This is a genomic window from Streptosporangium sp. NPDC005286 (assembly GCF_040607515.1).
Classification (GTDB): Bacteria; Actinomycetota; Actinomycetes; order Streptosporangiales; family Streptosporangiaceae; genus Streptosporangium.
On the sequence record NZ_JBEXGU010000068.1, the window covers coordinates 1 to 44,313 of the forward strand.

Annotated in this window: 36 protein-coding genes; 18 read left to right on the top strand and 18 right to left on the bottom strand. The window is 70.7% G+C overall.

Going from position 1 to position 44,313, the window contains the following annotated elements; translation table 11 throughout:
• Positions 1-67 precede the first annotated feature (67 nt).
• From ABZU75_RS23965 to ABZU75_RS23975, 3 genes are all read right to left on the bottom strand, one after another.
• Positions 68-577 carry an Rv3235 family protein gene (locus ABZU75_RS23965; RefSeq protein ID WP_355558140.1) on the bottom strand — a complete coding sequence of 170 codons (510 nt, stop codon included), beginning with the start codon at positions 575-577 and terminating at the stop codon, positions 68-70.
• A 216-nt stretch (positions 578-793) separates the two neighbouring features.
• Positions 794-2,161: a PTS transporter subunit EIIC gene (locus tag ABZU75_RS23970; RefSeq protein WP_355558143.1), complete on the bottom strand. Its 1,368-nt coding sequence runs from the start codon at positions 2,159-2,161 to the stop codon at positions 794-796.
• Positions 2,162-2,210: 49 nt separating this feature from the next.
• Positions 2,211-2,951, bottom strand: a complete 741-nt coding sequence (locus tag ABZU75_RS23975; RefSeq protein WP_350920864.1) for a GntR family transcriptional regulator — start codon at positions 2,949-2,951, stop codon at positions 2,211-2,213.
• A 159-nt stretch (positions 2,952-3,110) separates the two neighbouring features.
• Between ABZU75_RS23975 and ABZU75_RS23980 the strand changes: the two genes are divergently transcribed.
• The 5 genes from ABZU75_RS23980 to ABZU75_RS24000 all read left to right on the top strand — a co-directional run bounded on the left by ABZU75_RS23980 (position 3,111) and on the right by ABZU75_RS24000 (position 6,757).
• Positions 3,111-4,145 carry an SIS domain-containing protein gene (locus tag ABZU75_RS23980; RefSeq protein ID WP_355558147.1) on the top strand — a complete coding sequence of 345 codons (1,035 nt, stop codon included), beginning with the start codon at positions 3,111-3,113 and terminating at the stop codon, positions 4,143-4,145.
• A 64-nt stretch (positions 4,146-4,209) separates the two neighbouring features.
• The gene (locus tag ABZU75_RS23985) at positions 4,210-4,446 is read left to right on the top strand and encodes a glucose PTS transporter subunit EIIB (protein ID WP_350920870.1); all 237 of its coding nucleotides are present in this window, start codon (positions 4,210-4,212) and stop codon (positions 4,444-4,446) included.
• Positions 4,447-4,488: 42 nt separating this feature from the next.
• Positions 4,489-4,944 carry a PTS glucose transporter subunit IIA gene (locus ABZU75_RS23990; RefSeq protein WP_355558150.1) on the top strand — a complete coding sequence of 152 codons (456 nt, stop codon included), beginning with the start codon at positions 4,489-4,491 and terminating at the stop codon, positions 4,942-4,944.
• A gap of 119 nt (positions 4,945-5,063) precedes the next feature.
• Positions 5,064-5,321: an HPr family phosphocarrier protein gene (locus ABZU75_RS23995; protein ID WP_355558153.1), complete on the top strand. Its 258-nt coding sequence runs from the start codon at positions 5,064-5,066 to the stop codon at positions 5,319-5,321.
• A gap of 92 nt (positions 5,322-5,413) precedes the next feature.
• On the top strand, positions 5,414-6,757 hold the full coding sequence (locus tag ABZU75_RS24000; protein ID WP_355558156.1) for a glycoside hydrolase family 3 protein: 1,344 nt from the start codon (positions 5,414-5,416) through the stop codon (positions 6,755-6,757).
• A gap of 128 nt (positions 6,758-6,885) precedes the next feature.
• On the opposite strand, the gene ABZU75_RS24005 is transcribed toward ABZU75_RS24000, so the two are convergent.
• Together ABZU75_RS24005 and ABZU75_RS24010 are read right to left on the bottom strand one after the other, a co-directional pair.
• Positions 6,886-7,011 carry a hypothetical protein gene (locus ABZU75_RS24005; RefSeq protein WP_355558159.1) on the bottom strand — a complete coding sequence of 42 codons (126 nt, stop codon included), beginning with the start codon at positions 7,009-7,011 and terminating at the stop codon, positions 6,886-6,888.
• Positions 7,012-7,077: 66 nt separating this feature from the next.
• Positions 7,078-11,526 (bottom strand): HAD-IC family P-type ATPase, encoded by a 4,449-nt coding sequence (locus ABZU75_RS24010; protein WP_355558162.1) that lies wholly within the window; start codon positions 11,524-11,526, stop codon positions 7,078-7,080.
• An 81-nt stretch (positions 11,527-11,607) separates the two neighbouring features.
• Between ABZU75_RS24010 and ABZU75_RS24015 the strand changes: the two genes are divergently transcribed.
• The gene (locus ABZU75_RS24015; protein WP_355558165.1) at positions 11,608-12,501 is read left to right on the top strand and encodes a hypothetical protein; all 894 of its coding nucleotides are present in this window, start codon (positions 11,608-11,610) and stop codon (positions 12,499-12,501) included.
• A gap of 538 nt (positions 12,502-13,039) precedes the next feature.
• On the opposite strand, the gene ABZU75_RS24020 is transcribed toward ABZU75_RS24015, so the two are convergent.
• On the bottom strand, positions 13,040-14,242 hold the full coding sequence (locus ABZU75_RS24020) for an acyl-CoA dehydrogenase family protein (RefSeq protein ID WP_350920890.1): 1,203 nt from the start codon (positions 14,240-14,242) through the stop codon (positions 13,040-13,042).
• Positions 14,243-14,323: 81 nt separating this feature from the next.
• Here ABZU75_RS24020 and ABZU75_RS24025 point away from each other — a divergent pair, with 81 nt between their 5' ends.
• The 4 genes from ABZU75_RS24025 to ABZU75_RS24040 all read left to right on the top strand — a co-directional run bounded on the left by ABZU75_RS24025 (position 14,324) and on the right by ABZU75_RS24040 (position 17,276).
• On the top strand, positions 14,324-14,968 hold the full coding sequence (locus ABZU75_RS24025) for an HAD family phosphatase (protein ID WP_355558168.1): 645 nt from the start codon (positions 14,324-14,326) through the stop codon (positions 14,966-14,968).
• 134 nt (positions 14,969-15,102) lie between these two features.
• Complete coding sequence (locus ABZU75_RS24030; protein ID WP_350951567.1) at positions 15,103-15,609, top strand: hypothetical protein; 507 nt, start codon at positions 15,103-15,105, stop codon at positions 15,607-15,609.
• Positions 15,610-15,699: 90 nt separating this feature from the next.
• The gene (locus ABZU75_RS24035) at positions 15,700-16,332 is read left to right on the top strand and encodes an HAD hydrolase-like protein (protein WP_355558172.1); all 633 of its coding nucleotides are present in this window, start codon (positions 15,700-15,702) and stop codon (positions 16,330-16,332) included.
• Between the two features lie 158 nt (positions 16,333-16,490).
• Entirely contained in the window at positions 16,491-17,276 is a 786-nt protein-coding gene (locus ABZU75_RS24040; RefSeq protein ID WP_355558222.1) for a haloacid dehalogenase-like hydrolase, read from the top strand.
• A 73-nt stretch (positions 17,277-17,349) separates the two neighbouring features.
• Here ABZU75_RS24040 and ABZU75_RS24045 read toward each other — a convergent pair whose 3' ends face one another.
• Both ABZU75_RS24045 and ABZU75_RS24050 read right to left on the bottom strand, forming a co-directional pair.
• Positions 17,350-19,659, bottom strand: a complete 2,310-nt coding sequence (locus ABZU75_RS24045) for a tetratricopeptide repeat protein (protein ID WP_355558175.1) — start codon at positions 19,657-19,659, stop codon at positions 17,350-17,352.
• Between the two features lie 104 nt (positions 19,660-19,763).
• Positions 19,764-21,302 carry a penicillin-binding transpeptidase domain-containing protein gene (locus ABZU75_RS24050; protein ID WP_355558178.1) on the bottom strand — a complete coding sequence of 513 codons (1,539 nt, stop codon included), beginning with the start codon at positions 21,300-21,302 and terminating at the stop codon, positions 19,764-19,766.
• A gap of 228 nt (positions 21,303-21,530) precedes the next feature.
• Here ABZU75_RS24050 and ABZU75_RS24055 point away from each other — a divergent pair, with 228 nt between their 5' ends.
• Together ABZU75_RS24055 and ABZU75_RS24060 are read left to right on the top strand one after the other, a co-directional pair.
• Complete coding sequence (locus ABZU75_RS24055; protein WP_355558182.1) at positions 21,531-23,534, top strand: acetoacetate--CoA ligase; 2,004 nt, start codon at positions 21,531-21,533, stop codon at positions 23,532-23,534.
• Positions 23,535-23,761: 227 nt separating this feature from the next.
• The gene (locus ABZU75_RS24060; protein WP_355558185.1) at positions 23,762-24,442 is read left to right on the top strand and encodes a hypothetical protein; all 681 of its coding nucleotides are present in this window, start codon (positions 23,762-23,764) and stop codon (positions 24,440-24,442) included.
• Here the strand turns inward: ABZU75_RS24060 and ABZU75_RS24065 are convergent.
• The 8 genes from ABZU75_RS24065 to ABZU75_RS24100 form a co-directional block, all read right to left on the bottom strand.
• Entirely contained in the window at positions 24,414-25,052 is a 639-nt protein-coding gene (locus ABZU75_RS24065; RefSeq protein WP_355558188.1) for a response regulator transcription factor, read from the bottom strand. The genes ABZU75_RS24060 and ABZU75_RS24065 overlap by 29 nt on opposite strands.
• Positions 25,030-27,102: an ATP-binding protein gene (locus tag ABZU75_RS24070; protein WP_355558191.1), complete on the bottom strand. Its 2,073-nt coding sequence runs from the start codon at positions 27,100-27,102 to the stop codon at positions 25,030-25,032. The genes ABZU75_RS24065 and ABZU75_RS24070 overlap by 23 nt, the downstream gene beginning before the upstream one ends.
• Positions 27,103-27,193: 91 nt before the next feature.
• Entirely contained in the window at positions 27,194-28,702 is a 1,509-nt protein-coding gene (locus tag ABZU75_RS24075; RefSeq protein ID WP_355558194.1) for an FAD-binding oxidoreductase, read from the bottom strand.
• A gap of 104 nt (positions 28,703-28,806) precedes the next feature.
• Positions 28,807-30,264, bottom strand: a complete 1,458-nt coding sequence (locus ABZU75_RS24080) for an NADH-ubiquinone oxidoreductase-F iron-sulfur binding region domain-containing protein (RefSeq protein WP_355558197.1) — start codon at positions 30,262-30,264, stop codon at positions 28,807-28,809.
• Positions 30,261-31,082, bottom strand: coding sequence for a hypothetical protein (locus tag ABZU75_RS24085; RefSeq protein WP_355558200.1), 822 nt, complete (start codon positions 31,080-31,082; stop codon positions 30,261-30,263). Before ABZU75_RS24085 ends, ABZU75_RS24080 begins: the two co-directional genes overlap by 4 nt.
• A 153-nt stretch (positions 31,083-31,235) precedes the next feature.
• Positions 31,236-32,654 carry a DUF1996 domain-containing protein gene (locus tag ABZU75_RS24090; protein ID WP_355558203.1) on the bottom strand — a complete coding sequence of 473 codons (1,419 nt, stop codon included), beginning with the start codon at positions 32,652-32,654 and terminating at the stop codon, positions 31,236-31,238.
• Between the two features lie 5 nt (positions 32,655-32,659).
• Positions 32,660-33,334, bottom strand: coding sequence for a DUF4142 domain-containing protein (locus ABZU75_RS24095; protein ID WP_355558206.1), 675 nt, complete (start codon positions 33,332-33,334; stop codon positions 32,660-32,662).
• A 15-nt stretch (positions 33,335-33,349) separates the two neighbouring features.
• A complete protein-coding gene (locus ABZU75_RS24100; protein WP_355558208.1) occupies positions 33,350-33,481 on the bottom strand; it encodes a hypothetical protein in 132 nt (43 codons plus the stop codon).
• A 159-nt stretch (positions 33,482-33,640) separates the two neighbouring features.
• Here ABZU75_RS24100 and ABZU75_RS24105 point away from each other — a divergent pair, with 159 nt between their 5' ends.
• From ABZU75_RS24105 to ABZU75_RS24115, 3 genes are all read left to right on the top strand, one after another.
• Positions 33,641-34,183 carry a sigma-70 family RNA polymerase sigma factor gene (locus ABZU75_RS24105; protein WP_350921124.1) on the top strand — a complete coding sequence of 181 codons (543 nt, stop codon included), beginning with the start codon at positions 33,641-33,643 and terminating at the stop codon, positions 34,181-34,183.
• On the top strand, positions 34,183-34,386 hold the full coding sequence (locus ABZU75_RS24110; RefSeq protein WP_350920930.1) for a zf-HC2 domain-containing protein: 204 nt from the start codon (positions 34,183-34,185) through the stop codon (positions 34,384-34,386). The genes ABZU75_RS24105 and ABZU75_RS24110 overlap by 1 nt, the downstream gene beginning before the upstream one ends.
• Positions 34,387-34,934: 548 nt before the next feature.
• On the top strand, positions 34,935-39,815 hold the full coding sequence (locus tag ABZU75_RS24115; protein WP_355558211.1) for an NAD-glutamate dehydrogenase: 4,881 nt from the start codon (positions 34,935-34,937) through the stop codon (positions 39,813-39,815).
• 42 nt (positions 39,816-39,857) lie between these two features.
• On the opposite strand, the gene ABZU75_RS24120 is transcribed toward ABZU75_RS24115, so the two are convergent.
• Positions 39,858-40,964 carry a hypothetical protein gene (locus ABZU75_RS24120; protein ID WP_355558214.1) on the bottom strand — a complete coding sequence of 369 codons (1,107 nt, stop codon included), beginning with the start codon at positions 40,962-40,964 and terminating at the stop codon, positions 39,858-39,860.
• A 65-nt stretch (positions 40,965-41,029) separates the two neighbouring features.
• On the opposite strand from ABZU75_RS24120, the gene prfB reads away from it, so the two are divergent.
• The gene (gene prfB, locus ABZU75_RS24125; protein WP_355558217.1) at positions 41,030-42,151 is read left to right on the top strand and encodes a peptide chain release factor 2; all 1,122 of its coding nucleotides are present in this window, start codon (positions 41,030-41,032) and stop codon (positions 42,149-42,151) included.
• Positions 42,152-42,214: 63 nt separating this feature from the next.
• On the opposite strand, the gene ABZU75_RS24130 is transcribed toward prfB, so the two are convergent.
• A complete protein-coding gene (locus tag ABZU75_RS24130; RefSeq protein ID WP_350920940.1) occupies positions 42,215-42,403 on the bottom strand; it encodes a hypothetical protein in 189 nt (62 codons plus the stop codon).
• A 236-nt stretch (positions 42,404-42,639) separates the two neighbouring features.
• On the opposite strand from ABZU75_RS24130, the gene ftsE reads away from it, so the two are divergent.
• The gene (ftsE, locus tag ABZU75_RS24135; RefSeq protein WP_012888192.1) at positions 42,640-43,329 is read left to right on the top strand and encodes a cell division ATP-binding protein FtsE; all 690 of its coding nucleotides are present in this window, start codon (positions 42,640-42,642) and stop codon (positions 43,327-43,329) included.
• 31 nt (positions 43,330-43,360) lie between these two features.
• A complete protein-coding gene (gene ftsX, locus ABZU75_RS24140) occupies positions 43,361-44,269 on the top strand; it encodes a permease-like cell division protein FtsX (RefSeq protein WP_350920942.1) in 909 nt (302 codons plus the stop codon).
• The last annotated feature ends 44 nt before the right edge of the window (positions 44,270-44,313 follow it).

The following is a 44,313-nucleotide window of genomic DNA, read 5'->3' on the forward strand; positions in this document are numbered from 1 at the left end:
CCCCACCAACGGCGCGGCCTGATCGGTCCCGGGCGGCCCCGCACCATGGTGCGGGCCCTCCGGCGTGTCAGGGAGTCGTCTCGAACTCGGTGCAGAGCCACCGCACGCCCCTGCGCTCCAGCCTGAGCGCCAGGACGCGCGAGCGGTCACCGCAGTCGACCACGGCGCACATCTCCACCACCCCGTCCTCGGGCTGGGAGATGTGCGCCCTGCCCGCCCGGGGCGGGCGTGCGCTGTTGATGATCTTTCCGCTCCTGGTCAGCTCGGCCTGGGCCCTGCCGGTCAGGTGACAGGAGACGCTCGCCGGCGGTCGCCTGCCGGCCAGGATCTCGGCGACGGCCTGCGCGAGGGCGCGCAGCCGCCGCTCGTCGGGGATCGCCCCCGGCGGGCCCCAGATCAGCGGCTTCCCGGTCGGAGGTGCCGGAGTCTCGGGTTCGAGGGCGAGGGCGAGGGTTCCCTGCACGTACGGAGGCATGGCCGGGATGTCCGTCGCGGGGCGGTCCTCGTCGTAGGGCGGCTCGGCGGCGGGGGACGGCGCGATCCGGGGGAGCGGCGCCGGACGTCGTGGGGGCGACATGGGTGACTCCGATTGGGCTCGGCTTGCGGGTGGGGAAACTGACACTTGAAGGAGTTTCCGGCCCACTGCCCAGATACGCGGTCCGCCAACTTTCTGAAAATCCCGGTTGGTTCGTCCCTTCGGGCGGAGAAGGTGACCTTGAGCTGGAGTGGTCCATCCCCGAGGGGGGCGGGTTCCGGCCCGAGCCGTGATCTTCGCTGGACGGCCGAAACCGCTTCAGGAGCCGGGCGGCCCGCTGTCAGGGCCGCCAGGCGCCGCACCGGGGGGCGCGGCCGGCTCGCCGGAGTCGATGTCGGGTTCGGGCTCGCGGCCGGGGGTCATGATGTTCAGCTTCCTGATCAGGAAGCTGAACACGGAGTAGTAGATCACCGCGTAGACCAGCCCCATCACGATGACGATCGGTATCCCCCGGGCGTTGGGCGCGGTCCCGTACAGGCCCAGGTCGATCAGCCCTGAGGAGAAGCTGAAGGCGAGCTTGGCGCCCAGGGCGGAGGCGAGGGCCAAGGAGATGCCGGTCAGCACGATGTGGATCACGAACAGCACCGGAGCCACGAAGATGAAGGCGAACTCGATCGGCTCGGTGATCCCGGTGAGGAAGGCGGTGAGCGCCGCGGAGATCATGATCGAGCCGACCGCGGTGCGCCGGTGCGGCGGTGCGGCCCGCCAGATGGCGATCGCGGCGGCCGGCAGGCCGAACATGAGGACCGGGTAGAAACCGGCCTCGAAGCCGCCGTAGCCGACGGCACCGCTGTTGAAGCAGATCAGGTCCCCGGCGAGTTTCTTGCCGTCGACCACGCACTCGGGGACCTGGGTCCAGATCACGTTGTTGACGATGTGGTGCATGCCGAGGGGGAGCAGGGCGCGGTTGACCATGCCGTAGACCCCGGCGCCGAGTTCGCTGTTGGAGGCGAGCCAGGTCCCGGAGGCGCGGACCCAGCCGCCGAGCACCGGCCAGACGAAGCCAAGGAACACCCCGATCACGAGCCCGGCGAAGGCGGTGAGGATCGGCACCAGGCGGCGCCCGCCGAAGAAGGCCAGCCAGGTCGGCAGCCTGGTGCGGTGGTAGCGCTGCCAGAGCAGTGCCGAGACCAGGCCCATGATGATGCCGCCGAGCACCCTGGTCGGGTTCTGCGCGCCGAGGTCGAGTACCACGCTGGGAACGCCAGGGGTGGCCCGCTCGAACACCTCGGTGGTGATGGACTCCCTCAGGTCGGCGTCGAACAGGATGAAGAACATGTTCATGCTGACGGCGTGGAAGACCAGATAGCCGACAAGCGCCGCCAGGGCGGTGGAGCCGTCGGCCTTGCGGGCGAATCCGATGGCGACACCGATCGCGAACAGGATGGGCAGGTTGTCGAAGAGCGCGCCGCCCGCCGTGCCGACGACGCGGGCCACATCGTCGAGCAGGACGCTGTCGGTCCGGCCAAGGAGGTCGTCCCGGCCGAGCCTGAACAGCAGGCCCGCGGCGGGCAGGACCGCGATCGGCAGCATCAGAGAACGTCCCAGGCGCTGGAGCACGCTCATCGCGGCGGACCCGGGCCGGTGGGCGGCGGACAGGCCCGCGTCCGCCGAGGGGGGACTCATCGGGCTTTCCTCCAGGGGGTGGGAGGGAGGAGTGCGGCGAAGGGTGGGGTCAGGCGCGGCGGGTCGGTAGCTCCAGGATCGTACGGAGTTGGTAGCGGTCGGCGCGATAGGTGGAGACCCCGAGTTCGGCGCAGACGCCTCCCGCGTAGGAGCGCCGCTGCAGCAGCAGCACGGCCCCGCCGCGTGGCAGTTTCAGCAGGTCGGCGTCGCCGGGGTCGGCGATGCCACCGTCGATGGTGAGCTCGCCGGCGTCGAGCACCAGGCCGTAGCGGGTCTCCAGCAGGGCGTAGAGGGAGCGGCCTGTCAGGTCGTGGGTGTCGAGGTCGGGTGCGATGGAGACGGGAATGTGCGCCCGCTCGATGCACATGGGCTCGCCCGCCGCGGTCCGCAGCCGTTCGATGAAGTGGACCTCGTCGCCCGGCTGGATGCCGAGCTCCCTGGCCAGGTGCGCGCTGGCCCTGACCACCCGGCGGTCCAGGTCGCGGGAGCCGGGTTCCATGCCCCTGGTGCGCATCTCCTCGCTGAAGGAGGTCAGCCGCAGGGCCATCTCGATCTTGGGACGGGCCACGAAGGTGCCCTTGCCGGCGACCCGCTGGAGCCTGCCCTCGGAGACCAGGTGGTCGACGGCCTGCCGGACGGTCATCCGGGACAGGCCGAAGCGCTGGCAGAGTTCGCGCTCGGACGGGATCGCGGTGCCGATCGCCAGCTCGTTGTTCTCGATGAGATCGAGCAGGATCTCCCGCAGCTGGAAGTACTTGGGCACCGGGCTGTCCGGATCGATCTGGGCCACAGGATCCTCCCCCCTCGATCTGAGGTGTCTGATGAGTTATGGTTCGTACTGGTCTAGTCCGGACTAGACCACAGGCCGGAAAAGGGTGTCAACGTACGGACCGGAGACGGATCGATAACGGCCCGATCTCGTCCGTCCGAGCCGAAGGATGAGCGCGAGATGACGACCAAGATGCGCAGCGAGATAGCCGAGCAGCCCGCCGCGTTGCGAGCCACGCTCGACGCCCTCCTCCCCAGGGCCGGGGAGGTGGAGCGGCTCGCGGGGCAGACCCGCCAGCTGCTGTTCATCGCCCGTGGCACCTCCGACAACGCCGCAGTCTACGGCCGTTATCTGGCCGAGGCGCACACGGGCAGGCTCTCCACGCTCGCCGCCCCCTCGATCGCCACCACCTACCGGCGCAGGCTGGACCTCGACGGCGTGCTGGCCGTCGCCCTCTCCCAGTCGGGCAGGACCGAGGAGATCGTCGAGACCCTCGCCTGGGCGAAGGACTGTGGGGCCCGGACCGTGGCCATCACCAACGGCGGAGAGCAGAGCCCCCTGGCCCAGGCCGCGGACCTCGCCCTGTGCACGGTGGCGGGCGAGGAGAAGGCCGTCCCCGCCACCAAGACCTACACCACCCAGCTCGCCGCCCTCGCCGTGCTCGCCCTCGGTCTCGGCGCGGACGTCGACCCCGGCGACCTGCGGCGGGTCCCGGACGCGGTCGAGAAGCTGGTCGGCGACCCGGGCGATCTGGAGGCGATCGTCGAGGGGCTGGCGGACAAGCCCGGCGTCGTGGTCTCCGGCCGGGGGCTGGCCTTCTCCACCGCGCTGGAGCTGGCGCTCAAGCTCAAGGAGGCGTGCTACCTGCACGCCATGGGCCTGTCGTACGCGGACCTGCTGCACGGCCCGATCGCCGTGGTCGACTCCGACACCCCGGCGATCCTGGTCGCGGCGGGCGAGGGCCCGACCCTGGCCGGCACCGTGGCGCTCGCCGAGCGGGTGACCGGCGCGGGAGCCTCGGCCTACACGGTCGGCGGCGGTACCGCGCTCTCCTCGGTCTCCACCGCCGCGCTGAACGGCCCCGACCTGCCCGAGTGGGTCGCGCCGCTGGGCCTGATCGTCCCCGGTCAGCTGCTCACCGAGGCGCTCGCGCGCAGGCTGGGGATCGACCCTGACGCCCCACGTGGTCTCAACAAGGTGACCCAGACCGACTGATCGCGATACCTCCTCTAGCCTGCCCATAGCCCTGGGGACAGGGTGATCACAACTGGAGGGCGACATGGCGGCCGACGCCGACGCGATCATCGCTGGACTCGGTGGTGCGGACAACATCATCGAGATCGAACCGTGCATCACCCGGCTCCGCACCGAGGTGCGTGACGCCTCCAAGGTCGACCAGGTGGCCCTGCGGGCGGCCGGCGCGCACGGCGTGATGGTGGCCGGCGGCGTCGTGCAGGTGGTGGTGGGCCCCGAGGCCGACACGATCGCCGGCGACATCGAGGACATCATCGGCTGAGGGAGGTGTTCTCGCGGACGGGGGCATGCCGAGGGGAGTGCGGTGACCACGGTTCTGGCACCGGTCGCGGGGGTGGCCGTGAGACTCGACTCGGTACCCGACCCGGTCTTCTCCGAGGGCCTGGTCGGGCCCGGCATGGCGATCGAGCCGGACAGGGCGCCCGGCCGGGTGTTCTCCCCCATCGCGGGCACCATCGTCAAGCTGCACCCGCACGCGTTCGTGGTCGTCGGCGACGACGGCAGGGGAGTCCTCGTCCACCTGGGCATCGACACGGTTCAGCTCAGGGGCGAGGGTTTCGAGCTGCTGGTCGCGGAGGGCGATCGGGTGAGCGCCGGGCAGCCGGTGGTGGCGTGGGACCCGGCCGGGATCGAAGCGGGTGGGCGCCGTCCGATCTGCCCGGTCGTGGCGCTGGACGCCACCGCGAGCGCCGTCGTCGGCCTCGCCGAGGGGGTCGTGGACGCCGGTGACCGGCTTTTCGAGTGGAGCGATCCGGTCTGACGGCCCGCGGGACCGGGAGATGGCGAAGAATGTGAAATGGTGTTGAGCCATCGGATGGCCAAAGGCCGGTAAACACACCGTGTGGTCTAGACCGCACTGTCGACTCTGAGGAGGAACACGTGGCCGAGCGCCATGTCACCGTCACGTCGGAGGTCGGCCTGCACGCCCGGCCCGCCGCGACGTTCGTGCGGGCGGCGACCAAGGCGTCCCTGGACGTCACCATCGCCAAGGGGGCCGGCTCACCGGTGAACGCCAAGAGCATCCTGTCGGTCCTCGCACTCGACGTCAGGAGGGGGGACATAGTGGTGATCAGGGCCGAGGGCGAGGGCGCCGAGGAGCTTCTCGACCAGTTGGCGGGCATCGCGTCGGCACCGTGAGCCGAGGTGCCTCTGGTTCGCCGGCCGGTTCGGAGCGCGGGCACCGGGACATCCGCCCGGATAGCGTAAGAGGCATGGCTCGGTGGATGCGTGTGACGGGGATCGCAGTGATCGCGACGATGGCGGCCGGGTGTGTCGGCACCGGAGGGGCCGTTCCACCGGCGTCCGGTGCGGTCGGGGGCGGTGAGTCCTCCGCGAGCGTGAGCCAGGCGGAGTCCGCGGGCCCGGCGGCCGCGCCCGCCGAGACGGCGAAGCCCGAGACAGCGAAGCCCGGGACGGCGAAGCCGGCCGGTGTGGAGGCAGTGCTCGCCTCGATGAGCCTGGAGGAGAAGGTCGGCCAGCTCTTCATGCCGGTGCTTTACGGTCAGGCGGCCGACACGGTGTCGGGGGAGAACCAGGCGCGGTTCGGCGTGGACACCCCGGCGAAGATGGTCGCCCGCTACCGCCCCGGCGGGGTGATCCTGTTCCCCTGGGCGGGCAACGTCAAGAACGTCAGGCAGGTCGTGGCGCTGACCAACGGGCTGCAGAAGGCGTCGCCGGAGATCCCGCTGCTGATCGGCGCGGACCAGGAGAACGGCCAGGTCTCCCGGCTCGCCCCGCTGGTCACCAACCTGCCGGGAGCCTCGGTCATCGGCTCGACCGGCGACCCCTCGCTGGCCCGCCGGGCCGCGGAGGTGACCGGCCGCGAGCTGCGTGTCCTGGGCATCAACCTCGACTTCGCCCCCGTCGCCGACGTCAACATCAACCCGCGCAACCCGGTGATCGGCCCGCGCGCCTACGGCTCCGATCCGAAGAAGGTCGCGCCGATGGTCGCCGCCGCGGTACGCGGCTTCCACGACGCGGGGGTCGCGGCCACGGCCAAGCACTTCCCCGGCCATGGTGACACCAACGTCGACAGCCACACCGGTCTGCCGGTGATCAAGCACTCGCTGTCCCAGTGGAAAAGGCTGGACGCCCCGCCTTTCGCCGCCGCCATCGGCAAGGACGTCGACGCGATCATGACTGCGCACGTCGTCATGCCGAAGCTCGACCCCTCCGGCGACCCGGCCACCCTCTCCAGGCCGATCCTGACCGGGCTGCTCAGGGAGAAGCTCGGCTTCGACGGGGTCGTCTCGACGGACGCGCTGGACATGGCGGGGGTGCGCAAGAGGTATGGCGACGGGGAGGTGGCGGTACGGGCGATCCAGGCCGGGGTGGACCTGCTGCTCATGCCGCCGGACTACCGCGAGGCCCGTGGGGCGCTGCTGGCCGCGGTGAAGTCCGGGAAGATCTCGGAGGCGCGGCTCGACCAGTCCGTCCGGCGCCTGCTGAAGCTGAAGGCCGCCCGTGGCCTGCTGGAGAGGGCGCCGGTCGCCGACCCGGCCAGGGCCGAGCGGGTACTGCGCTCGGCCGGGCACCTCAAGGTCGCCCGGCTCATCAACTCGCGGGCCCGCTGAGCGAGCTTTAAGATCGCGACCGCGGCCTGGGCCCCGGTCGCCGTGGTCATGGTCGTGTACCCGGCCATGGTTCTCTCATGGTCACGGTTCTCTCGCGGTCACGGCCGGGTCCGTGCCGCGGAACCGGGTCAGGCGGCCTGGAGGCTGCCGGTCCTGGCCAGCGAGACGACGAGGGACTGGATGACGCGCATGAGGAGGGCCTCGATCAGCATGACCGCCGCCTTGGCGAGCACCGTGGAGAGGAATCCGGACATAACAACCTCGCAGGGAGAAGGATCGCTTAATGCGATAATCCATACCAAACAGGACTAAGTCACCAGCTAGGAGATTACCGTTCGGTGAACGTTCGGTGACACCTGTCGAGTGGATGCCTGGAAGGCGACCCCGGCGGCCGTGGTGGCGGCGGCACTGCCCAGGGCGATGAACCACCCCACCGGCCCGAGGAAGCGGCAGCCGAAGAAGTGGCAGAGCCCGGGAACCGAGACGGTCATGCCCAGAACGCCGAGGGACAGGAGCGAGGCCAGCACCACGGTGCGATCCCGGGTGCCCAGGGCCAGGGTCTGCAGCAACTGCGTCGACACCAGTGCGACCAGTCCCATCGTGTCCGCCCGCCCACGCGTGCCGGTCATCCGGCCGATCGCCCAGGCCGCGCCCGCCGCACTCGCCGTGGTGGCGGCCCGCAGGTAGATGTCCCGGGTCAGGGAGGCTCCCAGCGAGGCCTCCGGGCCCTCCTCCAGCAGCTTCTCCGGACTGGTCGCGGTCGGTGGCCGGGAGGCCACCGCCATCGCGGGCAGCATGTCGGTGAGCAGGTTGACCAGCAGCAGCTGCCGGGCGTTCAGCACGTTCCGGCCGCTGATCAGGCTGGATCCGACCGCGAAGACGATCTCGCCGATGTTGCCGCCCAGCAGGATGCTCAGGGCGTCGCGGACCGACCCCCACATGGCCCTGCCCTCGATGATCGCATCGACGATCGTCTCGATGCGGTCGTCGGTCACCACGATGTCGGCCGCGGCCCTGGCCGCCGGGGTCGCGCGGGAGCCGAGGGCGATCCCCACGTCCGCGAGCCGGATCGCGGGGGCGTCGTTGGCGCCGTCCCCGGTGACCGCCACGACCTTGCCGGCCCGGCGCAGACAGCCGACGATCCTGGCCTTGTGGGCCGGGGTGGTCCTGGCGAAGACCGTCACGTCCGGCAGAGCCTCCAGCAGGGTCTCGTCGTCCATCCCGTCCAGCTCGGGCCCCGTCATGATCTGCCCGCCGTTCAGCACGTTCAGCTCGACGCCGATCGCCTCCGCCGTGCTCGGATGGTCGCCCGTGATCATGATGATGCGTACGCCCGCCCGTGTCAGCCGGCCGACGCTTTCGGCCGCCGTGGGCCTCACCGGGTCGGCCAGGCCGAGGAAGCCCAGGAAGCACAGGCCCTGGATGCGGGACTCGTCGAGGTCGCGACGGTCGGAGGCGGCGCGCTCCGCGACCGCGAGCACCCGGTAGCCCTGCCGGGCGAGCTGGTCGAGTTCCTTCTCCAGCTCCGCCTCAAGGGAATCCGTGAGGGGGACCACCTGGCCGTCGCGGAGTACGGACGTGCAGCGGGTGACCACGACCTCCGGAGCGCCCTTGACGCTCAGCAGCGGCCCCGAGTCGCTCGCGCCGAGTACCGCGTGATAGCCGCGCCCGGGCTCGAAGGGAAGCTCGTCGACCCTCTCCCAGCTCCCCGTGCCCTCCCTGGGCACCACGCCCAGCTGCTCGGCCCCGTTCACCACGGCGCGATCGGTGGGGTGTGCGATGGGACGCCCCTCATCGTGCCGCGGGCACGCGCGCAGCCCCGCGGCCACGATGTGCCTCATCTCGGGCGTCAACGCCTCGACGAGACGTTCGTCCTGCCCGTCCGAGACGCACCGCAGGCTGATGCGCCCCTCGGTGAGGGTCCCGGTCTTGTCGAAGCAGAGCACGTTCACCCGGCCGAGGGCCTCGATCGTGGAGGGGTTGGGCACCAGGGTGTTGCGGGTCGACAGCCGCCGGGCGGCGGCGAGTTCCGCGACCGAGGCGACGAAAGGCAGCCCCTCGGGCACGGCGGCGACGGCGAGGCTCACCGCGGGCGCGAGCGCCTCGATCATCGACCTGCCGCGCAGCAGGTCGGCGGCGAGCAGGACGAAGCCGGAGCCGACCGCGACCGGAAGGATCCGGCGGCTCAGTTTCCGCAGTCGCAACTGCACGCCCGAGACGGGTGGCCGCTCCTTGGCGAGCCTGGCGGTCCTGGCAGCCTCGGTCGCCTCGCCCGCCGCGACCACCACGGCCAGCCCGCTACCGGCCGCCACGGTCGTACCCTCGTAGACCATCGAGCTCCGGTCGGCGACGGCGGGTGCGTTGACGGGCGCCGGCGACTTGGTGACGAGCTGGGACTCGCCGGTCAGTGCGGCCTCGTCGATCTCCAGGCCCGTTGCCCTGAGCACCCGGCAGTCGGCCGGCACGGTGTCGCCCGCGCGCAATTCGAGCACATCGCCCGGTACGAGGTCTTCGACCGTCACGCTCACGCCCTCGTTGGGGCGGCGCAGCCGAACCCGGATCGCGACCGACTCGGTCAGGCGATGCAACGCCCGTTCGGCGGTGAACCGCTGGCCCCCTCCGATGAACGCGTTGGCGAACACCACCGTGGCTATCATCACCGAGTCGGAGACCGAGCCGACCAGGGCCGACAGGCCCGCCCCGGTGGCCAGGACCGGGGTCAGCGGGTTGGCCAGCTCCTCGGCGGACGCGCGGAGCAGCGAGGCGGGACGCTCAGACTCCGCGGATCCCGCCGAGCTCCTGCGCCGGATGGCCTCGGCCTCGGTGATCCCGCTGGGCGAGGAGCCCAGCAGGGACAGGACGTCCTTGGTCGACATCGCGTGCCAGGGAGTCTGGTCCACCCGGACCGGCGGCGTCTCCTGCCCGGCGTGCCAGCCCGCCCACACACCCGTGACGATGGCGGCCATCGCGGTGCAGTCACTTGAGAGCTGCGCCCTGCCCAGTGACCGCGACGGCGGCCCGAGGGCGGTCAGCGCGCCTCCGGCGGTCGCTCCCGTGGCGTCGAGCCATGCGCACCGCTCGCTCGTCTTCCTCGCCGGTGCCAGGCAGCTCAGCAGCAGGTGGATCTCCTCGAGTGCGCCGATCACGTCCGCCTCCCAGGGCACCCGGCCCGAGCGGGACAGCACGCCGATACCCAGGTCGGCGTGGGCCAGCGCGGTCATGCGGCGTCCCGACACCACGGCGACCCCGTGACCGTCCGCCTGGAGCTCGCGGACCGACCGGGTCAGCCGGGAGGCGTCCAGTACGAACTCGTCGACGCCGAGCCGCAGGCCGAGCCCCAGATCACCTCCCGCCAGCAGCACGGTGCCCGCGGCCTTGGCCGCGGTGACGATCGCGTCGGCCAGCGGGTCCACCTGCGGCGCCATGCCGACCAGGGCCACGGGAACGCCCTGCCGCGCCACGCGGACGGCCCGGAGCCCCCGAGCCTCCCATTCCTCGGCGTCCGCCGCGATGAGCCCGGCCGGGCCCGGCACCGGCTCGGCCGTCCACTCCTCGTGTTCCCGTCGCGCGCCGGGGTCGGCGAGGTCGAGCAGGGCGTAGAGCCGCGCGTGCAGCCCGTCGGTGTCGGCGTCGCCGAGGGGTACGATGCGGTCGATCTCCCAGGAACCCGTGTCGAGCACGTCGGCGTCGAGGATGACCGTGTCGATGCCGTCCATGTGGCGCAGGGCGCGGCTGTTGAGAACGACCGCCCCGCGCCGCGCCAGGGCGCGCCCGATCGCGGAGGCGAAGGATTCGCGGCCCAGCTTCGCGGCGTTGGGGGTCGCCGCGGTGAGCATGGCGATGGTCCGTTCCCGGTTTTTGCCGAGGAGGTACGTCAGCCCGGTGGCGCCCACCGCCACCTGGCTCGCGACGTGCTCGAACCGTCGCACGGGGCTGGTGGACATGGGGGACGGGCGCGGTTTCCTGGCCGCGCGGATGTGGCGGTAGGAGCCCCCCCACGAACCCAGTTCGTGCTCGTGCCTCTCCCAGGCCCGTCGCGTGTCGCGCGTCTCAAGGTAGCGGCCGACGGCGGTGGCCGACTGGACGAGCATCCCCAGCGGACGCAGCGCCAGCGTGTAGGTGACGATGTCCGCCGTCTCGAGCAGGGCGGAGGCGGTCGGAACGCCGAGGTGGCGGTCCAGCTCGGTGCGGACCTTCGGGGTGGACTCGGCCAGGCTCAGCAGGGCGGGAATGATCGGAGTGAGCGGCAGCACGTGCATCACCCGCCCGGCGAGCGCCATGCTCGTTCCGACCAGGCTCCCGCCGAGCCGGATGCCCATGCGCGTGTGGCTCCGCACCGGGTTGGCGATGCGGTGCTCCGCGTATTCGGAAGCGAGGGACACCGGGCCCGGCAGCGACTCGTCGTCAAACTCGGCGTCCTCGTCCACGTCCGGCTCGCCGTCGCCGTCGCCGTCGTCAGCGTTGTCGAACGAATCGACGACCGCCACCAGCTTCTCCAGGTCGACCGAGTCGGGGTCGCACCCCACGAACACGATCCCGAGGGCGCCGTTGACCTCCGCCCGCTCGACCCCCTCCACCTTCAGCAGCGAGTTCTCCAGCCGTCGCGCCGTCCGCCCGCTGCCAGGACCGCCGATCACGTACAGGTCGATACGGAGCCCACCAGGACAGATTCGCCTCCCTCGGGAATGCCTCAGGGCGTTGCGGATCACCTCGGGCATGGCACCCCAGAGAGTTTCCGCGGGAAGTGAGAGCAGACGGGGCAGGAACATCCGGATCTCCAGTAGACGAGATGACGAGGCCGATCAGGCCGTGGTTACACGTGGCCCGATCGGCCCCATCACTGTGATCACTTGGAGGTGCTCCTGCGGGTCGAGGTCTTCGGGCGGGCGGCGGACCTGGTGGCCCTGGAGGCGGAGCTTGCGGTACGGGAAACGGACGCCGAGGTCCGCGATGCGGATCTGGTGGCCCGTGACGCGGGCCTGGTGGCGCGCGACGCGGTCTTGGCGGTCCGTGCGGTGGTGCCTGCGGCTCGTGCGGTGGGTTTCGTGGTCCGGGACGTCGTCCGCGAGGTGGTGCCCGCAGCTCGTGAGGTGGGCCTGGTGGCGCGTGACGTGGTCTTGGCGGTCCGCGAGGTGGGTTTCGTGGTCCGGGACGTCGTCCGCGAGGTGGTGCCCGCAGCTCGTGAGGTGGGCCTGGTGGCACGCGATGTGGTCTTGGCGGTCCGCGTGGTGGTGCCTGCGGCTCGTGAGGTGGGCCTGGTGGCGCGTGACGTGGTCTTGGCGGTCCGTGCGGTGGGTTTCGTGGTCCGGGATGTCGTCGTCCGCGTGGTGGTGCCGGCGGCTCGTGCCGCAGGCCTGGTGGCCCGTGCTGCGGGTTTGGCGGCCCGCGTGGTGGTGCCGGCGGCTCGTGCCGTGGGCCTGGTGGCGCGTGCTGCGGGTTTGGCGGCCCGCGTGGTGGTGCCGGCGGCTCGTGCGGTGGGTCTGGTGGCCCGTGCTGCGGGTTTGGCGGCCCGCGTGGTGGTGCCGGCGGCGCGCGCCGCGGGTCTGGCGGCCCGTGCGGTGGTGCTTGTGGGCCGGGTGGTGGTGCCTGCGGCCCGTGCCGCGGGCCTGGTGGCCCGTGCTGCGGGTTTGGCGGCGCGTGCTGCGGGTTTGGTGGCGCGTGCCGCGGGTTTGGCGGCTCGTGCGGTGGGCGTCGGAGCCCGGGGCGCGGAGACCGGGGCCCGGCCTCTCCCGCGGGCACGCTGAGCGATCATCGTCCCGACCCCGATGGCGGCCGCCACCGGCCACTCGATCAACCCCGCCACAGCCAGGGCGCCGAGCCCTCCGTAGTAGACGATGCGCTCAGGGGGCGGAAGGAAGGACCTGGCGGTGTCGACGGCTTGGCCCGCTTCCTGCCGGCTGACGTGTGGCATGTGAACATGCGGCGGCCGGAACTGCACGGTCATCATTGGAAGGTTCAACTTCAGTGAGGGGTTGTCCTGCTTCCGGCCTGACGGTGTGTGCGTGGTGGACGCGGCGGGTGTGGTCGGCTTCCGCGCCGTACGGGCGCGTGACCGGCTCGCCTGAGCTACTGCCATGATCCCTCCTCATGGGAACCGAGGGAAGGTGCAAATGGAGCCCGCAGGAGGCCGATCACGCCTTCTACGTGCAGTTATATGGCCTGAGTGCCATGTTCGTAATCTTCCTCGAATTGGAGCCGTGAAACTCGTACCGGCCTTTGAATCGGATATCGGGGGAGGAATCTCCAATCCATCGGACCGTATGCACCCCGTTCAGGAGCGTCCTAGGAGAGGTACGGCTTGAGCTCGCGACGGGCCACGGTGCGAATGTGAACCTCGTCCGGGCCGTCGAATATGCGCATCGCGCGGGCCTGGGCGTACATCGTGGCGAGCGGGACGTCGTCGGCGAGACCCATGCCGCCGTGGACCTGGATGGCGCGGTCGATGACCTCACACGCCATCCTCGGAGCGACGACCTTGATCGCGGAGATCTCCGAGGCGGCCGCCTTCACGCCGACCGTGTCGATCATCCAGGCGGCCTTCAGGGTGAGCAGCCTGGCCTGCTCGATGGCCAGCCGTGATTCGGCGATCTGCTGCTGCACCACGCCCTGCTGGGCCAGCGTCTGGCCGAAGGCCACCCGGTTGGCGGCGCGGGTGCACATCAGCTCCAGGGCGCGCTCGGCCATGCCGATGGCACGCATGCAGTGGTGGATGCGACCGGGGCCGAGACGGGCCTGGGCGATGCGGAAGCCGTCACCCTCCTCCGCGATCAGGTTCGAGGCGGGTACCCGGACGTCCGTGAAGACGATCTCGGAGTGGCCGTGCTGCTCCTGGTAGCCGAAGAGCGGTAGGTGGCGGACGACCTCCACACCCGGCGTGTCCATCGGGACCAGGATCATCGACTGCTGGCGGTGCGGGGGGCCGTCCGGATCGGTCTTGCCCATCACGATCAGGATCTCGCAGCGCGGGTCGGCGACCCCGGTGATGAACCACTTGCGGCCGTTGATCACGTACTCGGAGCCGTCGAGCCGGATGGAGGTGGCGATGTTGGTCGCGTCGCTTGAGGCCACGGCGGGCTCGGTCATCGCGAACGCCGAGCGGATCTCCCCGGAGAGCAGGGGCTTGAGCCACCGGTCCCGCTGCTCGGGCGAGCCGAACATGTGCAGGACCTCCATGTTCCCGGTGTCGGGGGCCGCGCAGTTCAGTGCCTCGGGCGCGAGGTCGATGGAACGGCCGGTGACCTCGGCCAGGGTGGCGTAGTCGAGCACCGACATGTTCGACTCATCGGGCAGGAACAGGTTCCAGAGGCCGCGTGAGCGCGCCTCGGACTTGAGCTCCTCCACCACCGGCGGCAGTTCGTGGTTGTCGTAGCCCCTGGCCTGCCGCCACGCATGGTAGACCGGCTCCGCCGGGTATACGTGAGTTGCCATGAAATCGGTCAGATTGGCGAGGTATTCCTGAGCCTTGTCGCTGAGCGCGAAGTCCATGGCGGCAAGTTTGGCACCACCCCTTCTCCGATCGTTCACCGGCCACACTTACCCTGGAACCCGTTCCACTAAGGAGGACAGATGCTCAAGGGCGTGCTGATCGACTGGGGTGGCGTGCTCACCGTCGGCCTTTCCGAGGCGGTCGCGGAGTGGATCGTCGCCGAGAGACTCGACGCGGACCACTACCGGCAGGTGATGCGCGAGCTCGTCGTCCACGCGTACGAGGGCCTGGAGAACAGCGAGAACGTGATCCACGCTCTGGAGCGGGGGGAGATCTCCGGGCTGGACTTCGAACGCCACCTGGCCGCCCGGCTGGTCACCACGGACGGCGTGCCGCCGGTCGCCGAGGGCCTGCTGGACAGGATGTTCTCCCGTTTCCACCGGGTCGAGCCGATGTACGAGATGCTCCGGGTGGCCCGTGCCGCCGGGCTGCGCACCTGCCTGCTCTCCAACTCCTGGGCGAACGAGTATCCCCGCGAGGGCTGGGACGACGTCTTCGACGAGGTCGTCATCTCGGGAGAGATCGGCATGCGCAAACCCGAGCAGAGGATCTTCGAGCACGCGCTCGGCAGGATCGGCCTGGCCGGTGAGCAGTGTGTGTTCGTCGACGACATCGAGGCCAACATCGAGGCCGCCCGGCGGCTCGGCATCGTCGGCGTGCACCACCGCGACCCCGAGGTGACCATCGCCGAGTTGGAGACCCTGTTGCGGGTCTCGCTGCGCTGACGCCCGTCCGGTCCGGAGCGGATCGGGTCACTCCGCGCGGGCGGTACCACCGCGGGTCGCCGGTACTGGCACACTCGATGCGTGAATCGGCGCCGAACCGGCACCGATGTCTTAAGAGATAGATCGAGGCATGGATGCGCGTCTACCTGCCGTGTACGCTCCCGGCGCTGGCCCGCGTGGCCACCGTGGGGGAGCTCGGCCCGGCCCCGCTGACCGGCTACGCGGTGACACCCGCGTTGATCGAGTGGTACGTCTCGGGTGACACCGAGGAACTGGAGTACGTCGCACTGACCGAGGCGGCCAGGGATTCCCTGCGGATGCTGGCCGCCGACCGCGCGGACGGGGTGGAGGTCGCCGCGCGGCGGGTGGTCGTCGCCGTCGACGTACCGGAGGGCGACGTGAGCGTGAGCGCCGATCTGGACGAGCGCGCCCGGGTACGACTCGCCGCGGCGGTGCCGCTGGCGCGGATCGCCGCCGTCCATGTGGACGACCTGTCGGCGGTGAAGGACGTCGAGGCCGCCGTCGCGGCGCTGCCCGCGGCCGACCGGGGCGACGACGACGCCAGGTTCACCGTGGACGGCGTCGAGGCCAACGAGCTCCTCTGGTACGCCACCCAGGAGATTCCCGACCTGGTCGGCTGATCCCCTCTCGCGTCCGGAGTCCGGAGAGCGGGCCGATCACCCTGTCATGGCGCCGCTCCGGCGAGGGTTTTCGCTATCCTGGGAGGCAATATGAGACACATTGTTTGGGATTGGAACGGCACGCTTTTCCACGACATCGACGCCGTCGTGGGTGCGACGAACGCGGTGTTCGAGCCGTACGGGCTGGGCTCCTACGACGCGGACCGCTTCCGTGCCGTCTACACGCGCCCGATCTGGGCCGCCTACGAGCGCATGCTCGGCCGTGCCCTCCACGAGGGCGAGTGGGAGATGCTCGATCTTGGCTTCCACGACAACTACCACCGGCTGATGCTGGAGTGCGGGCTGGCCGACGACGCGCTCTCCACCCTGGAAAGCTGGGGGAACACGGGAGGCAGGCAGTCGCTGCTGTCCATGTGGGCGCATGACCGGCTGGTTCCCAAGATCGCGGAGTTTGGCATCGACCACCACTTCACCCGGATCGACGGTCTGCGCAGCGCCTCCGGTGGGCACAAGGCCGAGTCGATGGTGGCCCACCTGGCCGCGCTCGGCATCGACCCGGCCAACGTCCTCGTGATCGGTGACAGCCTGGACGACGCGCACGCCGCCCAGCACGTCGGCGCGCGCGCGGTCCTCTACACCGGCGGCATGACCAGCCGCGCCGACCTGATGTCCTGCGGCGTCCCGGTCGTCGACACCCTCGCGAACGCTCTCGACCACGCCTAGGCTCTGCCCCTCGGGCCTGCGGAGGCCGCCGTATCCGAAAAATGGTCGCGGGCCGGACAGGTGAACGGTGGGGTTTCCCGGTCGGCATGGTGGAGGGGGCACCACCACAGGGCAATCCCACCCAAAAACTAATGTTTTCGGCATCGGAGGCGGTCGCCATGCGCCTCGGGCCGTACCCTGGGCATCCGCACCCATTCCGGGAGGCTCCGATCAACCGCCTCGTTCTCTGGAACATCGACCTCACCCTGGTCGACGTGTCCATCGTCACCCGCGAGGCATACGCGGAGGCCTTCCGCGCTGTCACCGGCAGGCCCCTGGTCAAGCTGACCCAGCCCAACGGGCGCCCGGACTCTGAGATCGTCTTCGAGATGCTCGCCATCAACGGGATCGTCGCCGGGGACGACCACCTCCCCAGGTTCCTCGACGCGCTGGCCGAATCCTTCGGAGCCAGGCGCAGGCGCCTGGCCAAGGACGGCCGGATGATGCCCGGAGCCCGCGACGCGCTGAAGGCGGTGGCAAAGCTCGACGGCGTGGTCCAGTCGGTGCTCACCGGCACGATCAAGAGCAACGCCGTGCACAAGCTGACCGCGTTCGGCCTCGACAAGTACGTCGACTTCGCGATCGGCGGCTATGGCGAGGAGGTCTATCCCAAGGCCACCCTCCTGCAGGTCGCGCAGGGCCGGGCCAAGCAGAAGTACGGGGCGACCTTCGACGGGAGCAACACCGTGCTGATCGGCGACTCGGCCAGGGACGTCCAGGCCGCCAGGATCGCCGGGGCCGCGATGATCGGCGTCGCCTCCGGGCGCTCCCTGGCGGCCGAGCTGCACGAGGCCGGGGCGGACGCGGTCCTGCCCGATCTCGCCAACCCCTCCGAGGTGGTGGCCGCCGTCGCCGGCCTCACCTCTCCGGCCCGCCGCGCCGGCCACTACCCCGCCGGCCGCTGATTCCTGTCCGGTGGGCGGGCCGGATGAACTCGACAGTGCTGTCTTCCCCTACCCCTTGCCGGCCACCTCGGGCTCACCGGCCGATCAGGCGTCGCCACCTCGGCAGGAAGGAACGGACATTGTCAATACTCTCCCGTGCCGCCCGCGTGTTCGGATGGTCGGCGCCCAGCACCCGCTCGCAGTCGGCCAGGACCTGCTTGAACAGGACGATGGCCTCTCGCGTCCGTCCCGCCGAGTCGTGGGCGTAGGCGAGGTAGTGGCGGCTGGTCAGGGTGTCAAGGTGGTCGGCGCCCAGTTTCCGTTCCCGTTCGGCCACGACCCGCTCGTACAGGACGATGGCCTCCCGCAGCCGACCCGCCTCCAGGTAAATCTCGGCGAGGTTGTGGCGGCTGGTCAGGGTGAGGGGGTCATCGGCGTCCAGCAGCCGCTCGCAGTCGGTCAGTATCGCCTCATACGAGGTGATGGCCTTCTGTGTCCGCCCCGCCGCCCGATAGGCGCCGGAGAGGTTGCCGCGGGTGGTCGAGGTGAGGAGGTGGTCGTGGCCAAGCACCCGCTCGCAGTCGGGCAGGACCTGCTCGTACAGGGTGATGGCCTTCTGCGTCCGTCCCTCCATCTGATGGGCGTCGGCGAGGTTGTGGCGACTGGCCAGACTGATGTGGTGGTCGGTGCCCAGCACCCGCTCGCAGTCGGCCAGGACCTGCTCGAACAGGGCGATGGCCTCCCGCGTACGCCCCGCAGACCGATAGGTGTCGGCGAGGTCATGGCGGGTGCCCAGGGTGAGATGGTGGTCGCTGCCCAGCACCCGCTCGCAGTCGGCCGCTGCCCGCTCGTACAGGGGGATGGCCTCCTGCGTCCGTTCTCCCCACTGGTAGGTGTAGGCAAGGACCTGGCGGCTGGTCAGGGTGTCGAGGTGGTCGACCCCCAGCACCCGCTCCCGTTCGGCCAGGACCTGCTCGAACAGGGCGATGGTCTCCTGCGTCCGCTCCGCCGCCTGATAGCTACAGGCGAGGTTGTGGCGGTTACTCAAGGTGGTGGGGTGGTCGGTGCCCAGCAGCCGTTCGGATTCGGCCAGTGTCACCTCATGCAGGGTGATGGCGCGGGACAGGTCGCCCATCTCCCGCAGGTAGTCGCCGGACCAGCCGCGCAGCAGCAGCAGGTCAGGTGTCAGGAGGCCGACGGGGAAGGCGGTGGCATAGAGGACACCGATGTGTTCCCGCAGGGACTTCGCCATGCCCCTGGCTTTCCAGGGCGTGGTCTCCTCGTTGATCAGGTCGTTCAACGCGCGCAGCGGGCCGACGGCATCGGCCAGCACCTGCCCCAGGCGGTCGTCGTGGTGGGCGCGTTCGCGCAGCACCCGCTGGATCAGGCTGTGCATCAGCACCACCCGGCCATCGTCGCTGAAGGTGATCAGCGAGGTGTCGGCCAACCCGGACAGAAGCTCGTCGACGCCCGATCGCTCCTCGGATTCCGCGCCACCGGGCAGCAGCGACCTGGTCACGCCGGTCGAGGACAGCACCGCCAGCCTCTCCAGCACCGGGCGGGCGCCCGCGACGGCCTCCTCGGCCTGGCCGAGCGAGACAAGGACCGCCTGTGCCACCCCGGCCGGATAGCCGTCGTCCTCCAGGGTGGTCAGCTGCCGATCCGGGGACAGGTCGCGCAGCGAGCGCAGGTAGCCGTGATAGCCGGTCTTCTCCCGGGCGATGACCGCGCCCGCCTGGGCCAGCGCCAGCGGCAGACACCCCAGTTCCTCGGCCAGCTCGGCGGCCGCGCTCTCATCGGCCAGGCCGGTGCGGCCGGCCAGGAACGCCACCGCCTGGGCCGGGGTGAAGGCATTCACCTCCATCGGGGCGTAGTGATCTCCGAAGGCACGGTCGCGGGAGGTGATCACCACCCGGGCCGCTCCGCCGGCCGGACACCACCTCCGCACCGCCTGGATGTCGGTGGCGCCGTCGAACACCACCAGGCATGGCTGATGCGTCCCCGACAGCCACGCCTTCGCCTTGTCCGAGGCACTCTCGGGGGTGTCAACGGGGACGCGCACCCCCAGCCGATGGGCGAGGTCCTCCAGTCCGGCGAGGATCTGATCGGTGGTCGCGGCGGGGATCCAGGCCACCACCGGCCACCCCGCCGCCTGGCAGGCCCACGCGTACGAGGCGGCCAGCAGCGTTTTGCCCACCCCCGGAGCGCCGGTCAGCGCGCACACCGCCTCCTCGGCGGCGAGTGGCGCCAGTAGATCCTCGCGTACCTGAAATCCTGCGGGCGGGGCGGGGACGGCGCCCTCGACGATCTGCTCACGCACCGGCGGCCGGGCGGTGAAGTCGGCCACCACGGCGGAGACCGCTACCGGCGGCTTCTCACGCGACGACCTTCGCTGATCCGTCATGTGCCCCATCCTCCGATCGAACACCTCCGCCGGGCACGGATGACGCCAAACGGTGATCAACTACCTTCGCGTGCCGGAGGGCGGGAGCGGCCCGCGGGTGAAGGTCACCGCTGCGGGAGGCCGGTCAGGAAGCGGCTCGCGATGGGGGCGGCCACCGTGGAGCCGGCGCCGCCGCCCTCCACCACGATGGAGAACGCCAGGTCTCCCCGGTAGCCGATGAACCAGGCGTGCGACGGCGGTTCCTTGCCCGAGCCGAACTCCGCGGTCCCGGTCTTGCCCGCCGTGCCGGAGGGGAAGGGGACCGCGCTCGCGGTGCCCTCCACCACCACCGCGGGCATCAGCGTGCGCAGTGCCCGCAGGATCTCGGGTTCCAGCTTCCGCGGCTCGGCCTCGGGCAGCAGGGAGGCCGCCACCAGGCGGGGTGGGCGCCAGGAGCCGTCGGCGATCGCCGCGGCGACCGTGGCCATGTTGAGCGGGCTCGCCAGCACCCGGCCCTGGCCGATCGAGGTCGATGCGAGGTCGGTGTCGTCCTTGGGCGCGGGGAACTCGGCCCGTACCGCGGGCACGCCGGGCCGGACGGGGGCGCCGAACCCGAAGCTCCCGGCGACGGTGGCGAGCCGCTGCCCGCCGAGCCGGTCCACGGTGAGCGCGCCGAACGTGGTGTTGCACGAGTGCGCGAACGCCGTGCGCAACGGGAGCGTGCCGTAGTCCTTGAACCCGGCGTTGTGGAAGGCGAAGCCGCCGATGTTCTGCTCGGCCGGGCAGCTCACCTGCTCGTCCGCGGTCATGCCGTCGGCGACCAGGGCCGAGGTGGTGATCACTTTGAAGGTCGAGCCCGGCGGGTAGTGGCCCAGCAGCGCCCGGTTGAACCCGCCGGGCTTGTTGACCACGGCGAGGATCTCGCCGGTCGAGGGCCGGAGCGCGACCAGCGAGGCGGGCCTGTTCACCGCCTCCAGTGCCGAGGCGGCGGCGCGGTGGACGTCCAGGTCGACGGTGGTGCGCAGTTCCCGGCCGGCCTTGGCGGCGGCGGTGGCGAGCGTGGCGACCTTCTCGGTGCCCTTCACCAGGTCGATCCGCGCGGACGAGGTGCCGGTGAGGCGGGAAGCGTACGTCTGGGTGAGTCCCTCGACGAGTTGCTGCACCGAGCCCGGCGTGGCGGGGGTGTCGATCCGGGTGCCGTCGGCGGCGAGGATCGGCGCCCGCTCGGCCTTGACCAGCATGGTCTTGATCCGCAGGCCCGTTCCGAGCCTGGGGTGGACGGCGGCCGGGCTCCACTCCACCCGCCAGGCGCGCTCGTGCTCGACCAGTCTCAGTGACCCCTCGTAGGCCCAGTTCACGGGCCCCTCCAGCGTCGCGCGGAACCCGACGGTGGCGGGCTCGCCGTCCCGAGCGTCTCCCAGGACGCTGAAGGCGGCCCCCGTCAGCTTCAGGTCGGTACGGAAACGCCGGTACCAGCGCTCGAAGTCGTCCGGCGGCTTGACGGTCAGCGCACGCATCGCCGGGTAGTCCTGCCGGCTCCACGCGGTCAGGAACATCTCCGCGGTCTCCTCGGGCGAGCCCTCGGTGTGCAGTGCCCATACAGTGCCCGCGCTCGCGGCCGCCAGCACCAGCGCGGTCGCGGTGGCCAGGTGTCTCAGCCTCATGGCAGTGGTCGCCCTTCGTCGTCGGGGACAGAGGAGACCAGAGAGTTGTCCCTTATGTCCAATATTTGGGACAGGATGAGATCGATAGCCGAATGGATATCGGTGCTGGTGGTGACGTGTTTTCCGGGGGTGGTGGCGAGGGTGTGTGTGGTCGGTCCACACGGTGTGCCGGGGCGATATGTGAACCCTGGGGATGACATTCGGTTGGGGCGCCGAGAGGATAGGGCCATGGTTGAGGAAGGTGCGCTGCTCTGGGAGCCCTCCCCGGAGGTTGTGAGGAACGCGAAGGTCACCCGTTATGCGGAGTGGCTGGGCCGGGCCGGTGACTACGAGTCCCTGTGGCAGTGGTCGGTGGACGCCCCGGCCGAGTTCTGGACGTCGATCTGGGACTACTTCGGGGTCGTGGGGGAGCGCGGTGACGGGCCGGTCCTGTCGGGGGAGATGCCCGGCACGGAATGGTTCGCCGGGTCGACGGTGAACTACGCGGCCAACGCGCTGCGCTGGGCCGCCTCCGACCCCGGGCGGCTCGCGCTGGTCGCCCGCGACGAGGCGGGCGGGCGGCGGACGTTCACCAGGGGCGAGCTGGCCGAGGAGGTGGCACGGATCCGCGCGGGCCTGGCGGCGCTGGGTGTCGGACGGGGCGACCGGGTCGCGGCCTACGTGCCGAACGTCCCCGAGGCGCTGATCGCCTTCCTGGCGACCGCCTCCCTGGGAGCCGTCTGGTCCTCCTGCTCGCCCGACTTCGGGGCGTCCAGCGTGATCGACCGTTTCACCCAGATCGAGCCGAAGGTGCTCGTCGCGGTCGACGGCTACGACTACAACGGCAGAAGCTTCGACCGAAGCGCGGTCGTCGACGACATCGCGGCCAGGCTGCCGACGCTGGTGGCGCGGGTCCGGATCTCGGCCGAGGACGTGCGGGGCGCGCGGAGTACGCCGGGCGCGGACATCCCCGGCGGCTCCGGCGCGGCGGACGCTCCGGGGCCCGGGGCCGGGGCCCGTACGGTGAGCTGGGCGGAGCTGCGCTCCGTCGCGGGGCCGCTCGACTTCGAGCCGGTGCCGTTCGGGCACCCGCTCTGGATCGTCTACTCCTCGGGTACCACCGGGCTGCCCAAGCCGATCGTGCACGGCCACGGCGGTGTGGTGCTCGAACACCTCAAGGCGATCTCCTTCCACCAGGACCTGGGTGAGGACGACGTCTTCTTCTGGTACACCACCACCGGCTGGATGATGTGGAACTACCTCGTCGGCGGACTGCTGGTCGGCTCGACCGTGGTGCTCTACGACGGGGCGGCGACCTACCCCCAGACCGACGCGCTCTGGCGGCTGGCCGCCGAGGAGGGGGTCACCTACTTCGGTACGGGCGCTCCGTACGTGATCGCGTCCATGAAGGCCGGCCTCAGGCCGTCGGGCCTCGACCGGCTGCGGGGGCTCGGTTCCACCGGCTCGCCGCTGCCGCCCGAGGGGTTCGGCTGGGTGCACGACGCGCTGCCGGACGTGCAGCTCGGTTCGTTCTCCGGGGGCACCGACGTGTGCACCGGTTTCGTCGGCGCGGTCCCGCTGCTCCCGGTCCGGGCGGGTGTGATCCCCTGCCGCTGCCTGGGAGCGAAGGTGGAGTCCTTCGATCCGTCGGGCAGGTCGGTGATCGGCGAGGTCGGCGAGCTGGTGGTGACCCTGCCGATGCCGTCGATGCCGGTGATGTTCTGGAACGACCCGGACGGGTCGCGCTACCGCGACAGTTACTTCTCCGAGTACCCCGGGGTCTGGCGGCACGGTGACTGGATCAAGATCCTTCCTGACGGTGGCTCGGTGATCTACGGCCGCTCCGACTCGACACTGAACCGGGGCGGGGTGCGGATGGGCACCAGCGAGTTCTACCGCGTGGTGGAAGGTTTCGAGGAGATCGCCGACAGTCTGGTGATCGACACCGGCCAGCTCGGGCAGGAGGGCCGCCTGCTGCTGTACGTCACCATGGTCGAGGGGGAGACGCTCCGGGACGACCTGGTCATGCGCCTGCGCCGGGAGCTCAGGGAGAGGCTCTCCCCGCGCCATGTGCCGAACGAGATCATCGAGGTCCCCGGCATCCCCCGCACCCTCAGTGGCAAGAAGCTGGAGGTCCCGATCCGCAAGATCCTCCTCGGTGTCCCCCCGGAGAAGGCCGCCAATCTCGACGCCATGGCCAACCCCGAGGTCCTCTCCCACTTCGTCCCGGAGGCCGACACCGCGCGGCGCTGACCGCCCCGCCCCGCCACGTCACCGGGCACGGTTTCCTTGGGCGCGGTTTCCTCGGGCACGGGCCCGAGGACCGGCCTTCCCAGGCACCGCCCGAACCATGGAGGCCGCCGAGATGCGCCCCGTGGGACGTGGCGGGGTGGTCCCGGGCTTCCGGGGACATTTCTCCCGGGAGTCGGGGGCATCGGCCCAGGCGGCCTGGGACGGGGTCCGGGTTCGCTGTCCAGGTGATGAAAAATCCTGATTCATTCCGCCGGATCGTCGCCGGCATCGCCCTGCTCGCCTGGCCGCTGCTGGAGTTCCTCGCCTTCCTCACCGCGCCGCCGGGAAGAAGTCACGCCCCCGCGGTCTTCCGGGAGAGCGCGACGACAGTGCAGGTCAGCGCGCTTCTCTACCTGTGGGCCGCGCTCGCCCTCATCCCGGTGACCTTCGCCCTGGCCCACCTGCTGCGCAGGCGCGCCCCGAGAACGAGCAACGTGGGGGCCGTGCTCGGCCTGATCGGCTGCGGGCACGCGCTGACGCTCTTCACCACCGACTTCTACGACCTGGCCCTGGCTCAGATGCTGCCCGACGCGCAGGCGGAGGCGGTCACGGCCCGGGCCGGCGAGCTGTGGGGATTCCTGTACGGCATGCTGCTGCCCGCCTTCCTCGCCCACGTCGGGCTGTTCACCCTGCTCATCGCGCTGGCCGCGGTCAGGGTCGCCCCCTGGTGGGTGCCGGTCACCGCGTTCGCGGGAACGCTGGTCCCCTTCCTGGCCGTCGACCAGGCACCGGCCGTGCAGGCGACGGGCGCCCTGTTCCACCTGGCCGCGTACGGCTGGATCGCGCTGCGCGTGCTGCGGATGCCGGACGCCGAGTGGAGTGGGGAGGTCAGCGGGCAGGTCACAACCCCGCTTCCCGCGCGCGCATGATCGCCTGTGCCCGGTCCGCCACCTGGAGCTTGGTGAAGACGGCCGACACGTGATTGCGCACGGTCTTCTGGCTCAGCCCGAGCCTGGCGGCGATCTGCGGGTTCGTCAGATGCTCGGCGACCAGGCCGAGGATCTCCCGCTCCCGTCTGGTCAGCTCGGGCAGCGCCTCCTCCCGCCCGTGCTCGCGCCCCTGCTCGCCGAAGTAGCTCACCAGCCGGGTGGCGATGGCCGGGCCGAAGATGGCCTCGCCCTCGGCCACCGCCTGCACGGACCGGACGATCTCCGCCTTCCTCGCGCCCTTGAGAACGTAGCCCCTGGCGCCGGCTCGCATGGCCGCGAACACCGAGTCGTCGTCGTCCGACATGCTGAGCACGACCACCCGGATGTGCGGGTGGTCGTGGGTGAGCCGCTCGGTGGCCGCGACCCCGCCCATCCCCGGCATCGCCAGGTCCATCAGGACCACGTCGGGCTGCGCCCGCCCGACCAGGGCCAGCGCCTGCTCGCCGCTGGCCGCCTCGTCGGCGATTTCGATGCCCTCGGTCGTCGACAGCAGGGTCCGCAGCCCCGCGCGAAAACCCGGATGGTCGTCAACCAGCAGGATCCGGATCACCACCGCCTCCTTCCTCGGCCGCCGGCAGCACGACCCTGACAAGGGTCCCGCCTCCCGGATGCTCCTCGAACACGCACGATCCGCCCAACTCCACAGCGCGCTCCCGCATCGACGCCAGCCCGACCCCCGCGCGGCCCGGCCCTCCGGGGCCGTCGGGGACGGGCGCCTCCCGGCGCATCCCCCGGCCGTCGTCGGAGACCTCCAGCCTCAGCGTGCCGTCCGCCACCTCGATCCGCAGCTCCGCGCGGGTCGCTCCGGCGTGCCTGCGCACGTTGGCCAGCGCCTCGGACGCGATCCGGTAGGCGGCGACCTCGGTGGCGGCCGGCAGCGGCGGCAGGCCGTCCGGGGCGCGCAGGGCCACCCGCAGGCCGGCCGGTTGCCGGATCGTATGGGCGCGGAGCGCGCCGAGCAGCCCCAGGGAGTCCAGCGCGGGTGGGCGCAGGCCGTCCACCAGGGTCCGCACGTCGGCCACCGCGGCCTCGGCGTCGGAGACGATCTCGGCCAGCAGCCGCCGCGCGTGCTCGTCCTCGACCAGGTCGTGCACGGCCTCGGCACGCATGGTCAGCGCGGCCAGCGTGGGCCCGAGCCCGTCGTGCAGGTCGCGCCTCAGCCTGCGCCGCTCCTCCTCGCGGGCCATCACCAGCCGCTCCCGCGAGCGCCGCAGGTCGGCGGAGAGCCGTACGGCGTGCACGGCCACCGAGATCTGCCTGGCCAGGTCGCCGAGGACGCGCAGGTCGCGGGGGCCGAACCCGCTCTCTCCCGGCCTGGGCGACAGGATGAGGTCGCCGGCCCGCTCGCCGTTGTGCGTCAGTGGCAGCCGTACGAGCTCCCCTGCGGGCGTGCCGGACGCGTACCGCGCGCCGTCGGCCGTCTCGACCGCCGCGTACGGCAGGCGCAGTGCCTCGGCGACCGACCGGGCGACCCCCGGCAGCACGGTGCCCGGTTCGGCGGTGCTCTCCAGCCTGCGGCCCAGGCGGGTGAGCGCCGCGTACGGATCGTCACGCTCCCCGTACATCAGCAGGTTGACCCAGCCCCGCAGCCGTTCCCGCAGCGGCGCGAAGGCGAGGGCCACGAGCCCGGCGGCCAGGATCGAGATCGGCAGGTCCCCGGTGGGGAAGAGCGCGCCGAGGTAGCCGACCACGACCACGTACCCGCCGGTCACGCACCCCGACAGCAGCGCGTAGACCAGCGTCCGGTTGATCACCAGGTCGATGTCGAAGAGCCGGTGGCGCAGGATCGCGACGCAGATGGCGACCGGCAGGAGGGTCACGCCGACTCCGCCGACCAGCTCCCACGGGGTGTTGGTCATGGGCCAGATGGAGCCGGGGACGTCGTCGGTCAGCCCGGCCGCCAGCCTGGCCGCGACGACCACCGCCTCGATGCCGACCGCGTAGACCAGCCAGGCGACCTGGCGGCGCTCCCGGCCGCCGCTCCGAAGAGCCCGCACGCCCAGGTCCAGCGCGCCCGCGAAGAACACCACGGCGAACAGGGCGGTCATCGCCGTCTCCACCACCGGTGCCACGTCCGCGAGACCGGCCACTCCGAGCGGGTTGACCACGCCGCTGCCCTCGGCGACCTGGCTGTTCTCACCGGGCCGGAACGCGCCGGCCACCATGGTCACCGCTCCCGCGGCGGTGACGCCGATCACCAGCCGGCGGGCTCCCGCCGAGGACAGCCGCCCATCGGGGAAGAACAGCGGGATCAGGCAGGCCGACAGGTTCGCCGGCACCCAGAGCCAGGTCTGCGGCCAGGCCAGGGCTTCGGCCAGTGGCAGCCCGGGACGGGTGACGAGGCCGAGGATCGCGTACTGCCCGCAGAACTCCATGAGCGCGAAGCAGAACGCGCTCGCCGTCAACAGCCGGCCCACTCCGTGCTCGGGACGGGGCGAACCGATGAGGCCGCCCGCCAGCGCGCAGGCCGCCACGAACAGCAGGTGGGACAGGGTGAGCGGATTCGTCCCGTTGAGAACGGCCAGGACGACGGCGAGCACGGTCAGCACCAGGGTCAGGGCGCACCATGACCACGCGATGCGCGCCGCTGCCGCCGCCACTGTGCCTCCCGAGCCGGTCGCCACACCGTATCCGGCCCGGGGGACGATGTCTCGGGGTGGGACTCGCCGATCAAAGGAGCGGCCCCCGGGGTCAGATTCCCTGGGGGAGCCGGAACAGCCGGCCCGGGTCGCGGGCGGCCTTGATCTGGGCGAGCCTGGTGGCGTTCGCCCCGTAGTAGGCCGCGCGCCAGCCGCCGAGCTCGGGGTCGATGTAGTTGACGTAGGCGTGGTCGCCGAAGTGGGGTCGCATCGCCGCGTGCGAGGTCCTGGCCCAGGCGGCCGCTCCGGCGCGGTGGGCGTAGTACTGCACGCTGTAGAGGGCGGCCCGGTGCGGGAAGGCGGTGGCGTCGGGGCGGACCCGGGCGACGGCGCCGCCGAGGGCGTCCAGCAGCACGGTGTGGTTGCCGGGGCGGGCGACCTGGGCGACCAGGGTCCCGGCCCCGGCCTCGGAGAGCGGGCGGTAGGCCATGTGCGACTTGGCGGTGAAGGTGTCCCTGGACAGCCGCCCGCCCCTGGTCTGCCCCGGCAGGGACCCGCCCAGGTGGCACTGGGTGACCGAGAGCGAGCCGCAACCCGCCATGGTCAGCATGGCCTGGCGGTAGGAGGTCTGCCGGACGTAGCTCGACGAGGGCGACCCGGCCGCGTCGGCCAGCCGGTCGAGCAGCCGCTCGCAGTCGGCCCTGCCGCCGAGGTAGAGCCCGACGACCTGCACGTCCATCCCGCCGTCGCGGCTGAGGTGCATGCCCGACCACAGGGCGTCCGGGGCCGAGGGGCCCCACGCCTGCCAGGCGCGCAGCGCCCTGGCCGCCTTCGACCACGGCCAGTGCAGGAAGAACACCGTGACCTCGCGGGCCGGGTGGGTCCGGAACTCGAAGGAGACCGCCACGCCGAGGTTGCCCCCGCCGCCGCCCCGGGAGGCCCAGTACAGGTCGGCGTTGTGGTTCGCGTCGCAGGTCAGCAACTGTCCATCGGCCGTGACGATCTGGACGGACTCCATCACGTCGCAGGTCAGGCCGTACTTCCTGGAGACCACGCCGATGCCGCCGCCCAGGGCCAGCCCGCTCACCCCGACCGTGGCGCAGGTCCCGGCGGGGATGCTGACCCCGCTCGCGGCGAGCCTGTCGTAGACGTCGATCAGCTTGGCGCCCGCCCCGACCCTCGCCCGCCCGGCGGTGTGGCTCACCTTGCTCATCCGGGACACGTCCAGGACCAGGCCGGTCCCGGTGGACCAGCCGGCGTAGGAGTGCCCGCCGGACCGCACGGCCAGCGGCACGTTCAGCCGGCGCGCGAAGCCGACGCACTCGGCGACGTCGGAGGGGTTGGCGCAGTAGGCCACGCCCGCGGGCCGCACCGCGTCGAAGGTGGGGTTGAACAGCCGGCGTGCGCTGTCGTACGAGGCGTCGCCAGGCCGGATGACCTTGCCGGCCAGCCCGTCGGCCAGGGCCCGCCAGTCGGCGGGGCGCGGGCCGCTCGCGGCGCGCGTGGTATCCCGGCCGGTCACGCCGGTGGCGCCCAGGGCGGGTGTGCCCTGAACGCCCAGTGCCAGAGCGGCCAGGCCGCCGGTACGAAGGAATGCCCGCCTGTCAGGAGCGGTCCGCATGCGTTCTCCCCGAGGTTCCGTGTCGACTACCCGATAGGACGACCGCATCCATCACCTGGTTGGTCACATTCACATCACCGTTCGCGCGACGGGTCTCGACGGGGTCAGGTCCCCTGCACCACGCGCAGTGCGAGGGCGGGGCACATCTCGACGGCCCTGCGGGCCATCCGCCGGAACTGGGCGGGTACGGTGTCGCGGCCGAACACCGGGTAGCCGTGCTCGTCGAGCCGGACGAGGTCGGGGGCGAGCCGGGCGCACAGGCCGTGGCCCTGGCAGCGGGTCCAGTCCACGGTCAGCTTCACCTCGGGCTCGTTCTCCTGCGGAGGCAGGGGGAGCACGCCGTGCACCGGGCGCCCGCAGGTGCCGTGCAGGAGGTGTTCCTCGATGTCGTCGGGGAAGGCGTCCAGCGCCGACAGCACGAACCTGGCCGTACCGTCGGGGTGGAAGCACGCGCCCCTGCCCTTGACGCTCGCCGCCCTGGCGCGCAGTTCGTCCAGGGCGGCGGCGGAGCCGCCCATGACCTCGGCCATCGACTGCGCGACGCCCGGGAGGCCGAGACGGCACGGACCGCACTGCCCCGACGACTGGGCGGCCAGGTATCTCGCCACCCTGACCGTCTCGCCCAGCGGGCAGGTCTCCCCGCCGAGCGGCACGATGATCCCGGCGCCGAGTTGGCCGCCCGCCTCGGCGATGCCCTGCCGGGAGACGGTCGCCACGGCCGCGGCGTCCGCGTGGAGCCACGCGCCGTGGTAGCCGCCGACCAGCACGCCGTCGCCGGTGGAGGCCTGGCAGGCGTCCAGGACGGCGTAGAGCGGCGTGCCGGTCGCGACCTCGACGACGGCCGGGGCCTTGGCCGAACCTCCCACGGTGAGCAGCACCGTGCCGGGCTCGCGCGCCGTGCCGACGTCGGCGTACCGCTCGGCGCCCAGGGTCGCGAGGACCGCGAGCTGGGCGTAGGTCTCGGCGTTGGACAGCAGGGTGGGCAGCCCGTTCACCCCGCTCTCGACGGCCCTGACCTTGCGGCCCGGCGGCTCTCCGACCTGCCCGTTCACCGACCTGACCAGGGCGCCGCCCTCGCCGGAGATGAACCGTTCGACGATGCCGGCCACCCGGACCTGGTCGCCGATGCCCCGCTCCTCGACCGCGGCGGTGACGGAGGTCTGGCCCATGCCGCCCTCGACCGTCGCGATCACGACCTGCTTGGCGCCGATCGCGCCCGCCGCGAGCAGCGCCCCCTCGATGACCAGGTGGGGGGTTCTGGTGAGCAGCATCGTGTCCTTGCTGCTGGCCGGCTCGCCCTCGGCCGCGTTGACCAGGACGATCTTCTCCGGCTTCTTGTCCATCACCGCGCGGACCTTGCGGGCGAAGGGGAAGGCGGCCCCGCCCCGCCCGCGCATGTCCACCTCGTCGGCCAGCGCCGCCAGCTCCTCGCCGGACATGCCGGGCGCCGTGCCGTGCATGTCGCGGTGGGCCGCGAGGTCCATCCTGCGGCAGTCCTCCAGCCCGGCGGTCAGCCGGGCCGGCCCCAGCTGCCGGACCGGGGGAACGCGGTAAGGGATCATCCAACGCCTCCGATGCGGCGAAGCTCCGGTGGGTTCTCGCGCACCTGGCGCGGGATGCGGCCGATGATGCTCGTGGGCGGGGTCAGCTCCGCGGCGGCGGGTGCCTCCACGGCGGCCTCCTCGCGTACCGGGATCTGCCCGGGCTGCAGCTCGGAGATCACCCTGATCAGCAGGGCCGCGCCCACCGCGACCAGGCAGATCACGTAGCTCCAGGTCACCCACTCGGCGGGACGGCGGCCCGCGGTCAGCCCGTGCAGGACCGCCAGCGGCCACGCCAGGTAGGCGGAGCCGTGCAGCAGCCGCCAGAGCCACGGCCTGTTGTTCTCCGCGAACCTGGCCCGGGCGACCCCGGTGAGGAAGACGAGGATCATCAGGTCGGAGGCGATGGCGCCGAAACCGACGTACAGACCCTGGCCGCCGGTGGCCAGCGGGACCACGGCGGAGGCGGGAGAGGTCCTGCTTTCGATGATCTTCATGGTGACGTGGATGCCCAGGGAGCCCATACCGATCATGGCGGTGGCCCGGTGCACGAACTGGGAGCGGATCCGGCCCGGGACGGGCAGCACGATCCGGTCGGCCGACAGCAGGCCGAGTGCCACGGTCGCGGTGAACGACACGAGGGCGATCACGCCCCCGAAGAACGAGAAGACCCCACGGATGGTCGCGGCCATCTCCATGCCGGGCCCGGTCCGCCCGAGCATGAGCAGGCCGACCACGGAGACCGTGATCGTGGCACCGAGACCGATCCTGGCGGGTCTTCGGTCGAGACTTGTCCCGGCCTCCGAGCGGGTGTGTCGCGGAGTCCGTCTGTTACCCACCTGTTGCTCCTGTCTGCGAAGCGGCTCGACGACGTCTGCGTGCGAGGGGGATGGACTCTGGTACTGCGAGATGCCGCTCCCCGGCCTCCGCGGGGGTGTGGAAGAGGCGCGGAGACGGGGAGCGGCGGCTCCGGGGGACTCCGGGGGACATCGTCAGCAGCGACGCCCCCGGTTGATGCAGTCGACGGCGAACCTCATGAGCCGGTCGGGCATCACGTTCGCGAAGTCGGCGTGGTCGGTGACGGGGTTGTGGCGCTGCTCGGGGAAGGCGTCCAGCGCGAAGGAGGCCGTACGCGGGGTGGAGTAGACCAGGGTCATCCGCAGCTGCGGGATCGGCCTGGTACCGGACGGGCAGGCGCCGCCCGCGTCGGGGAACAGCACGTGCGTGCGGTGGTTGGCGCTGTCCGTGTTCTGGCCGTCCCAGCAGCTGGGGAAGTCCAGGATCCGCACGAGCAGGCTGCCTCGGGGGCAGAGCGGGTACTTGGTGGTGATCCGGTTGGTGAACCCGGTGCAGGTCCACTTGGCCAGGGCGTTCGCACCGCCGTTCGTGGCGGCCTTGGCGTCACCGGTGATCATCCTGATGAAGCGCGGCATGGCGGTCACCCTGGCCACCGGGTTGCCGCGGAACTGCAGGCTCACCTGGCGGGCCCGCAGGATGGTGCCGACGTTGCCGTCCGGGTCGGTGGCGTTGGCGTCGGACGTGCGGTCGCGCAGGACCGGCCAGAAGTAGGTCGAGCGGTCGCCGAGCGCGCACGTGGTGCCCGCCGCGGCCAGGGACTGGTCGGTGCTGAAGGCGTCGGTCGACAGGTTCCCGACGTAGTCGTGGATGTGGTGGGCGCCGTTGCTCACCCCCGGGGCCACGATGAAGTTGTCCGGGTTGCGGTGGCCGTTCTCGTTCCTGCCGCACCGGGAGGTGAAGGTGCCGCCCGAGCCGCCGCGCCGGGTCCTGACGTCCTGGAAGTTCCGCTGGACCTGCCGGATGTCTATGAAGTCCTCGGGGAACGGCCCGAGGTCGGCGCACTCCTGCTCGTCCTGCGGGGGAGCGGGGGTCTGGCCGGGGGGAGCGTCCGTGGGCGCGTCGGCCGGCGGGGCATCGGTGGGCGCCTGAGTGGGCGCCTGAGTTGGGGCCTGCGTGGGCTGCCTGCGGCGGGAGTCGATGTTGTTCTGGGCGGTCTGCCGGTCGACGGACTCCTCGGGGGCGGCCGGTGGCGGCGTGGGAGCCGCCTGGATGAGGCTTCCGGCCGCGGGGGGCGCGTCGGCGGGCTGGTCCTGGGCGGGCTGGTCCTGCGCCGGCGGGTTCTGAGCCGGCTGATCTTGCGGGGGTTGGTCCTGTGCCGGTTGGTCCTGGGCGGGTTGGTCCTGGGCGGGTTGGTCCTGGGCCGGCGGATTCTCGGCCGGGGCGTCCTGCGTGGGGGGTGCCTGGTTCTGCTGGCTCCGCTGGTTCTGGCCCTGTTCGGCGGGATCGCAGTGGTCGGCGTAGGCGGGGGCCGTGCGCGCCGCCGTGAACGTGACGGTGGTGAGCGTGCCGGCGGCGAGCGCCAGCGCTGACAGGGGGATGAGCGAGCGTTTCATGCGTTTCAAGCGTGTTCTCTCCTCACAGGTGTGTCGAGAGCGGCTGTGACGGGCGGTGGCGAGGGCGCGGGGGGCTCCGGCAGGGTCGAGTAGTCGACCAGCCCCGTGCTCTCCAGCAGGGTCATGTGCTTCATGACCACCTCCACCGCCCGCTGGGCGAATGGCCGGACCAGGTCGTTGCGGGTGCCCGCGCGTACCGCGGCGACCACCGTGAAGACCTTGCCGTGGGCCTGCCGCAGCAGCCGGGCGAACAGCAGGTCGTACTCGGCGCCGGCGTTCACCGCCGCCAGTTGCGCCATCCAGGACTGCTGGTCGGCGTTGGGCTGGCTGGGCAGTGGCACGTTCAGCTTGGCGGCGAGGGCGCGAACCTCCTCGTCGAGCTTGAGGTGGTCGGTCATCAGATGCATGCCGACCTCCTTCACCCGCTTGCCCGCGGCCCGCTGCTGGGCCTGCTGGCCGCTGGGAATCTCCCAGAGCCCGGCCAGGCGGACCTTGACCAGCAGGTCGCGGTCGGCCGGTCCCAGGGGCCCCTGCGGGGTCTGGGTCCAGCCCTCGGTGGCCAGGGACGCGGTGCCGCCGGGTGGGGTGATCAGGACGACCGCCACCGCGGCGACCGCGATGAAGACCCCGAACAGCAGGGGTTCGCCGTTCTTGAAGCGGCGGAACAGTGATCTGAACATGGCCCGGTTCCGCTCTCAGATACCGGCCTTTACCAGGGCCTTCTCGGTGCCCGGCGCGGTGCCGAACGTGCCGTCCGGCCCGGGGAGGACCGGGTACGCCAGGAGGAGGACAGTTCCGACCGGCCACGGGATGTGCCGCACTGCCATGTCGTTTCCTTTCCCCGAGGCCCGCCGATGCGGGCGCACTTGGGGGGAGGTACGCGCTATCACCCGGGCAGGTTCATGGGAAGTGAGTAGATAGTTAGAAATGACCGGAGTTGCGGGAGTTGCAGACGTGACTGATAACGAAGGTGTAAAGATGTGCCCGTGCGTCGTCAACTCGACAGTCGGTTCGAGAGCACGGACACCGATGTTGTCCTGGTAGAGGACCTGTACCGGGAGTTCGGTGTCCCCTTGCTCCGTCATGTGCGCAAGGCCACAGGCAACGACCTGCAATGGGCGGAGGACGTCGTCCAGGAGACGCTCGTCCGAGCCTGGCGTAACGCAGAGAGGTTGCAACGAGAGCCGGGTCTGTTGTGGGCCTGGCTCCTCACCGTCGCCCGCCGTATCGTCATCGACGGTCGTCGCAGGCGAGGGACCAGACCACAGGAGGTCGAACCCGCCGACGCGAACGCTGTGCCGGTTCCCGACGGAGCCGATCGTGCGCTGGAGGCGATGATCGTCGCCGAGGCGTTGCGAGAACTGTCCCCAGAACACCGTGAAGTCATCGAGCAGACTTACCTACGGGACCGTACGATTAACGAGGCGGCGGAAATCCTCGGGATACCGCCGGGTACGGTCAAGTCCCGGCTCTACTACGGGATCCGGGCTCTCCGAAAGGTTCTGAAGGAGAGAGGTGTCGCGAGCTGATGTTCCCCTCCCCGCATCATGACGTGGCGGCGTACGCCCTCGGGGTGCTCGACGAAGAGGACCACGAGGCGTTCCAACGTCACCTCATGACATGCGAGGAGTGCCAGATCGAGCTCCGGGAACTGAGCGAGGTTCCCGGATTCCTCGATGTGGTCCGGCGGGACCGCTCCAACTCCATGGACGACGGTCGAACGTCACATTGACGTTTGGCCGGTTTTCGGGTGATATCAGTAACGGTGGTGTGCCCCGGTCAACGAGGATCGGAGCAAAGGGCCACTGGAGGTGTCGTGCCACGGGCCAAGCCCGATGGGCGGAGTGCGGGCCGGACGGCCCCGCCCGCCGGGCGAGGTGCAGGGAGCGAGACCCGACTCGCCCGGCTGCGCCGTAGCCTCGCCGAGGCGACCCTGTGGGATGATTGTCCTACCGCCATCTCCCAGGGAGAGTCCGTCGTCTCCGGCCCGGAGACCTTCCGTTCTCCGCGGGCGACGGTGAGAGATCTCGGCTCACATGACGAGCCGAGGCAACCGGCCGGAACCCCACCCACCCGTGACGAGACGGCCACCGTGTGGCGGGCGTTCCGCGCCCCGGGTCTCCGAACGGGGAGCGTGACCGGGAACGGGTGGCCCGAAGAGGGCGCCGCACACCGGAACGCGGGTGCGGAGACATCACTTTCTCCCTGGCGGGAATCATGAGTTTCAACATGGTTCCTCATCAAAATGTGCAAAACCCCTCACAAAGGAGTGAGAGCGACATGCCGCTCGACGAGGCCAAGGACGAGCTGCTGAGGAGTGCCGCCGAGACGTGCGCGCACACACCTGGCAGCGACCACGTGGGCGTGGAGGAGGCGCTCGCCTTTCTGCGGCTCTACTACCGGCATGTCGCCCCGGAGGACCTGCTGAGCCGGAACCCGGTCGATCTGTACGGCCCGGCGATCGCCCAGCGGCAGCTCGCCAGGGAGCGCCCCCAGGGCCGAGCCCTGGTCCGGGCCTACACGCCGAGCCTGGAAGAGCACGGCTGGGACCCCGGGTTCTCCATCGTGGAGATCGTCACCGATGACATGCCCTTCCTCGTCGACTCGGTGACGATGGAGCTCGACCGCCACGACATCGGCACCCACCTGGTCATCCACCCGCAGATGCGGGTGCGCAGGGACATGACCGGAAAGCTGCTCGGACGCGGCCAGGAGGACGTCACCGGGCAGATGCTCGCCGAGTCCTGGATGCACTTCGAGGTCGACAGGCAGGCCGACCCCGCCGTGCTCAGGTCGATAGAGGCCGAACTGCAGCGCGTCCTGGAGGACGTGCGCGGCGCCGTCGAGGACTTCGTCAAGATGCGTGCGCTCGCCCTGCGGACCGCCGAGGACATCTCGGCCAACCCGCCGCCCCTCGACCCCGCCGGGGTGGAGGACAGCCTGGAGCTGATGCGCTGGCTGGCCGACGGGCACTTCACCTTCCTGGGCTACCGCGAATACCGCCTGGAGGAGAGCGAGGAGGGCGACAGGCTGCACCCGATGCCCGGGACCGGGCTGGGCATCCTCCGCAACGACCGTGCCGACTCCGGCAGCTTCGCCGCGCTCCCTCCCGAGCTGCGCGCCAAGGCCCGCGAGAAACAGCAGATGCTGATCATCACCAAGGCCAACACCCGCGCCACGGTCCACCGGCCCGCCTACCTCGACTACGTGGGCGTCAAGCTCTTCGACGCCTCGGGCGAGGTCGTCGGTGAGCGGCGCTTCCTCGGCCTCTTCACCCATGTGGCCTACAGTGAGTCGATCTCGCGTGTCCCGGTGCTCCGGCGCAAGCTGGCCGAGGTGATCGTGCTCGCCGGCCTGACCGCGGACAGCCACGACGGCAAGGACCTCATCGAGATCCTGGAGACCTTCCCCAGGGACGAGCTCTTCCAGACCTCGGTGGAGCAGCTGCTGCCGATCGCGCTCGGCGTGCTCAGGCTCCGCGAGCGCAAGCAGGTCAAGGTCTTTCTCCGCCCTGACGACTACGGCCGTTACGTCTCGTGCATGATCTACCTTCCGCGCGACCGCTACACCACCAAGATCCGCGTCAAGATGCAGGACATCCTGCTCAGGGCGCTCGGCGGCACCTCCTTCGACTACAGCGCGATGATCGGCGAGTCGGCCCTCGCCCGGCTGCACGTGGTCGTGCGTGGCGAGCGCGGCAGGCCGCTGCACGCCGACGCGGTGAACGTCGAGGAACTGGAGGCGAGGCTGGCCGCCGCCACCAGGTCCTGGGAGGACGACCTGGTCACCGCGATCACCGAGCTGAGCCCCGAGGACGAGGCCCCCGGGCTCGTCCGCCGCTACGCCTCGGCGTTCCCCGAGGGGTACAAGGCCGACTTCCCCGCCCGGATGGCGGTCGCCGACCTGCGTCGCCTGGAGGCGCTGGCCGGCTCCTCCGACGAGATCGGGATGAACCTCTACGAGCCCTACGACGCCTCGGAGGGAGAGCGTCGCTTCAAGCTCTACCGCCTCGGCGCGCCCGTCTCCCTGTCGAGGGTGCTGCCGCTGCTCCAGCGGATGGGCGTGGAGGTGGTCGACGAGCGGCCGTACGAGATCGACCGCGACAACGACCCGGCGACCAAGGACGCCTGGATCTACGACTTCGGCCTGCGCTACACGCCCTCGCCCGAGGTGGACAGGGACGAGTTCAAGCGGCTCTTCCAGGACGCGTTCGGCGCCCTGTGGGCCGGGCGGGTGGAGAGCGACGGGTTCAACGGGCTGGTCCTGACCGCCGGTCTGACCTGGGAGCAGGCCGAGATCCTGCGCGTCTACGCCAGGTACCTGCGCCAGGCGGGCACCACGTTCAGCCAGGAGTACATCGAGCGGGTGCTGATGGGCAACGTGCGGCTCGCGCGGTTGCTGGTGCGCCTGTTCGAGGCCAGGCTCAACCCCCGGCGCCCGGCGGAGGTCCGCGCGGACCTGGCCGACGCGCTGCACGAGGAGATCCTCGCGGCCCTGGACGAGGTGGCCTCCCTGGACGAGGACCGGATCCTGCGGGCCTACCTGGAGATGATCGGGGCCACGCTCCGGACCAACTACTTCCAGCGGGTCGGCGGCGAGCGCAAGCCGTACGTCAGCCTGAAGCTGGACTCGCCGTCGATCAGCGTGCTGCCGCTGCCCCGGCCGAAGTTCGAGGTGTTCGTCTACTCGCCCCGGGTCGAGGGTGTTCACCTGCGGTTCGGCAAGGTCGCGCGGGGTGGGCTGCGCTGGTCGGACCGGATGGAGGACTTCCGCACCGAAGTGCTCGGGCTGGTGAAGGCGCAGATGGTGAAAAACACCGTCATCGTTCCCACCGGCTCCAAGGGTGGCTTTGTCGTCAAAAATCCGCCGAAGTCGGGATCGCGAGAGGACACCCTGGCCGAGGGCATCGCCTGCTACCGGATGTTCATCTCCGGGCTGCTCGACCTCACGGACAACCTCGTCGACGGCCAGGTCATCCCGCCCGCCGACGTGGTCAGGCACGACGAGGACGACACCTACCTGGTGGTCGCCGCGGACAAGGGCACCGCGACGTTCTCCGACATCGCCAACGCCGTGTCCAAGGAGTACGGCTTCTGGCTGGGCGACGCCTTCGCCTCCGGCGGCTCGATCGGCTACGACCACAAGGCCATGGGCATCACCGCCCGGGGCGCCTGGGAGTCGGTCAAGTACCACTTCCGCACGACCGGTGTCGACATCCAGAACACCGACTTCACCGTGGCCGGAATCGGCGACATGTCCGGTGACGTGTTCGGTAACGGCATGCTGCTCTCCCAGCACATCCGGCTGGTCGCGGCGTTCGACCACCGGCACGTCTTCGTCGACCCCCACCCGGACGTCGCCCGGAGCTACGCCGAGCGCGCCCGGCTGTTCGCGCTGCCCCGCAGCTCATGGGCCGACTACGACGCCTCGCTGATCTCCACCGGAGGCGGCGTCTGGCCCCGTACGGCCAAGTCGATCCCCATCTCCGCGCAGATGCGCGCCGCGCTCGGCCTCGACGACGACGTGATGTCGCTGGCCCCGGCCGACCTGATCAGCGCCATCCTGCGAGCCCCGGTCGACCTGCTGTGGAACGGCGGCATCGGCACCTACGTCAGGGCGGCGAGCGAGTCCAACGCCGACGTCGGCGACAAGGCCAACGACGGCCTGCGGGTCACCGCCGCCGAGCTGCGCTGCAAGGTGATCGGCGAGGGCGGCAACCTGGGCTTCACCCAGCTCGCCCGGATAGAGTTCGCGCTCAACGGCGGGCTGATCAACACCGACTTCATCGACAACTCCGCCGGTGTGGACACCTCCGACCACGAGGTCAACATCAAGATCCTCCTGGACCGGGCGATCCGGGAGGGGGATCTCACCGACAAGCGGCGCAACCAGCTCTTCCTCGACATGACCGGCGAGGTGGCCCAGCTGGTCCTGCGTGACAACTACGACCAGAACGTGGTTCTGGCCGCCGCCCGCGAGCAGGCGGCCGACATGCTGCACATCCACTCGCGCCAGCTGCGCAAGCTGGAGCGGGCCGGCCTGCTCAACCGGGAGCTGGAGTTCCTGCCGTCGGACAAGACGCTCGCCGAGCGCCGTCAGGCCGGGCTCGGACTCACCGCGCCGGAGTTCTCGGTGCTGCTGGCCTACACCAAGCTGGTGACCGACGCCGAGATCCTCGCCTCCGACCTGCCGGACGATCCCTACCTGACGTCCTGGCTGGTGTCCTACTTCCCTTCGGCACTGCGCAACGGGGAGGTTCGCGCCTACATGTACACCCACCCACTCCGGAGGGAGATCATCACCACCGGTGTGGTGAACGACCTGGTCAACTCCAGCGGGACCACCTTCATGTTCCGCCTCGGTGAGGAGAGCGGCGCGTCCACTCCCGACATCGCCCGCGCCTACCTGGTGACGCGCGAGGTCTTTGACCTGCCCAGCCTCTGGCGCCAGATCGAGGAGCTGGACAACAAGGTCGACACCTCCGCCCAGATCGCCATGGAGCTGGAGGCCCGCAAGCTCGTCGAGCGGGGCACCAGGTGGCTGCTGGGCAACCGGCGCCCGCCGCTGGACCTGGCCTCCACGGTCGACTTCTTCGCCAAGAGCATGAACGGCCTGCTGCCGCACCTGCCCAAGCTGCTGACCGGGGCCGACCTGGTCGCGTTCGAGGAGCGGCGCGACGGTTTCGTCTCCCGGGGCGCCCCCGCCGAGCTGGCCGAGCGCGTCGCCGCGATGGTGCCCGCCTACTCCACGTTCGATCTGGTCGAGGTGGCCGCGCGCACCGACAGGCCGGTGCACGACGTCGCCGAGGTCTACTTCGACCTCGCCGACCGGCTTCAGCTCTCCAGGCTGCGCGAGCGCGTCATCGCGCTGCCCAGGGACAGCCGCTGGAACTCCATGGCGCGGGCCGCGCTCCGCGACGACCTCTACGCCGCGCACGCGGCGCTCACCCACAACGTCCTGGTGCACAGCACGCCGGGGCTGTCGCCCGAGGAGCGCCTGGCGCGCTGGGCCGAGGCCAACTCGGCCGCGGTCTCGCGGGCGAAGCAGACCCTGTCGGAGATCTGGGAGAGCGACAACTTCGACCTCGCGACCCTGTCGGTGGCGCTGCGCGCGATCCGCACGCTGGCGGCCACCGTCAACCTCCCGCACGCCGAGGCGTGAGCCGCCCGCCCGGGTCCCTCGCGGGGGACCCGGGCGGACCGGTCAGCTCACGATGACCTTCGTGAGGCCGCCCAGGTAGCCGATGACCCTGGCGGGCCGGCCGCTGTCCTTGGCCGGGACCGTGCTCACGTACAGCTGCGTCTCCACGGTGCGCAGTTCCTCACGGATGAAGCTCTCGGTCGTCAGCTTCCTGGCGTCCGGCGGGATACGGGCGTCCGACGCGCACGGATCGATCTTGACGCTCCTGGTCGTCGTCCTGATCAGCGAGTAGACGACCAGCGCGCCGCCGTCGGTGGTGCGCAACGCGTGCACCGGGTAGCTGCTCGCGGCGAAGATCGAGTCGTAGCCCAGGCACGCGCTCTTCCCGTCCCTGCGCCGCTTCGCGATCTCGTCGGCGAAGCCGGTCGTGTGCGGGCTCTTCTCGATCAGCCCGGCCGCGAACCCCCGCTCGCCCTCCTCGGCCGAGGTCGCGTGCAGCGGGGCCATGAGCCGCGGGCTGATCGCCACGGTCGCGTCATCCTCGCCCAGCGACGTCGCGTACCCGTCGGCGTCCTTGGTGATCTCGGGGGGCCGGGTGCCCTCATCGAGCAGCGAGGTCGAGCTGAGCCGCCAATCCTCCCCGGGTGACCGCATGAGGGTCAGCACGGCGGTGCGGACCCCGCCGGAGGGCTCCCTGCGATCCACGATCGCGGCGAACCAGAGGGGACCGTCCTGCCCGCGCGGGACCAGCAGCTCGGGGGTGCCCCACGTGTACGAGGGGAGTGCCCCGGTGGAGCCGTTGAAGGCCGCCACCGTGAGGGCCTCCTGCCCGTCGCGGGTCTGCTCCCGCATGAGCCTGCGGTCGGCGTCCAGGTGCGGCGTCGCCGCACCCAGCACCCCGTCGGCGCCCAGGACGCCGGCCAGGGCCTTCGCCGCCTCGTCGAGCGTGACCGGAGGCGCTGGGAGCGACGGCGCCGTCGTGGGGCGGGCGGCCGACGTGTCACCGGCCGGAGATCCCGACGGGCTCCGCCCCGGCCGCGCGTCACCGGAGACGGAACGGGGATCGGAACACGCCGCGGTCGCGGCGGCCAGTGCCAGCGCGAGCGCGAGCACGCCCCTTCGCCTGCGTCCGCGCACGTCCACCTCCCGATGCTCCCCGATGCGGGCCATGCTAGCCATGGTGGGGGAGAGTGCCGTACACGATCGGGTGCGAAGGTCGCGTACCCTTTACAGACGTGGCACTCATCGATCCGGCAGAACAGATCAACGAGCTTACCGGGACGCTGAACAGCATCCAGGACGTGCTCGACCTCGGCGCGATTCGCAAGCAGATCGAGGAGCTGGAGGATCAGGCCGCCGCGCCGGACCTGTGGAACGACCAGGAGCGCGCACAGAAGGTCACCAGCAAGCTCTCCTACCTCCAGGGCGAGGTCAACAGGGTCGAGTCGCTGGTGCGGCGGCTGGACGACCTCTCAGTCCTGTACGAGCTGGCCGCCTCCGAGGAAGACGAGGACACCCAGCAGGAGGCCGACCGCGAGCTGGCGTCCCTGAAGAGCGACATCGGCGCGCTGGAGGTCCGCACCCTGCTGTCCGGCGAGTACGACGCCCGTGAGGCGGTCGTCACCATCCAGTCCCAGGCCGGTGGCGTGGACGCCGCCGACTGGGCCCAGATGCTCCAGCGGATGTACCTGCGGTGGGCCGAGCGCAAGGGCTACCCGACGGACATCTACGAGACCTCCTACGCGGAGGAGGCCGGGATCAAGTCGACGACCTTCACGGTCAAGGCGCCGTACGCGTACGGCACCCTCCGCGGCGAGCACGGCACGCACCGCCTGGTCCGCATCAGCCCGTTCGACAACCAGGGCCGCCGGCAGACCTCCTTCGCGGGCGTCGACGTGGTGCCGGTCGTCGAGACGACGGACCACATCGACATCAACGAGGACGATCTGCGCGTCGACGTCTACCGCTCCTCGGGCCCCGGCGGCCAGGGCGTCAACACGACCGACTCCGCGGTCCGGCTGACCCACCTGCCCACCGGCATCGTGGTCTCCTGCCAGAACGAGCGCTCGCAGCTGCAGAACAAGGCGACCGCGATGGCGGTCCTGCAGTCCAAGCTGCTGGAGCGCAAGCGGCAGGAGGAGGCGGCGGCGCTGAACGAGATCCGGGGCGAGTCGACCACGTCGTGGGGCACCCAGATCCGCAACTACGTGCTGCACCCGTACCAGATCGTCAAGGACCTGCGGACGGGCGCCGAGGCGGGCAACCCGAGCGCGGTGCTCGACGGAGACCTGGACGGCTTCATCGAGGCCGAGATCCGCTGGACCCGCCGCCAGGAGGCGGGCGTCGAGGGCGGGTAGGCCGCGTGCTCGCCTCACGGGCGCCTGGGCGTCCGTGAGGCCGTGTCCCCCCCGGGGACGCCGTCAGGTCCCGCTGAGGTGTCTCAGGGCCAGGGTGAGGAAGAAGAGCACGATCAGCACCAGGGCAATGAACGCGGGGGTCATGCCGCCGAGGCCGTGGTGGTGCTGAGCGCGGTACGCGCGGCAGCGAGGGCAGCGGCCCTCGGCCACGGGGTGAGCACACCCCGCGCAGACCAGGTCTTCACAGCTCATGCCGTCCTCCCTCTTCGAGGTCAGAACCACTTTATCCGGTCGTTACCGGGCGCCGAATCGTTTTGTTTCCGTTATGGACGTTCCATGCCAGTCTTCCCCCTAGACTGGGCTCCGGCCAACCGGAACGTCGATCAAGCGTAAATGACCGGCGCCCCCCGACCGGCGAGAGGTGGAAGTGGCCCTCTGCCACTCCTGCGACCGTCCTACCCCCTAGACTGGCATGCCGTGATGCGCCCGTGATCCATTTTGATAATGTCACCAAGGTCTACGCGAACCAGAACCGGCCCGCGCTGGACCACGTCAGCGTCGATGTCGACAAGGGCGAGTTCGTGTTCCTCGTTGGCCCCTCGGGGTCCGGGAAATCGACCTTTCTCCGCCTGGTCCTGAAGGAGGAGCGCCCCAACTCGGGCGCGATCCACGTGGCCGGCAAGGACCTCGCCCGACTGTCCAACTTCAAGATCCCGCACCTGCGCCGCCGGATCGGTTGTGTCTTCCAGGACTTCCGGCTGCTCCCGAACAAGAACGTGTATGAAAATGTCGCGTTCGCTCTGGAGGTGATCGGCAAGCCACGGCGTTTCATCCGTAAGGTGGTCCCCGAGGTCGTCGAGCTCGTCGGCCTTGAAGGCAAGGCACACCGAATGCCCGACGAGCTGTCCGGTGGCGAGCAGCAGCGGGTCGCGATGGCCCGGGCGTTCGTCAACCGGCCGATGATCCTGCTGGCCGACGAGCCGACCGGAAACATCGACCCCGCGACGAGCATCGGCATCATGAAGGTGCTCGACCGGATCAACCGGACCGGCACCACGGTCGTCATGGCCACGCACGACGCGGCCATCGTCGACTCCATGCGCAAGCGGGTGGTGGAACTGGAGGACGGCAAGATCGTCCGTGACCAGTCGCGGGGCGTGTACGGCCAGGCGTACTGACACCAGGACCGGAAAGAGCGACAGGAAGAGCATGCGGGCAAACTTCATCTTCTCCGAGGTCTGGATCGGCCTCCGCCGCAACCTCACGATGACCATCGCGGTCATCGTGACCGTGGCGATCGGCATGGCGTTGCTGGGCGTCGGTCTGATGATCAACTCCCAGATCTCCAGCATGAAGGACTTCTGGGCGGACAAGGTCGAGGTCTCGGTCTTCCTGTGCAAGAAGAACGACCCCTTCCCGCAGTGCAAGGGCAGTGGCGGTGTCAACGCCCAGGAGCAGGCCGAGTTGAAGGCGACCATCGAGGCCATGCCGCAGGTCGAGCAGGTCACCGTGGAGAACGCGGCCGAGGCCTACAAGAACTTCCGGGACCAGAACGCCAACAACACGGTGCTGCTCTCCGCCATCCAGGTCGAGGACATGCCCGAGTCGCTGCGGGTCAAGCTCAAGGACCCGGAGGCCTACGGGCCGGTGATCGAGGCGGTCAAGGGCGCCCCGGGAGTCTCCAACGTGGTCAACCAGAAGGAACTCCTGGAGAAGTTCTTCGGGCTGCTGGAGAAGCTCCGCTGGGCCGCCCTCATCGTGGCGATCATCCTGGTCTTCGCGGCCACCCTGCTGATCGGCAACACCGTCAGGCTCTCGGCGTACAACCGCAGGCGTGAGACCGGCATCATGCGCCTGGTGGGCGCCTCCAACCTCTACATCCAGCTCCCGTTCGTGATGGAGGGCGTCATCGCCGGCCTGATCGGTGGTGTGGTGTCCGCGGTGATGCTGATCGTCAGCAAGGTCTTCCTCTTCGACGGGGTGCAGCTCTACCTCTCTCCCAACAGCCAGCTCTCCTGGGAGACGGTCGCCTCGGTGATCAGTCTCACCATGGTCATCGGTGTGTTCATCTGTGTGCTGGCCTCCTTCGTCACGCTCCGCCGCTACCTGCGGGTGTGACGCCCCCGTGCCCCTCCAGGACCGTCGCGCGGGCGCCCGGCGCC

What these genes read in the sequence shown, in the direction of transcription:
- ABZU75_RS23965 (WP_355558140.1), bottom strand. Translation starts at nt 577, where the DNA reads ATGTCGCCCCCACGACGTCCGGCGCCGCTCCCCCGGATCGCGCCGTCC.
- ABZU75_RS23970 (WP_355558143.1), bottom strand. Translation starts at nt 2,161, where the DNA reads ATGAGTCCCCCCTCGGCGGACGCGGGCCTGTCCGCCGCCCACCGGCCC.
- ABZU75_RS23980 (WP_355558147.1), top strand. Translation starts at nt 3,111, where the DNA reads ATGACGACCAAGATGCGCAGCGAGATAGCCGAGCAGCCCGCCGCGTTG.
- ABZU75_RS23985 (WP_350920870.1), top strand. Translation starts at nt 4,210, where the DNA reads ATGGCGGCCGACGCCGACGCGATCATCGCTGGACTCGGTGGTGCGGAC.
- ABZU75_RS24005 (WP_355558159.1), bottom strand. Translation starts at nt 7,011, where the DNA reads ATGTCCGGATTCCTCTCCACGGTGCTCGCCAAGGCGGCGGTCATGCTG.
- ABZU75_RS24010 (WP_355558162.1), bottom strand. Translation starts at nt 11,526, where the DNA reads ATGTTCCTGCCCCGTCTGCTCTCACTTCCCGCGGAAACTCTCTGGGGT.
- ABZU75_RS24020 (WP_350920890.1), bottom strand. Translation starts at nt 14,242, where the DNA reads ATGGACTTCGCGCTCAGCGACAAGGCTCAGGAATACCTCGCCAATCTG.
- ABZU75_RS24025 (WP_355558168.1), top strand. Translation starts at nt 14,324, where the DNA reads ATGCTCAAGGGCGTGCTGATCGACTGGGGTGGCGTGCTCACCGTCGGC.
- ABZU75_RS24030 (WP_350951567.1), top strand. Translation starts at nt 15,103, where the DNA reads ATGCGCGTCTACCTGCCGTGTACGCTCCCGGCGCTGGCCCGCGTGGCC.
- ABZU75_RS24035 (WP_355558172.1), top strand. Translation starts at nt 15,700, where the DNA reads ATGAGACACATTGTTTGGGATTGGAACGGCACGCTTTTCCACGACATC.
- ABZU75_RS24040 (WP_355558222.1), top strand. Translation starts at nt 16,491, where the DNA reads ATGCGCCTCGGGCCGTACCCTGGGCATCCGCACCCATTCCGGGAGGCT.
- ABZU75_RS24045 (WP_355558175.1), bottom strand. Translation starts at nt 19,659, where the DNA reads ATGACGGATCAGCGAAGGTCGTCGCGTGAGAAGCCGCCGGTAGCGGTC.
- ABZU75_RS24050 (WP_355558178.1), bottom strand. Translation starts at nt 21,302, where the DNA reads ATGAGGCTGAGACACCTGGCCACCGCGACCGCGCTGGTGCTGGCGGCC.
- ABZU75_RS24055 (WP_355558182.1), top strand. Translation starts at nt 21,531, where the DNA reads ATGGTTGAGGAAGGTGCGCTGCTCTGGGAGCCCTCCCCGGAGGTTGTG.
- ABZU75_RS24060 (WP_355558185.1), top strand. Translation starts at nt 23,762, where the DNA reads ATGAAAAATCCTGATTCATTCCGCCGGATCGTCGCCGGCATCGCCCTG.
- ABZU75_RS24075 (WP_355558194.1), bottom strand. Translation starts at nt 28,702, where the DNA reads ATGCGGACCGCTCCTGACAGGCGGGCATTCCTTCGTACCGGCGGCCTG.
- ABZU75_RS24080 (WP_355558197.1), bottom strand. Translation starts at nt 30,264, where the DNA reads ATGATCCCTTACCGCGTTCCCCCGGTCCGGCAGCTGGGGCCGGCCCGG.
- ABZU75_RS24090 (WP_355558203.1), bottom strand. Translation starts at nt 32,654, where the DNA reads ATGAAACGCTCGCTCATCCCCCTGTCAGCGCTGGCGCTCGCCGCCGGC.
- ABZU75_RS24095 (WP_355558206.1), bottom strand. Translation starts at nt 33,334, where the DNA reads ATGTTCAGATCACTGTTCCGCCGCTTCAAGAACGGCGAACCCCTGCTG.
- ABZU75_RS24100 (WP_355558208.1), bottom strand. Translation starts at nt 33,481, where the DNA reads ATGGCAGTGCGGCACATCCCGTGGCCGGTCGGAACTGTCCTCCTCCTG.
- ABZU75_RS24110 (WP_350920930.1), top strand. Translation starts at nt 34,183, where the DNA reads ATGTTCCCCTCCCCGCATCATGACGTGGCGGCGTACGCCCTCGGGGTG.
- ABZU75_RS24115 (WP_355558211.1), top strand. Translation starts at nt 34,935, where the DNA reads ATGCCGCTCGACGAGGCCAAGGACGAGCTGCTGAGGAGTGCCGCCGAG.
- ABZU75_RS24120 (WP_355558214.1), bottom strand. Translation starts at nt 40,964, where the DNA reads ATGGCCCGCATCGGGGAGCATCGGGAGGTGGACGTGCGCGGACGCAGG.
- ABZU75_RS24130 (WP_350920940.1), bottom strand. Translation starts at nt 42,403, where the DNA reads ATGAGCTGTGAAGACCTGGTCTGCGCGGGGTGTGCTCACCCCGTGGCC.
- ftsX (WP_350920942.1), top strand. Translation starts at nt 43,361, where the DNA reads ATGCGGGCAAACTTCATCTTCTCCGAGGTCTGGATCGGCCTCCGCCGC.